44 protein-coding genes and 1 pseudogene are annotated in these 54,789 nt (G+C 61.0%); 24 read left to right on the forward strand and 21 right to left on the reverse strand.

Going from position 1 to position 54,789, the window contains the following annotated elements; all coding sequences use genetic code 11:
- Positions 1 to 264 precede the first annotated feature (264 nt).
- Entirely contained in the window at positions 265 to 1,113 is an 849-nt protein-coding gene (gene prs / locus E3374_RS15095; protein WP_136689784.1) for a ribose-phosphate diphosphokinase, read from the forward strand.
- Positions 1,114 to 1,143: 30 nt separating this feature from the next.
- Here the strand turns inward: prs and rpe are convergent, their stop codons facing one another.
- Both rpe and E3374_RS15105 read right to left on the reverse strand, forming a co-directional pair.
- Positions 1,144 to 1,791 (reverse strand): ribulose-phosphate 3-epimerase, encoded by a 648-nt coding sequence (rpe, locus tag E3374_RS15100; RefSeq protein ID WP_136689785.1) that lies wholly within the window; start codon positions 1,789 to 1,791, stop codon positions 1,144 to 1,146.
- 96 nt (positions 1,792 to 1,887) lie between these two features.
- The gene (locus tag E3374_RS15105) at positions 1,888 to 3,834 is read right to left on the reverse strand and encodes a methyl-accepting chemotaxis protein (protein WP_136689786.1); all 1,947 of its coding nucleotides are present in this window, start codon (positions 3,832 to 3,834) and stop codon (positions 1,888 to 1,890) included.
- 141 nt (positions 3,835 to 3,975) lie between these two features.
- On the opposite strand from E3374_RS15105, the gene rpiA reads away from it, so the two are divergent.
- The 4 genes from rpiA (at position 3,976) to E3374_RS15125 (ending at position 5,648) form a co-directional block, all read left to right on the forward strand.
- Complete coding sequence (gene rpiA, locus E3374_RS15110) at positions 3,976 to 4,662, forward strand: ribose-5-phosphate isomerase RpiA (RefSeq protein WP_136689787.1); 687 nt, start codon at positions 3,976 to 3,978, stop codon at positions 4,660 to 4,662.
- Between the two features lie 175 nt (positions 4,663 to 4,837).
- On the forward strand, positions 4,838 to 5,059 hold the full coding sequence (locus E3374_RS15115; RefSeq protein WP_136689788.1) for a DUF7573 domain-containing protein: 222 nt from the start codon (positions 4,838 to 4,840) through the stop codon (positions 5,057 to 5,059).
- The gene (locus E3374_RS15120; RefSeq protein ID WP_211194992.1) at positions 5,056 to 5,265 is read left to right on the forward strand and encodes a hypothetical protein; all 210 of its coding nucleotides are present in this window, start codon (positions 5,056 to 5,058) and stop codon (positions 5,263 to 5,265) included. The genes E3374_RS15115 and E3374_RS15120 overlap by 4 nt, the downstream gene beginning before the upstream one ends.
- A 92-nt stretch (positions 5,266 to 5,357) precedes the next feature.
- Positions 5,358 to 5,648 (forward strand): hypothetical protein, encoded by a 291-nt coding sequence (locus E3374_RS15125; protein WP_136689789.1) that lies wholly within the window; start codon positions 5,358 to 5,360, stop codon positions 5,646 to 5,648.
- Positions 5,649 to 5,657: 9 nt separating this feature from the next.
- Here the strand turns inward: E3374_RS15125 and E3374_RS15130 are convergent, their stop codons facing one another.
- Entirely contained in the window at positions 5,658 to 6,533 is an 876-nt protein-coding gene (locus E3374_RS15130; RefSeq protein WP_136689790.1) for an NAD(+)/NADH kinase, read from the reverse strand.
- Between the two features lie 120 nt (positions 6,534 to 6,653).
- On the opposite strand from E3374_RS15130, the gene E3374_RS15135 reads away from it, so the two are divergent.
- On the forward strand, positions 6,654 to 7,733 hold the full coding sequence (locus tag E3374_RS15135; protein WP_136689791.1) for a KaiC domain-containing protein: 1,080 nt from the start codon (positions 6,654 to 6,656) through the stop codon (positions 7,731 to 7,733).
- 163 nt (positions 7,734 to 7,896) lie between these two features.
- Here the strand turns inward: E3374_RS15135 and deoC are convergent, their stop codons facing one another.
- Positions 7,897 to 8,535 carry a deoxyribose-phosphate aldolase gene (gene deoC, locus E3374_RS15140; RefSeq protein WP_136689792.1) on the reverse strand — a complete coding sequence of 213 codons (639 nt, stop codon included), beginning with the start codon at positions 8,533 to 8,535 and terminating at the stop codon, positions 7,897 to 7,899.
- Positions 8,536 to 8,610: 75 nt separating this feature from the next.
- Positions 8,611 to 9,555 carry a ribose 1,5-bisphosphate isomerase gene (locus E3374_RS15145; RefSeq protein ID WP_136689793.1) on the reverse strand — a complete coding sequence of 315 codons (945 nt, stop codon included), beginning with the start codon at positions 9,553 to 9,555 and terminating at the stop codon, positions 8,611 to 8,613.
- Positions 9,556 to 9,679: 124 nt separating this feature from the next.
- Here E3374_RS15145 and mtnP point away from each other — a divergent pair, with 124 nt between their 5' ends.
- From mtnP to E3374_RS15160, 3 genes are all read left to right on the forward strand, one after another.
- Complete coding sequence (gene mtnP / locus E3374_RS15150; protein WP_136689794.1) at positions 9,680 to 10,543, forward strand: S-methyl-5'-thioadenosine phosphorylase; 864 nt, start codon at positions 9,680 to 9,682, stop codon at positions 10,541 to 10,543.
- A gap of 105 nt (positions 10,544 to 10,648) precedes the next feature.
- Entirely contained in the window at positions 10,649 to 11,374 is a 726-nt protein-coding gene (locus tag E3374_RS15155; RefSeq protein ID WP_136689795.1) for a nucleoside phosphorylase, read from the forward strand.
- A gap of 247 nt (positions 11,375 to 11,621) precedes the next feature.
- A complete protein-coding gene (locus tag E3374_RS15160) occupies positions 11,622 to 11,816 on the forward strand; it encodes a XapX domain-containing protein (RefSeq protein ID WP_136689796.1) in 195 nt (64 codons plus the stop codon).
- A 105-nt stretch (positions 11,817 to 11,921) separates the two neighbouring features.
- Here E3374_RS15160 and E3374_RS15165 read toward each other — a convergent pair whose 3' ends face one another.
- Positions 11,922 to 13,373: a methyl-accepting chemotaxis protein gene (locus tag E3374_RS15165; protein WP_136689797.1), complete on the reverse strand. Its 1,452-nt coding sequence runs from the start codon at positions 13,371 to 13,373 to the stop codon at positions 11,922 to 11,924.
- Positions 13,374 to 13,467: 94 nt separating this feature from the next.
- On the opposite strand from E3374_RS15165, the gene cdd reads away from it, so the two are divergent.
- Positions 13,468 to 13,866 (forward strand): cytidine deaminase, encoded by a 399-nt coding sequence (gene cdd, locus E3374_RS15170; protein WP_136689798.1) that lies wholly within the window; start codon positions 13,468 to 13,470, stop codon positions 13,864 to 13,866.
- A gap of 157 nt (positions 13,867 to 14,023) precedes the next feature.
- Here cdd and E3374_RS15175 read toward each other — a convergent pair whose 3' ends face one another.
- From E3374_RS15175 to E3374_RS15190, 4 genes are all read right to left on the reverse strand, one after another.
- The gene (locus E3374_RS15175) at positions 14,024 to 14,998 is read right to left on the reverse strand and encodes an ABC transporter permease (RefSeq protein WP_394347460.1); all 975 of its coding nucleotides are present in this window, start codon (positions 14,996 to 14,998) and stop codon (positions 14,024 to 14,026) included.
- Between the two features lie 127 nt (positions 14,999 to 15,125).
- On the reverse strand, positions 15,126 to 16,346 hold the full coding sequence (locus tag E3374_RS15180; RefSeq protein ID WP_211194991.1) for an ABC transporter permease: 1,221 nt from the start codon (positions 16,344 to 16,346) through the stop codon (positions 15,126 to 15,128).
- Positions 16,343 to 17,932: an ABC transporter ATP-binding protein gene (locus E3374_RS15185; protein ID WP_345890602.1), complete on the reverse strand. Its 1,590-nt coding sequence runs from the start codon at positions 17,930 to 17,932 to the stop codon at positions 16,343 to 16,345. The genes E3374_RS15180 and E3374_RS15185 overlap by 4 nt, the downstream gene beginning before the upstream one ends.
- Positions 17,933 to 17,973: 41 nt before the next feature.
- Positions 17,974 to 19,131, reverse strand: coding sequence for a BMP family lipoprotein (locus E3374_RS15190; protein WP_136689800.1), 1,158 nt, complete (start codon positions 19,129 to 19,131; stop codon positions 17,974 to 17,976).
- A gap of 346 nt (positions 19,132 to 19,477) precedes the next feature.
- On the opposite strand from E3374_RS15190, the gene E3374_RS15195 reads away from it, so the two are divergent.
- Positions 19,478 to 20,296, forward strand: a complete 819-nt coding sequence (locus tag E3374_RS15195) for a nucleoside phosphorylase (protein ID WP_136689801.1) — start codon at positions 19,478 to 19,480, stop codon at positions 20,294 to 20,296.
- 31 nt (positions 20,297 to 20,327) lie between these two features.
- Positions 20,328 to 21,683: a phosphohexomutase domain-containing protein gene (locus E3374_RS15200; RefSeq protein ID WP_136689802.1), complete on the forward strand. Its 1,356-nt coding sequence runs from the start codon at positions 20,328 to 20,330 to the stop codon at positions 21,681 to 21,683.
- A 21-nt stretch (positions 21,684 to 21,704) separates the two neighbouring features.
- Here the strand turns inward: E3374_RS15200 and E3374_RS15205 are convergent, their stop codons facing one another.
- The gene (locus tag E3374_RS15205) at positions 21,705 to 22,133 is read right to left on the reverse strand and encodes a universal stress protein (RefSeq protein WP_136689803.1); all 429 of its coding nucleotides are present in this window, start codon (positions 22,131 to 22,133) and stop codon (positions 21,705 to 21,707) included.
- A 77-nt stretch (positions 22,134 to 22,210) separates the two neighbouring features.
- A complete protein-coding gene (locus E3374_RS15210; RefSeq protein WP_136689804.1) occupies positions 22,211 to 24,040 on the reverse strand; it encodes an ATP-binding protein in 1,830 nt (609 codons plus the stop codon).
- A gap of 110 nt (positions 24,041 to 24,150) precedes the next feature.
- On the opposite strand from E3374_RS15210, the gene E3374_RS15215 reads away from it, so the two are divergent.
- Positions 24,151 to 24,981, forward strand: coding sequence for an endonuclease/exonuclease/phosphatase family protein (locus E3374_RS15215; RefSeq protein ID WP_248299504.1), 831 nt, complete (start codon positions 24,151 to 24,153; stop codon positions 24,979 to 24,981).
- Positions 24,982 to 25,030: 49 nt separating this feature from the next.
- Positions 25,031 to 25,396 (forward strand): DUF7113 family protein, encoded by a 366-nt coding sequence (locus E3374_RS15220; protein WP_136689805.1) that lies wholly within the window; start codon positions 25,031 to 25,033, stop codon positions 25,394 to 25,396.
- Positions 25,397 to 25,502: 106 nt separating this feature from the next.
- Here the strand turns inward: E3374_RS15220 and E3374_RS15225 are convergent, their stop codons facing one another.
- Positions 25,503 to 26,468, reverse strand: a complete 966-nt coding sequence (locus E3374_RS15225; protein WP_136689806.1) for a patatin-like phospholipase family protein — start codon at positions 26,466 to 26,468, stop codon at positions 25,503 to 25,505.
- A gap of 299 nt (positions 26,469 to 26,767) precedes the next feature.
- On the opposite strand from E3374_RS15225, the gene E3374_RS15230 reads away from it, so the two are divergent.
- Positions 26,768 to 28,777, forward strand: a complete 2,010-nt coding sequence (locus E3374_RS15230; protein ID WP_136689807.1) for a beta-galactosidase — start codon at positions 26,768 to 26,770, stop codon at positions 28,775 to 28,777.
- 94 nt (positions 28,778 to 28,871) lie between these two features.
- Here the strand turns inward: E3374_RS15230 and E3374_RS15235 are convergent, their stop codons facing one another.
- The 4 genes from E3374_RS15235 to E3374_RS17280 all read right to left on the reverse strand — a co-directional run bounded on the left by E3374_RS15235 (position 28,872) and on the right by E3374_RS17280 (position 36,820).
- The gene (locus tag E3374_RS15235; RefSeq protein ID WP_136689836.1) at positions 28,872 to 31,154 is read right to left on the reverse strand and encodes a glycoside hydrolase family 3 N-terminal domain-containing protein; all 2,283 of its coding nucleotides are present in this window, start codon (positions 31,152 to 31,154) and stop codon (positions 28,872 to 28,874) included.
- Positions 31,155 to 31,302: 148 nt separating this feature from the next.
- On the reverse strand, positions 31,303 to 34,422 hold the full coding sequence (locus E3374_RS15240) for a glycoside hydrolase family 2 TIM barrel-domain containing protein (RefSeq protein WP_136689808.1): 3,120 nt from the start codon (positions 34,420 to 34,422) through the stop codon (positions 31,303 to 31,305).
- Positions 34,423 to 34,807: 385 nt separating this feature from the next.
- On the reverse strand, positions 34,808 to 36,391 hold the full coding sequence (gene thsA / locus E3374_RS15245; protein ID WP_136689809.1) for a thermosome subunit alpha: 1,584 nt from the start codon (positions 36,389 to 36,391) through the stop codon (positions 34,808 to 34,810).
- A gap of 243 nt (positions 36,392 to 36,634) precedes the next feature.
- Positions 36,635 to 36,820, reverse strand: a complete 186-nt coding sequence (locus E3374_RS17280; RefSeq protein ID WP_169051875.1) for a hypothetical protein — start codon at positions 36,818 to 36,820, stop codon at positions 36,635 to 36,637.
- 30 nt (positions 36,821 to 36,850) lie between these two features.
- On the opposite strand from E3374_RS17280, the gene E3374_RS15255 reads away from it, so the two are divergent.
- The 4 genes from E3374_RS15255 to E3374_RS15270 all read left to right on the forward strand — a co-directional run bounded on the left by E3374_RS15255 (position 36,851) and on the right by E3374_RS15270 (position 42,220).
- Complete coding sequence (locus E3374_RS15255; RefSeq protein ID WP_136689810.1) at positions 36,851 to 38,218, forward strand: extracellular solute-binding protein; 1,368 nt, start codon at positions 36,851 to 36,853, stop codon at positions 38,216 to 38,218.
- Positions 38,219 to 38,521: 303 nt separating this feature from the next.
- The gene (locus tag E3374_RS15260) at positions 38,522 to 39,457 is read left to right on the forward strand and encodes a carbohydrate ABC transporter permease (protein WP_136689811.1); all 936 of its coding nucleotides are present in this window, start codon (positions 38,522 to 38,524) and stop codon (positions 39,455 to 39,457) included.
- A gap of 11 nt (positions 39,458 to 39,468) precedes the next feature.
- Positions 39,469 to 40,374 (forward strand): carbohydrate ABC transporter permease, encoded by a 906-nt coding sequence (locus tag E3374_RS15265; RefSeq protein WP_136689812.1) that lies wholly within the window; start codon positions 39,469 to 39,471, stop codon positions 40,372 to 40,374.
- 304 nt (positions 40,375 to 40,678) lie between these two features.
- Positions 40,679 to 42,220 (forward strand): glycoside hydrolase family 43 protein, encoded by a 1,542-nt coding sequence (locus E3374_RS15270; protein ID WP_136689813.1) that lies wholly within the window; start codon positions 40,679 to 40,681, stop codon positions 42,218 to 42,220.
- 290 nt (positions 42,221 to 42,510) lie between these two features.
- Here the strand turns inward: E3374_RS15270 and E3374_RS15275 are convergent, their stop codons facing one another.
- The 3 genes from E3374_RS15275 to E3374_RS15285 form a co-directional block, all read right to left on the reverse strand.
- A complete protein-coding gene (locus E3374_RS15275) occupies positions 42,511 to 43,221 on the reverse strand; it encodes a hypothetical protein (protein WP_136689814.1) in 711 nt (236 codons plus the stop codon).
- Positions 43,222 to 43,439: 218 nt separating this feature from the next.
- Entirely contained in the window at positions 43,440 to 44,588 is a 1,149-nt protein-coding gene (locus tag E3374_RS15280) for an ABC transporter ATP-binding protein (RefSeq protein ID WP_136689815.1), read from the reverse strand.
- Positions 44,589 to 44,697: 109 nt separating this feature from the next.
- Positions 44,698 to 46,392: a TCP-1/cpn60 chaperonin family protein gene (locus E3374_RS15285; RefSeq protein ID WP_169051877.1), complete on the reverse strand. Its 1,695-nt coding sequence runs from the start codon at positions 46,390 to 46,392 to the stop codon at positions 44,698 to 44,700.
- A 324-nt stretch (positions 46,393 to 46,716) separates the two neighbouring features.
- Here E3374_RS15285 and E3374_RS15290 point away from each other — a divergent pair, with 324 nt between their 5' ends.
- The 4 genes and pseudogenes from E3374_RS15290 to E3374_RS15305 form a co-directional block, all read left to right on the forward strand.
- The gene (locus E3374_RS15290; protein ID WP_136689817.1) at positions 46,717 to 48,207 is read left to right on the forward strand and encodes an NAD(P)/FAD-dependent oxidoreductase; all 1,491 of its coding nucleotides are present in this window, start codon (positions 46,717 to 46,719) and stop codon (positions 48,205 to 48,207) included.
- Positions 48,200 to 49,540, forward strand: coding sequence for an NAD(P)/FAD-dependent oxidoreductase (locus E3374_RS15295; protein ID WP_136689818.1), 1,341 nt, complete (start codon positions 48,200 to 48,202; stop codon positions 49,538 to 49,540). Before E3374_RS15290 ends, E3374_RS15295 begins: the two co-directional genes overlap by 8 nt.
- Complete coding sequence (locus E3374_RS15300; RefSeq protein ID WP_136689819.1) at positions 49,541 to 49,918, forward strand: DUF1667 domain-containing protein; 378 nt, start codon at positions 49,541 to 49,543, stop codon at positions 49,916 to 49,918.
- A 208-nt stretch (positions 49,919 to 50,126) separates the two neighbouring features.
- A pseudogene (locus E3374_RS15305) lies at positions 50,127 to 51,247 on the forward strand (FGGY family carbohydrate kinase); the annotation flags it as partial.
- 220 nt (positions 51,248 to 51,467) lie between these two features.
- Here E3374_RS15305 and xylB read toward each other — a convergent pair.
- A complete protein-coding gene (gene xylB, locus E3374_RS15310; protein ID WP_136689820.1) occupies positions 51,468 to 53,018 on the reverse strand; it encodes a xylulokinase in 1,551 nt (516 codons plus the stop codon).
- A 339-nt stretch (positions 53,019 to 53,357) separates the two neighbouring features.
- Between xylB and xylA the strand changes: the two genes are divergently transcribed.
- A complete protein-coding gene (gene xylA, locus E3374_RS15315) occupies positions 53,358 to 54,677 on the forward strand; it encodes a xylose isomerase (protein WP_136689821.1) in 1,320 nt (439 codons plus the stop codon).
- Positions 54,678 to 54,789 lie beyond the last annotated feature (112 nt).

Below are 54,789 nucleotides of genomic sequence, written 5' to 3' on the forward strand. Positions count from 1 at the left end.
AGCCACGAATGGCTGGAGTCACCACGCTCTCCTGCGACGGAAAGTCCCAAAGAACAGCGCACAGACCTGAGTACCGTCCACCGTGACGGGAATGTTGCCTCCGGGGAATCTTAGACCGGCTGAGACTCCCACGGAGGAAACCCCGTCGTGAACGACGGGGAGGATGTCATTCCGGCCGGGAACAAAACCGTTGGCCCCCGAGTATCCCGACGGGGAACGCGGAACCGAAATGTCTTATTGTCCGTCCAGTCAAGGACCACTCACATGATAACGGGCACGTCGACGGCCCAGGCGATCGCGGCGGCGGTTTCCCAGCGACTCGGCGAACCACTGGTCGACCTCGACGCGGACGGCACCGCCGAGGCCGCCGAGAACGTCACCGTCGGCGCGGACGAGCGGGTCGTCGTCATCGGCTCGACCACTTCGAGTCGGTCACACCTCGAACTGCTCGAACTACAGGAGCGGGCACTCGAGCGAGATCCTGCCGAGATCGTCACCGTGATCCCGTATCTGGGGTACGCACGTCAGGACAAACTCTTCGAGCCCGGGCAGGCCATCTCGGCCCGGGCGGTCGCCAGGGCGATCGCCGCGAGCACGGACCGGGTCTACTCGGTCAACCCGCACAACATCTCGGTACTCGATTACTTCGGGATCCCGGCCGAACCGGTCGACGCTGCCCCGCAACTCGCCAAGCCGCTGCCTGACGACCTAGTCGAGCCGGTGTTTCTCGGTCCCGACGAGGACGCCGAGTGGCTCGCACGGTCCGTCCGGAACACCTACGGCGTCGGGCTCGTCGAGAACTTCGAGAAGGTCAGACACTCCGCGACCGAGGTCGAACTCTCGGCTGACGAGAAGGACTTCTCCGGCCGCGACGTCGTCCTCGTCGACGATATGATCGCCACCGGCGGCACCATGAGTGAGGCGGTCAATCTCCTCGCCAGACAGGACACCCGGCGCGTGTTCGTCACCTGCATCCACCCGCTGCTGGTCGAGAACGCTCTGAGCAAACTCCACCGGGCCGGCGTCCAGTCGCTTTACGCCACCGATACTATCGACCGCTCGATCAGTCAGGTCAGCGCCGCACCGCCGATCGCCGACGTCCTTCAGCAGTAACACCTGCGGCCGATTCTGCCGTCCTTCGTCTCAGCCGTCGTCGATCCCGATACTCTCACGTAGTTCCGTGAGTGCGCCGGGGATGTCCTCGCGTCCGAACAGTGACGACCCGATCACGAACGTGTCGACGCCCGCCTCGGCACACCGGGGCCCGGTCTCTTCGTCGACGCCGCCGTCGACCTCGATTTCGGTGTCCGTCTGTTCCGCGATGCGTTCGACGCGGTCCAGCGTTTCGGGCTCGAACGACTGCCCGCCGAAGCCCGGCTGAACGCTCATCACGAGGACCATGTCGACGGTGTCGAGCAACGGTTCGATCGCTTCGATGTCGGTGTCCGGGTTCAGTGCGACCCCGGCGTCCATATCGTGATCGTGAATTTCTTCGACGATGGCACGCGTATCCTCGCGGGCTTCGACGTGGACCGTCAGCCGGTCGACACCGACCGATGCGAAGTCCTCGACGTAGCGACTCGGCCGTTCGATCATCAGATGGGTATCGAAGTACAGGTCGGTCCGCTCGCGCAACGAGGCGATCACCGGCTGTCCAAACGAGATGTTCGGCACGAACTGTCCGTCCATGACGTCCAGATGCAGAAGGTCGACGCTTCCCTCGACCTGGCTGACGTCACCGTACAGATCGCTGAAATCGGCCGCGAGGATCGACGGTGCGATGCGACGCATACCTGGCAGTTCAGAACGGAGTCGTATCAACTCGTCGTCTCACACCAACGGAGCACCAGTCGTTTCAACTCGTCGTCTCACACCACCGGGCGAGCGTCACTCCGCGCGTCCGCCGTCACCCACTGCCACGTCCGAACTGTCGGTCTTTGCGTCTCGCGCCTCGACCTCGAAGGTCGACAGCAGGCTCCGGAGCCGGTCGGCCCGATCGTTGAGGGACTCGACAGTGGTACTGACTTGCGACATCGACGCCGCCTGCTGTTGGGCCGCCGCGGACGCACTCTCGCTTTCTTCGGCGACCCTGTGACTCACGTCGGCGACGTTTTCGATCGAGGAGACGACTGACTCAGTGGACGTGGCCTGCTCGTCGGTCGCCCTGTTGATCTCCTGGATCCCTTCGTCGGTTTCCTCGGCGTTTGTCGCGACCTGTTCGAACGCCTCGGCGACCGCTTCGGCGGCTTGGACCTCCTCGAGCACGTACTGCTCGGCCGTCCGAGCTTGCTCGACGGTCCGTTCGGTCTGTGACGTGACGTCTGCGATGAGCGCCTCGATGTCGGCTGCTGACTTCTGTGTCTGTTCGGCCAGTCCTTTGACCTCCTCGGCGACGACGGCGAACCCGTCGCCGCCGTCCTCGCCGCCGGCTCGTGCCGCCTCGATGTTGGCGTTCAACGCCAGCATGTTCGTCTGCTCGGCGATGTCGCCGATGAGATCGACGATCTCGCCGATTTCGGCCATCCGCTCCTCGAGGGATTCGACGCTCTGGACTGTCGAGTCGATCGCCGTTCGTGCGTCCCGTGCGTCCTCGATTGCACGCTGGGCAGTCTCCTCGCTTTCCTCGGCAATGCGCGCCGTCTCGTGGGACCGCTCGGCGACCGTTTCGGCCGAGGCGGCCACCTCCTCGACGCTCGCAGAGAGGTTCGACATCTCTTCGGAGGCGGCCTCGAGCATCTCCCGCTGATCGGCTGCCGCGCTCGCTATCTCCTCGACCGCCTCGCTCACCTCTTCGCTCGCGTTCGCGGCCTCTTCGGTCCCCGAAGTCGCTTCGACGCTCGCGTCGGTGACGGTCTCGGCGAAGGACTGCAGTTCCGTCATCGCCGTAGCCGTGTCCTCGATCATCTCGTTGAACGACGCGGCGATCTGGGCCATTGCGTCGCTCTCGACGCCATCGTCGAGTCGGATCGTGAGATCGCCGTCGGCGGCCTGCCGGATCTTCGTGCTGTAGGCGTCGGCCGTCGCTTCGAGGTGCTCGTTGGCCCGCTCGATCTCGGTCTGTCGGGCCTCGGCTTCGGCTTTCATCTCCTGGGCTTGGGCCCGTGCCTCCTCGATTTCAGCCTGTTTGGCTTCGAGGTCTTCGATCTCCCGACTCCTCTCGCGGGCCTCCCGGAGTTGTTCGCGTGCCTCTTCGCGGGAGCGCTCGGTCGAGTACCAGTGGGACATCAGCGCGATAGCTAGCGCCAGGACGAAGATACCGTGAATGAAGCCCCACGCCCAGGGATTGTTGATCGCGGCGGTGTGGTTGTAGACGCGACTCGGGTTCACCATACCGAACCCGCCGTGAGTGAGAACGACGTATCCGATCCCCAAGGCGAAGGGGAGCCAGTCCTCGTAGACCGCGACGACGGCCATCCCGACGAAGAAGTGAAAGTGCGCCTCGATGAACCCGCCCGAAACGTGGACCAGCACCACCGACGCCGACAACAGGCCAGTCGTCGCCAGCGCGGTCCGCGCTCGGCGGGAGAACCGAGGGACAGCAGCGGCGAGCGCAAAGGCCACGACGATCGCGAGTTCGACGAGCAGATACGACAGGGGGATCGCCGGGATCGTCGCGCCGGTGACGACCGATTCGGTGCCCTCGAAGGTTCCAAGCACAAACAGGAACGGAACGTGGGCGAGAATCAATACGACAATGTTCCGATGGCGACTCCGCCAGGACTCCTCCGGGATCGACTGCCCGCTCGGGACGTACTTCAGCGTCTCCTGTATCCGGCGTCTCCACCCAGCTAATCGGTTAAATTCGCCGGTATTAGGCGTTTCTGTGCCTTCCATACCCGTAGGCATGGATACCCGGTGAAAAACCCGTCTCCCGTGGTATCAAATCCTGAAACGACGATCGCGAGTGGCACTCTCCGGGGAGTCTCCGTCAGCGTCTAACAGTAGGTATTTGACGCGGAGTCCTAACGTACGGACATGGACGAACGAACGCGAACGGAGGCGAAGCGACGAGCGAGCGAGAGCGCGGTCGAGGCTGTCTCCGATGGGGACGTCGTCGGTCTCGGAAGCGGGAGCACAGCCGAACACGCGATCCGGATCCTCGGGGATCGAGTCGATTCCGGGCTTGACATCGTCGGCGTCCCGACATCCTTCCAGGCGCGGGAGGTCGCAATCGAGGTCGGCATCGAGTTGACGACCCTCGACGAGACCGACGGGCACATCGACGTGACGATCGACGGTGCCGACCAGTTCGTCGGAGCGGATCTGATCAAGGGCGGTGGGGCCGCTCACGCCCGCGAGAAGATCGTTGCGAGCGCGACCGACGAACTGGTGATCGTCGTCGACGAGACCAAACGCGCCGACGTCCTCGACGAACCCGTGCCCCTGGAGGTGCTGCCCGACGCCCGAACAACGGCTGCCGCGGCAGTCGAAGAGTTGGGCGGCGATCCGATCCTCCGGCGGGCCGAACGCAAGAGCGGCCCCGTCGTCACGGACAACGGGAACCTGCTGTTCGACTGTGACTTCGGTGCGATCGACGATCCGACGGCGTTGGCTACCGATCTGGCGACGCTGCCCGCCGTCGTCGAACACGGACTGTTCCCTGCATTCGCCGATGTGATTCACGTCGGTACGACCGGCGGTGTCGATATCGTCGAACCGTAGCGACGAAGTGAGTTAAAACTGATAGTTCCGCCCGGTCCCATCCAGGTACCGAGAGAAACGTCGAGGCCCCGGAGCGTGATCGACGGGAACGTCGACCGACCGGTGTCCGTTCGGGCCGATGTCGATCGGTTCTCCTGCCGTCACGGCTAAGTCCGTCCCGCCACTGACTACCGATATGGGCGAGGACGCGACTCTCGGCGACTTCGTCGAGGGGGAAGACGGATCCCCGGGCAATCGTCGGGAGTCGGGGGAGACCGACGCCGCCGGGATCGAGCCGGCACGGACGACCTATGCGTTCGTCCCGGACGGAGGAACCTGTGAGGCGTGTGGGGAGCTGAGTGAAGGTCGCTGGCATCAGGACGGAGACCTCGTCTGTTCGACCTGTAAGGAGTGGTGAGCGTGAACGTGACGTTACAACGGTCCAGACTGGTGTTCATTGCGATCCTGCTCGGCGGCGTCGTCGGCTTCGGCCTGGCCGACTACGCCCTGGCGAACGCCGGCTATCCGATGGTCGGCGGGATCGTCTGGGCGGTCGGCTATCTCGGGACAGTGCTCGTCCTGTGGTACGGCTGGGTTCGTGATCTCGAGTTCCGCGGGCCGTGAGCCTTCGACAGTCGTCTCTCCACCTGCCGTGGCGGCGATTCCCAGGGGTAGCGGAAGTTTAATGATCGAGTCAGGGTGATTCTGAGACAAGAATGAACGGGCTAGGCCCCCTGCAACTGGTTGACAGCGTGCTCCTCAACTACAACGTGGGGGACGCGCTGTTGTTGTTGCTCGGTCTCTCGGTACTTGCGGCCATCGTGTTGCGCTCCAGGAAAATGTTCTCGACACAGGCGATCGCGTTCGGTCTGCTGCTGGTAGTAACCCCCACCGGTGCGCTGGAACCGGGCAACGGGAGTCTCCTCGGCTCGGTCCTGCAGTACAAGTTCTTCGGGCTCGTTCTGGTAGTGGCCGGTCCGGTGCTTTACATGACTACCAGACAGTGAATCGCTCGGTCACTCGAGTTTGCCGAGCGCAGTGAAGAACTCCAGAGCCGGGCCGGCGACCTGCACCGGCTGTTCGGCGCGTTCGATCGTCACCTGCGTCGGGGGCTCGATCTCTTCGGTCGTCCGGCCGTCACTGACGACCGAAGCGGTGTCGGCGTCCTCGACGCGGATCGTGATCGTGGTGTCCTCTTCGACGACGAGGGGTGGCATCGGTCGTTCGGCGGCCATCTCCGTGACGACCCAGACCGGGACGTCCGGATGGACCAAGGGACCGCCCTCGCTGAGGTTGTAGGCCGTGCTCCCCGTCGGCGTCGCCACCAGGACCCCGTCCGCGTGTCCGCTCGTGTAGAGTGCGTCGTCGACCCGGACTGTGACGCCGACGCCGCTGCCGTGGCCACGCTGTGGTCCCTGGACGACGACCTCGTTGAGTGCGGGCTGGAGGCTCCAGCCGTCGCCGCCGACCTGCAACCGCGGCAGTTCCCGTGTGGGGGTTGTCCCGTTCTCGCGGATGTCGGTAACGACGTCTCTGATCGTCTCGATGGCGTCGTTCGGGGAGACGGCGTTCAGGAACCCGACCTCGCCGAGGTTGACGCCCATGATCGGTGTCCCGGCCGATCCGCGGGCGGCGTGGAGGAAAGTGCCGTCCCCGCCGATCGAGACGACGAGACCACACTCACTCATCGTCTCGACCGAGACGCTCTCGGGGGGCTCGAGTTCCGGCGTGGCCACGCCCCCGTAGGTTTCGTGACGGTCGTCCGAAAGCGCCTCGGCTGTCACGTCGTCGACGACGACGTCGACGCCTTCGCCCCGGAGATCCATGCGAACGGCCTCTACCAGCGAGCGGGCTCGTGGATTGTCCTTCTGACCGACGAGTCCGAGCTTCATACCACGTGCTTGCTTGCCCCCACTGATAAAATCGTAGCATCTCCCTCGACGCGTGACGGACAGAGTTATTGAGTCCCCGCGCGAACCCACCGACATGACTGTCGGGCGGGGAGGACGTCCATGAGCGAGGACGACTCCGAGGACGACTGGTTCGAGGAGGCACTCGCCGAAGAGAGCGGCTCCGACGGGACTGGCGGGAACGTCGAGTCTTCCGACCCCACGGACGACGATTGGTTTCCCCAAGAAGACGGTACGGACGACGAGACGGCCTCGCCCGTTGGGGACGTCGAATCTGACGTCGAGACGGGGGACGTCGAACCCACGGAGCGGGCTGACACTCCAATCGGGAAGGGCTCCGAGGCCGGCGCCAACGAGGGAGCGACCGAGGTCGACGACGATTCGTTGTTCGAGGAGGACTTCGCCAGCGCGTTGGCATCCGCGGGCGGACCTGAGAGTGGCGAAGATGCCGGGGAGGGTGGTTTCGCCGAGGAGGACTTCGACTCGGAGATCCCACGGATCGATCTCGGTATCGAGGGGCTCGACGATATGATCCAGGGCGGGATCCCCCACCGCCACCTCATGGTCGTCATCGGCGCGCCGGGGACAGGCAAGACGACCTTCGGCCTGCAGTTTCTCAACCACGGTCTCCAGGCGGGCGAGAACGCCGTGTTCGTCACCTTAGAGCAGAGCAGAGAGAGCATTCTCGACACCGCCAACGAGCGTGGGTGGGACTTCGGCCGGTACGAACGCGAGGACCGGCTGGCGATCGTCGATCTCGATCCGGTCGAGATGGCCAACAGCCTAGAGAACATCCGTGGCGAGTTTCCCGAACTCGTCCGGGAGTTTGGTGCCGATCGGCTGGTGCTCGACTCCGTCTCGCTGCTAGAGATGATGTACGACGACCAGTCTCGCCGCCGGACCGAGGTCTTCGACTTCACCCGCTCGCTGAAGGCCGCGGGCGTGACGACGATGGTTACCAGCGAGGCCAGCGAGGACAACCCCTACGCGTCCAGACACGGCATCATCGAGTACCTGACTGATGCCGTCTTCGTCCTCCAGTACGTTCGCGGGGACGCCCAGGAGACCCGTCTGGCCGTCGAGATCCAGAAGATCCGAAACGCCAACCACTCCCGGGCGACCAAACCATACGCGATCACCCTCGACGGCATCGACGTCTACCAGCAAGCCAGTATCTTCTAGGAGCCACTTTTTCCTCGGGTTCGATCGCAACGGCGATCGAACCCGAGGAAAATTGGGGAAAACGCACCTGCGCACTCGCGAAGCTCGTCCGCAGCGAACGTCTCGCTCCGCTCGACGATGCTGCTGGACGTAGCCTGCTGAATGCGATGTCGAAGAGGCGGGACTACTTCTGCTGATCCAGATACTCTTGGGCGATGACGTCGCCGCTGGAAGCGCCGATGCGCTCGGCACCCGCCTCGAACATCGCCTTGGCGTCCGCCCAGGAACCGACGCCACCGCTGGCTTTCACGGGGGCGTACTCGCTCATGAGTTCGACGTCCGGGACGGTCGCTCCGCCGCCCCCGAAGCCCGTCGCCGTCTTGACGAAGTCCGCGCCCGCGTCGGCGACCAGCTGGCTGGCGCGGTGCTTCTCCTCGTCGGTCAAGAGTGGCGTCTCGATGATGACCTTCACCGGCTTCGTGGTCGCAGCGACGACGCTTTCGATGTCTTCGCGAACGGCATCGTCTTCGCCGGCCTTCAGCAGTCCGACGTTCATGACCATGTCGAGTTCGTCCGCCCCGGCCTTGACGGCGTCTTCAGCCTCCGCGACCTTGGCCGTCGTGGAGTGATTGCCGTGTGGGAACCCGATGACAGTCGCCACTTCGACGTCGGGAGCGTACTCGCCAGCCATCTCAAGGTAACACGGCGGGATACACGTGCGCAAGCCGTATTGGCTTGCCTCGTCTAACACTTCTTCAACGTCTGCCGGTGTCGTTTCGGGGCCGAGTACGGTGTGTTCGATCCGCGGGAGAACGTCTTCCATAGGCGTATATTAAATAATGCACCGCATAAAAAAGGACCGCCGCGCGACCGGTTGGACTGCTCTCCCCGCGGGCAGTCACCCTTCGAGCCAGGGATCCCTGGCGGACCCGCCGTAGAGTTCCCGCATCAGCGTCACGACGCTCTCGGGCGGGTACTGGCCGCGCTCGGTGACGATCGCGTCGACGTACCGTGCCGGCGTCACGTCGAAGGCAGGGTTCTCCACGGCGACGTCGCCGATCTGCTTGCGCGTGGCTTCGTCGAGCACCTCGCGTTCCTCGCGGGTTTCGATGTCGACGCTGTGGCCCGTCAACGAGTCCGGGTGCAGCCGCAACGTCTGGGCGGCGACGGTCACCGGGACGCCGCGCTCGCGGGCGATGACCGCCAAGTCGCTCGTCCCGATCCGGTTGACGACCGATCCGTCCGCGGCGATACTGTCGGCGCCCACGAGGACGTGGTCGGCGTCGTCGAGGAACCGCCGCGCCGCGCTGTCGACAATCACCGTGACCGCGATATCCCACTCCTGGAGCTGTTGCGCGGCGATGTGGCCCTGCTTGCGCGGGCGGGTCTCCTTGACGAACGCGTTGATCTCCTTGCCGTCCGCGAGCGCGTGTTCGAGCGTCGCAAGCGCGTCAGCCGAGTGCGAGTGGATCATTACCGTGTCGCCGTCCCGCAGTCGACGCGATCCGATCCGCCCGAGTGTCTCGCGCGCCCGGTCGATGTTTTCCTGGAACGTCCGGGCGGCGCCCGTCACCGATTCCCGGAGCGACTCCACTGTCTCGCCGTCCATGCGCTGAAAGAGATATCGCAGCGCGTTCGAGAGGCTATCGTCGTCAGGTCGGGCGTCGTGAAGCGTTCGTGCCGTCTCCCGCATCGTCTCGCGGAATTCCTCGGGCGTGTCGGCCGCGGCGTCTCTCGCCTGGGCCTCCATCGCCTGGGCCGTCTCGCGGGCGATGGTCGCGGTCCCGCGGATGTCCCGGTTCTTGATCTGTTCCGACACCGAGCGTACTCGCTGATGGGTCATTGGCCGGAACTATTCTCCCAGCCGTTAAGAAACCGCTGGCTCCACCGCGGGACGGCGTCGGTCCCCCGTCCAGCGAACGGCTGAACCACCACGTCTTTATGACTGGTGTCGACACATATCCAGTATGCCGATCGGCTTTATCGGGGGCAGCGGCATCTACGACGCGCTCCCGCTCGAAGACACTCGAACGATCGACATCGAGACGCCGTATGGCGATCCGAGCGCACCCGTCACCGTCGGCACGCTCGCCGGAACCGACCGGGATATCGCGTTCGTCCCGCGCCACGGCCGGGACCACGAGTACTCTCCCTCCGAGGTTCCCTACCGGGCGAACATCCACGCCCTGAAAGATCTCGGGGTAACCCACGTCATCGCGACGAACGCGGTCGGGAGTCTTTCGGGTGATATCCCGCCGCGGACCATCGTCGTCCCTGATCAGTTGTTCGACCGGACGCGCCACCGCGAGTTTTCCTTCTTCGGCGACGGGATCGTCGTCCATCAGGGCTTCGCCGAGCCGTTCTGTCCCGAACTCGCGAGCCACCTCGCCGACGCCGTCGAGGCGGCGACCGAAGAAACGGCCCGCCGCGGCGGTACCTACGTCTGCATCGAGGGACCGCAGTATTCGACACGTGCAGAGAGCGAGTTCTTCCGTCAGCAAGGCTGGGACATCGTCGGGATGACGGCTATACCGGAGGCGAAACTCGCTCGTGAAGCCGAACTGAGCTATGCGACGATAGCCGGTGTCACTGACTGGGACGTCTGGAAGGACGACGCCGAGGTGTCCCTAGAGGAAGTCCTGGAGAACGCGGCGGCGAACGAGACCGTCATCAAAGAGGCCGTCCAGCACGCCGTCGAGACGCTGCCAATGAATCACTCCTGTGCGTGTCACGCGGCGCTCGAGGGGACGATCAACACCGAGCCCGGTGCTATCCCCGAGGAGACATTCCGGCGCGTCGAACCGCTGGTCGGTGAATACGTCGATCGGTAGGCCACTCGAGGCCGTTCGGGATCGACTGACTGGCGTTGATCTCGGAAACTGAGCCGCCCCTGGGCGGGACATACCCTTTTGTTGTTCCATCCGGAAGGCTACTCCATGCTGAAACAGTCCCACCTGCAGATCGAGATGGATCAGTTGGCCGACATCGCACTCCTCCCGGGAGATCCCGATCGCGTCGATCGGATCGCGACGTACTGTAGAAACGTCGAGCAGGTCGCACGGAACCGCGAATACAAAGTCCTCAACGCGACGTACGAAGGACGTGACCTTACTATCGCTTCGACAGGGATCGGGGCACCCTCGGCTGCCATCGCGATCGAGGAACTCGCCAACGTCGGCGTCGAGACGATCCTCCGGGTCGGGACGACGGGTGGCCTCCAGAAGGGTATCGAGATCGGGGACATGGTGGTCGCGACCGCTGCCGCCAAGAACGAGGGGACGAGCGACCGCTACGAGTCCGCCGAGTATCCCGCCGTCGCCGACTACGACGTCCTCACGACGCTGGTCGAGACGGCTGAGGCGAACGACGAGGACGTCCACATCGGCCCGATCGCCACCGACGACGCCTTCTATAACGAGACCGAGGAGATCGTCGCCGATTGGGTGGAGGCCGGTATCCTCGCCGTCGAGATGGAGGCCTCGGCGCTGTTCACCCTCGCCCGTCGTCGCGGCATCCGCGCGGGCGCGATCTGCACTGTCGACGGCAACCTCGTCGAGGGGACTCAAAAGGGCGCGACCGACGAACGCGAACTTCCCGACAAGGCCAAGAACAACATCGGCCGGGCGACCGAGATCGCGCTCGACACCGCGACACAGCTTTGAATCCACTCTTCCTTCGTTTATATGGGAACCACACTTATAATGGATCGCAGTATTTATCAGTGGAATCCGACTAAGATCACGCGTCCATGATCGTACTACCACGCGACAGTCGCGGGGAACGGTTGCGCGCCGTGTCGTCGGATGGCGACGGCTTCGACAGGCGTCGTCGGATCGGTTCGCCGAACGTTCCCGTTCGGACTACAAGACGGCGCTCGAATCGCACGCGAATCGAACGTGGGGTGGCCCAATGAACGCGACCCTCGTCGCGCTCGCGACGCTGACTGGTCTTTTGACCGGGATCGTCTTCGGCTTCTTCGAAGTGCCGATCCCGGCACCGCCGAGTCTCGCCGGTGTGATGGGTATTGTCGGCATTTTCCTGGGGTACCGGCTGATGGGCTTCTTCGATTACGGGTTCGACTTGCTGGACGCTCTCGGCCTGTGATCGTTCCGGACTGCCGGAGCGAAAATACTGATTTCCCGGAGGAAATTGCGGTTTTCGGGGCGATTACACAGCGCGTGGACCGCCGGTGATGCCCGCGGGGTGGTGTCATTCGCCGTCGAGTTCGGCGACGAGAGCGGCAAGCCGTTCGATCGACTGTCGCTGGGCATCGGTACGTTCGCTGATGGACTTGCTGACCTCACTGGCCTCCCGAGCACGATCGCGAACGTTTTCGAGGGTCGTCGTCACTTCCTCGATCGCGGCCGCCTGATCGTCGTTCGCCTCGGCGATCTCGGCGATCCCGGTCGAAACCTCCTCGATCTCCGTCTCGATGTCTTCGAAGGCGTTTCGGGCCGTCTCGACCTCTTCGATCGTGGCCTCGATCTCCGCCGTGGCTCGATCGATGGTCTCGGCCGTCTGGTCGGTCTGGCTCTCGACGGTTTCGACCTGCCTGGAGATCCGCTCGGCGTGATCGCCCGTCTCCTCGGCCAGGGCTTTGACCTCCTCGGCGACGACTTCGAATCCCTCGCCGGCCTCGCCCGCGCGGGCGGCCTCGATGGAGGCGTTCAGCGCCAGCATGTTCGTCTGATCGGCGACATCCTGGATCACCTCGACGATCGTCTCGATCTCCGCCGTGCGATCCTCGAGTGCCTCGACCGTCTCGACGAGTTCGTCGCCGGTCTCGGCGAGCTCTGCCGCACTCTCCCGGGCGCGTCTCCCGGACTCGAGTCCGTCTTCGGCCGTCTGCTGGCTCCGTTCGGCGGCGGTCGCGATCTGGTCGGAGTTGGCCGCGACCTCCTCCATCCGGGCGCTGAAGTTCTCGAGTTCGGTCACTGCCTCGTCGAGGTCTCTGGCCTGGTCCTCGACGAGTTCGGTAATCTGACTTGCCTCGGCAGTGGTTTCGCTCGCAGATTCGGTCAACTCCGTGGCCTGGGTGTCGACTTGCTCGACGATCTGTTCGAGTCGCGCCGCCGTCTCGTTGACTTGTTCGAGAATGTCGAGTAAGTGAGTCGAGACGTGTGCTGTCTCCTCGAAGGACGCCCGCGCGTCCAGCGACCCCTCGCTCACGGCTGACAGCGTCTCGATGACCTCTTCGACGAGCGCCTCCGTGCGTTCCTGGCGGCGCCGTTGCTCGGTTTCGTCCCGGCATATCTGGACGACTGCCGAGAGCTCGCCGTCTGCGAAGATCGGCATCGCGTTGAACCGAACGTACCGTCGCTCCCCGGCGTCGTTCTCCAGCCAGAGTTTCGACTCGTAGACCGGTGTCTCCGTGTACGGCGAGGAGACGCGTTCGACCCGGTCGTTGCGATCGGCTTCGCGGGGATCGTCGACAACTTCGTTCGCCAGCGTCTTGATCCGGTTTCCGTCGTCGTCCCGACCGAAGAACTCGTCGGTCCCGAGCATCTCCTCGCGGCCCAATCCGAGCAGCGGTTCGAGGCCGTCACTCCAGTGAATCACCGTGTGTTCGCTGTCGAGTACGTATGCCGGGATCGGGAGCACGTCCAGCACCGTCCGGACGTCCACTCCGCTGGACATCTCGGCGGCAACGTCGTCATCCATGGCCGGAATGAAGACGCTGGGACGGATAAAGTATTATATAGCCATGGGTTTATAAAGCGGTACTTTATAATGGAGTCCGATCGTACGCCCGGATATGGAGCCCGAAGAACTCATCGAAGTGGCACACGAAGCCCGCAAAGAGGCGTACGTCCCCTACTCGGAGTATCCGGTCGGGGCGGCGCTCGAAACAGCGGACGGCGAGGTCTATCGCGGTTTCAACGTCGAGATCGTCAACTACTCTAATAGTTTCCACGCCGAGGAACTCGCCGTCACGGGAGCGATCCGCGACGGCCACACCGACTTCGAGCGGGTTGCGGTCGTCTCGGCGGAACACGACGGTGTCACGCCCTGTGGAATGTGTCGCCAGACCTTCGCGGAGTTCTGTGACGACTCCTTCGAGATCATTACGGAGGACGACGGCGAGATACAGCGGTACACGCTGGGTGAGTTACTCCCGGCCGCAATGAAGCCAGGGAACCTGCAAGACCGGTAACTCGCCCGTCGAACGCGTCGACGATCGATCGAGTGGACTACTGTTTTCGAGGTGACTGTCTGCTGACTGGAGTGACGATTGTGGAGATCTACCGTCCTGAATCAGCAGACAATCGTCGAAATCAGACCGCCAAGAATGTGGGACAGTGACGCTGAGACTACTCCTCGCCGGACTCGTAGTGTTCGCCGGCTTCGGCCGGCAGGCGTGTGTACCCGACGAACGCGAGCACGATGATGACTGAGACGTACGGCACCAGTCGGATCAACTCGGTCGGGGCCGGGATGAACGGGATCTGTTGGAGGCGGATCTGCAAGGCGTCCAGCCCCGCAAAGAGGATCCCAGCCGCGGCAGTCCCGAGCGGGTTGTAATTGCCGAACAGGTACGTCGTGATCGCGATGAACCCGTCCCCGGCGATCATCGTCTGGCCGCTCCCGATGAAGCGACCGGCCCGACCGACGACCAGGCCGGCACCGCCGAACCCGGAGAGGACTCCCGAGAGGACGACGCCGACGTACCTGACACGGTGGACGTCCACGCCGGCCGTGTCGAGCGCGGAGGGATTCTCCCCACTTGCCTCGATCCACCGGCCAAAGCTCGTGTGGTTGAGGACGAACCACGAGACGACGATCGTCACCAGCATCAGGATGACGATCGGGCTGGCGTCGAAAATGATTGGCCCGACAACCGGGATTTGAGAGAGTCCCGGGACCGTCACCGTGTTCAGCGTCGCGATGCTCGCGCTGTTGACCGATCCCCAGATTACGATGCTGAGGAACGGTCCGAGACCGAGTCCGACCAGCCAGACGGCGAGGCCGGCGATGATCTGGTCGGCCCGGAACTCGATGACGAGCACGGCAAACACAAGCGCGAGCAGCGTGCTCGCGAGGACACCGGCGAACAGACCGATCCAGACTGCCGACTGGGCGTCGCCGCCGAGCAGATGGGTGACTGCGACGGCGGTGAACGCCGAGATGATCAACAGTCCTTCGAGGCCGATGTTGATGACACCGCTCTTCTCGGCGAAGATACCGCCAAGCCCGGCGAAGACGATCGGCACGGCGATCCGCAGTGTCGACTCAACGAAGCTGGTGTTGAAGATCCCGACAACGGTCGACGCACGGGATCCCGGCATCACGACGTTGATCACCGCACCGAAGACCGCCGCGACGAAGAACGACCCGAAGACGATCCTCGGAATACGTCCGACGTTTGCGAACCAGTCGCGAACGCTCGCGAGCGTACTGCCGTCGGCCGGTGCGTTACTCATTGCCGCCACCTCCGGTCGCCGCGGAAGCCGGGTCCGGTTTGATGCCCAGCCGGTTTCCGAGCATCCGGAAGGCTTCCGGCATCGCGATGAACAGGATGATCATCCCGCGGAGGACGGCAACCAGCTCCGGCGGGACGCCGAGCTGGAAGTTAATGGCGTTCGAACCGCCTTTCAGGACGCCGAACAGCAGTGCCGCGGGGATGACACCGATCGGGTTGTTCCCGGCGAGCACCGAGACGGTAATGCCGTCGAACCCGACCGAGGGGACGCCCTGTCGCCAGGCGCCGATGACCATCATCGACCACATCGCGCCGGCGATGCCGCCGAGGGCGCCCGACAACGTCATCGTCGAGACGACCATCCGTTCGGCGTTGGCACCGCCGTACAGCGCCGCAGCCGCCTGTTTCCCCGAAACGCGCAGGTCGTACCCGAAACTCGTGTACCGCAGAACGTAGTAGACGGCGACGGTCGCGAGGAGTGCAAGGACGAGCGCGACCAGCGAGAACTGACCGCCCTGGGGGAAGACGATCCCGTTGAGCCGGGCGAAATCCGGGATCGGTCGGGTCTTGACGCTCTGGAGCGTCGGATCGGCGAAATACGCCGAAACGAGGAAAAAGGCCGTCCCGGTCGCGATGGTGTTGAGCATGATCGTCGTGATCACCTCGTTGGCGTCGGCATAGGCTTTCAGCGCCCCTGGTATTGCCCCGTAGAGCCCGCCGACGATCGCACCGACGAGCAACCCAAACGGGATCAACAGGAGCGTTCCCACGAGCCCGCCAGGGACGAACGGCGCGACCCAGACGAGCGCGAGCGCGGCCGCAAGCCCGCCGAGAACGAGTTGGCCTTGAACGCCGATGTTGAACAGATCGCCTCGGAAGGCAACAGCGACGGCGAGCCCGGCGAAGATCAACAGCGTCGTTTCCTTCAAGGTCGTTCCCATCGAGAAGTTGACCGGCGACCAACCTTCGGTGAACAACCGCGCCGAGTCGAGGGCGAAGGGTGAGCCAAAGGCCCCGTTGACAAGCACCGCGAAGATCTCGATGGGGTTGTAGGCCTCACCGGAGAGATACCCGGCCACAAGGACGATGATGCTGCTGACGATGATGGCCGTGACCAGTGCGGCGGCGCTTATCAAGATCCGTTCGACGACTGAATTCCCCACGAAAAACCGGAGGAACCGCTGCACTGGTGCGGGATACTGGCGATCGCTCATTCGTCGCCACCCCCGTACTCGTCGGGCATCTCACCGGCCATGAGCAGGCCGACATCCCGGTCGGTCACTTCCGCAGGGTCGACGATGTCCATAATCTCGCCTTCGTAGATGACCGCGAGCCGGTCCGAGAGCTGCTGGACCTCGTCGAGCTTCGAGGAGACAAGCAGGACGCCCTTGCCTTCGTCGCGAAGCTCGACCAACTGGTCGTGGATGAACTCGATGCTCCCGACGTCGACCCCTCGGGTCGGGTGGGACGCGACGATCACGTCGGGATCCCGGAGGATCTCCCGGCCCACGATGACCTTCTGTTGGTTCCCACCGGAGAGAGACTCCGAGGCGGTCTCGACACCCGGAGTCCGCACGTCGTACCGGTCGATTATCTTCTCGGCGTGGTCGCGCGTCGCTCCCCAATCAACTCGGGGGCCGTTCGTGAAGTCGGGGTCGTACTGGTTGCCCAGCAGCGCGTTCTCGACGAGATCGAAGTCCATCACGAGCCCGCGTGCCTGGCGGTCCTCGGGAACGAAAGACATCCCACTCATGATGTGTTCCCGCCGCGAGGCTCTCGTCATGTCCTCGCCGTCGAGCTCGACCGTGCCTTCGTCAGGAACATCGAGGCCGACGACCGAATCGACAAGCTGTGACTGGCCGTTGCCGTCGACGCCGGCGATTCCGAGGATTTCGCCCTCGTGGACCGTCAGATCGACCTCGTCGACCTGTCGAACCCCCTCGTCGTTCTCGACGACGAGTTCGGAGATCGACAGGGCGGGATCACCGGCTGGACGCTCGTCTTTCTCCACTTCGAGCATCACTTCCCGGCCGACCATCAACTCCGCGAGACTCTCTCGCGTCGCAGTCCCGGGGTCGACCGTCCCGACGTTCTCCCCGTCCCGGAGGACAGTGATGTCGTCCGAGATCTCCATCGCCTCACCGAGTTTGTGCGTGATGAAGATCAGCGTCTTGCCCTGTTCGGTCAACTCGTCGACGATCCGGAACAGTTCGTCGACCTCCTGGGGGGTGAGCACGGCCGTCGGCTCGTCGAAGATCAACACGTCGGCTCCGCGATAGAGCGTCTTGAGGATCTCGACGCGCTGTTTCTCCCCGACGCTGATGTCCTCGATCCTCTCAGTCGGATCGAGATCGAAATTGTACCTCTCGCTCAGTTCCCGGACCGCGTCACGGGCGCTCTTGGCATCGTACGCGAGCCCGTTCCACTTGCGTGGTTCGTTGCCGAGGGTGACGTTCTCGGCGACCGTCATCGTATCGACCAGCATGAAGTGCTGGTGGATCATCCCGATCCCGGCGTCGATCGCGTCCTGGGGCGTCTCGAAGTTTATCTCCTGGCCGTCCAGGTAGACCGTCCCCTCCTCCTGCTGGTAGAGTCCGTACAGGACGTTCATGAGCGTGGACTTACCCGCGCCGTTCTCGCCCAGCAGCGTGTGGACTGAACCTCGTTCCACTTCGAGGGTGACTTGGTCGTTCGCGACGACGCCCGGGAACCGCTTGGTGATGTTCTCCATCCTCACCGCTGGACCCGGGTCTGTACTCCCTCCGGTATCGTCTTCCGGTGGTTGTGTCGTTTGTGCCATCGTATCAAATAAGTATCAATGACCGGCGCGGTCGAGACTGATCAGAGGTCGTCAGGGTGGGACGGCACCGTCACGTCGCCATCGATGACAGTCTGACTCTGGGACTGGATCTCGTCTTTGATCTCCTGAGGGATCTGGTCGCCGATCTCAGTTCCGTACAACAGCGCGACGCCATCGTCGTCGAGGCCAAGCGTGATCGTCTCGCCGCCCTTGAACTCGCCGTTGATCGCGTTCCCAACCGAGGTGAGGACTGCCTCGTTGACCTGTTTGACCATACTGCCGAGGATCGCCCCGTTGTATTCCGGCAGCGTCTCGGACTGACGGGCGTCGACACCGATTCCGAACACGCCCCGCTCGTAGGCGGCCTGGAGGACGCCGACACCGGTCCCACCTGCGGCGTGGTAGAGGACGTCCGCGCCGTCGTCGATCATCGAGTTGGCGATCGACTGGCCCGAACTCGGTTCGCTCCATGAGCCGGAGTACGCCACGTTGATGTCGACGTTTTCGTTGACTCGCTGTGCGCCAAAGCGGTAACCGGCCTCGAACTTCTTGATCAGGCCCGTCTCTTTCCCGCCGACGAATCCGATCGTGTTCGAGTCGGTGTTCGTCTGACTCGGACCGGCGGAGAACTCTCGGCTCGTCAACATCCCGGCGAGAATGCCTGCCTGGAAGGACCCTTCGTGTTCGTTGAAGACGTAACTCGCGACGTTGTCGAGGTCCGCCGTCGAGTCGATGAACGTGAACTTCGTGTCCGGGAAGTCCGGCGCGACTTCCTGGAGGGCGCTCTTCTGGGAGAACCCGATCGCGAAGATCTGGTCGTACTCCGGATTCGACGAGGTTGCGAACTGTCGCTGGAACGTACTGAACTCGCTCGGGGACTCCGGTTCGGCGTTCTGGAATTCAACGTTGTACTGCTCTGCGGCCGCCTTGATGCCCCTGTTGGCCATGTCGTTGAACGAGTTGTCGCCGAGGCCACCCGTCGAGTACACCATCCCGACCTGATGGGGGTCGCCGCTCCCGCCTCCACTGGTCGATTCGGTCGTGTCGCCGCCGTCCTCGTTCGAAGGCTCGCTCGACTCGCCGTCTTCGTTCGCGGGCTCGGTCGTGTCGCCGCCACCCGAACAGCCAGCCAGCGAGACGCCGAGTCCACTGACAGCGATACCCTTGATGACTGATCGCCGATCGTAATTTCGAGGCATTACATCCGTTGTGTGGGTCGAATAGTGATAATAGTTATGTTGCTTTCCGCCTTTTAATATAGCACATTGGTTTAAAGGGGCACCGGACAACCCCTCGTCACCACGATCCTGCGCTCTATGGACACTCCCGGTAGATGGGCAGAACAGGGCCACACAACGGTTCCGGCCGAGAGCCGAGACGCCGAAGACATCCACGACCTGACGAACGCGCCCTCGTCACGCGCGCTTTCCGGGTATAGCGCACTCTTCTAGCCACGATCGGCTATCCATCTCGCGTCGGCCCGGGGTGGGTAGCCGTCACGATGGCGAATATTATATAAAAGTCCAGCTTAAAAAGGCGGATAGGATGCCCGGAGACAGTGAGGACCCAAACGAAGACGAACAGTATCATCTCGCCGTCACGCCCGAGGATGTCGCCGAGACCGTGTTGCTCCCTGGCAACCCGGAACGGATCGAAAAGATCGTCCGGTTCTGGGACGGCTACGAGGAGAAAGCTCACCACCGTGAGTATCGGACGGTGACCGGGGACTACGACGGGACTCCCATCTCGGTAACGTCGACGGGGATCGGCTCGCCCGGCGCGGCCATCGCGGTCGAGGAACTCGCTCGCGTGGGTGTGGACACGTTCATCCGGGTCGGCTCGTGTGGCTCGATCCGCGAGGAAGTCTCAGTCGGCGATCTGGTCATCACGACCGGCGCGGTCCGACAGGAGGGGACGAGCGACGAGTACGTCCGGGAAGACTACCCCGCGACCGCAGACCACGAGGTCGTCTCCGCGCTCGCGGCCGCGGCCGAACGCCTCGACTACGACTACCATCTCGGGACGACGCTGAGTGCGGACAGCTTCTACTCAGGCCAGGGTCGTCCGGGTTTCGAGGGCTTCGAAGCGCCCTGGAGCGAAGGGTTGGTCGAGGATCTCCAGGAGGTCAACGTCACCAACATCGAGATGGAGGCCAGCGCAATCCTGACGATTGCGAACGTCTACGGCCTGCGCGCGGGTGCGGTCTGTGCTGTCTACGCAAACCGCGTCACCGGCGAGTTCCGGACCGAGAGCGACCAGCGCGCTTCCGAGGTCGCCTCTCTCGCCACGAAGCTCCTCGCGCGCATGGACCAGGTGAAGGCCGAGGCCGGCGTCGATCACTGGCACCCCGGCCTGGAGCTTTAGACTATTCAGCCACAAAGGGCAACGCATGAATATGGATCTATTCGGAACGACAGGGATCAGAGGTCCGGTCGCGACGAAGGTGACCCCCGAACTCGCGCTGTCGGTCGGCCGGGCGGCCGGCGAGTACGGCGAGGAGTTCGTGATCGCCAGGGACGGACGACGAACAGGGCTGGCGATCGCCGCTGCCCTCGAAGCCGGGCTCGAAAGCGCCGGTGCCGACGTGGTGCGGATCGGCATGGCGCCGACGCCGGCCCTGTCGTTCGCCTCCTATGGACGCCACGGCGTGATGATCACGGCCAGTCACAACCCTTCGCCGGACAACGGGATCAAGTTCTTCGTCGACGGCGTCGAGTACACCACGGCGGACGAGAACCGCATCGAGGAGCGGATCGACGCCGATCCCGGGCCCGCCCCCTGGGACGAGTGGGGCCGACGGACCCGTGAGGAACCACTGGCAGCCTATCGGGACGCGGTCGTCGAGTACGCACGGGCCCACGGCACGTCCCTCGATGGGATGACGATCGCCGTCGACGCCGGCAACGGCGTTGCCGCGCTCGGGACCCCCTCAGTTCTCCGTCGACTCGGCGCGACGGTCCACACGCTGCACGCCAATGTCGACGGGCACTTCCCTGGACGACCGAGCAAGCCATCGCCGGAGAACATTACGGACCTGACCCAGTACGTCCGCGAGCGCGAGGTAGTCGATCTGGGGATCGCCCACGACGGCGATGGTGATCGGATCGTCGTCGTCGACAGCGACGGGTCGATCGTCCACGAGGACACGATTCTCGCCGTCCTCTCGTCGTACTTCGTCGAACAGTCCGACGCCGACGATTCGGTCGTGATGACGACGCCGAACGTCTCGGGCCGCGTCGACGAAGCAGTCCGGGCTGCGGGCGGACGCGTCGAACGCACCGCGCTGGGATTGCTCCACGAGGGGATCGCCGAGGTCGAGGCCAAGAGTGAAGAGACGGCTGTCGCCTTCGCGGGCGAGCCCTGGAAGTGCATCCATCCCGAACTGGGGATCTGGACCGACGGCATCGCGACCGCGGCCGTCCTGTCCCGGCTGATCGCCGCCGAGGGACTGGACGCCTTGCTCGACCCGATCACCGAACGGCCGCTGGAGAAAAAGCCGGTCGACTGTCCCGAGGAGGCCAAAGCCGACGCGATGGAACGCCTGTCGACCACTCTTCCCGAGCAGTTCCCGGACGGGAACGTCTCACTCGAATACGGCGTCCGGATCGAACTCCCGGACGCGTCGTGGTTCCTCGTCAGGCCTAGCGGGACTGAGCCCTACATCCGCGTCTACGCCGAGAGTGACGACGCGAAGGCACTGCTCGAAGAAGTCCGAGAGACCGTCAAAGAAGCCGTCGAGGCCGCGACCTGACTGTTCACGTGTTTCTCCGCGTCACCTGATGACCGTGACCGGAACGGGCGAACGCCGGACGACCGTCTCGGCGACGCTACCCAGCAGGATCCGGGAGACGCCCGAACGACCGTGACTCCCCATGACGATCTGGTCGATGTCGTTCTCCTCGGCGTGTTCGACGATTACGTGGGTGGGTTTGCCCACTTCGATGACGCCCTCGACGTCGATTCCACGCTCGCGAGCGTCGGCCTCTATCTCGTCGAAGCGCTCCTGGGCCTGTTCTTTCTGGCGTTCGTACCACTCCTCGGAAAACGTCGGGATCGACGCCTGGACGCTGTAACCAGCGTCTGCGGGGTTGATGACGTGCAACAGCGTCAGGTTGGCCTCGGGAAACTCGTCCATCGCGAACTCGCAGGCTTCCATCGCCTGTTCGCTACCGTCGATCGGGACCAGAATATGCTTGCCCATACGTGGGGGTTCGTCGCCCGGTCCCATCAACGTTCGGTGCCGGCGAGGATCACACCCCGAACTGCGTCGTCGTCCGTTCAGTCCCGTCCGTGTCGGGTCACGCACTCCGACAATCCGATCAACTCGACCGGTTCAGAGTTGTCCGGCGAGTAGACGACCATCTGGCCCTGCTCCATGTAGGGGACTTTCGCCTCCAGGTGCGTCGGGATGTTGACCGCCGAGATGGCGTCCTCGTCGCCGAGGTTGAGGACGACGGTGGTGTTGATCTGCTTGAAGACGGGATCGGCGATGTCCTGGGGGTCCTGGGTGATGAGAAAGAGACCCAGGCGTTCCTTGCGGCCCTGTTTGGCGGCGTCGGTGAACTTCCCGATGACCTTCCGGGCCTGGACGCTGTCGGCATCGGTCAGGAAGTTGTGGGCCTCGTCCATCCCGACGATCAGCGGCGTCTCCTCGATACGCTCGTAGGTCGGGTCGTTCGAGAGTTTCTCGTCGACAAGCAGCGATGCCAGCGCGAGTACGACTGTCTCGGTCGCCCGTGCGTCGTTGATGTGGTAGGTCGGAACGACTGTCAGCCCGCCGGGACGCACGAACTCGGCGACGAGATCGGTGATCGGGCGGGCATCCTGGTCGAATATATTCCCGAACCCACGCGCCCGTCGGCGGACTGCGTCGTATGTCGCCTCGTGGACTCGACCGGTCTCGTCGAGTTCCTCCTTCAGCGCGGGATCGTCTAAGAACGACGTGAACTGGTCGTAGGTACCCTCCCGGCCGTACTGCTCGCGGAACATGGGCAACAGAACGTTCACCAGGGCGCCGTACTGGTTGTCGTTGAGGCCACTGCCGGCGATCAGCCAGGGATTGTCGTAGACCAGCGAGAACGGGATGGTGAAGGCGACCTGTTCGGCGCGGTGGTGTTCGGCGGAGTAGGTCGCCCCACCGACCTCCGGGACGAACGCCACGGTGTCCTCGTGACCGCCGCAGGCGACTCCCTGACGCTCACAGCGACGCCGGAATTCGTCGGACAATTCGCCGTCGTCGTGCATCTGGGCGTACTCGTCCTGGGGATCGAACTGGACCACTGCGGGCCGGATCGTCCGGTCACTTCCCGTCTCGACGGGGTAGGACCTGTCTTCGCTGAGGAACTGCCGGAGGACGTTCTTCGCGAAGTGGGTCTTTCCGGAGCCCGTGCCACCGGCGACGAGTGTATGGCGGAAGACCAGCGGGTCGCCGGCGTCGTAGGCGTCCTTCAGCCGGTAGTCGATCGTCGGCGGCTGGGCGGCCGTCTCGACCTTCTGGCCGCCGACCGAGAGATGGCCCAGGAATACCCCGTCTTCCGGGATCTTGAGGCCGGTCTTGATCGCGGATCGTTCCTCGGCGTGGCTGACGACCGTCTCGGGTTTGGGGACGCGGTCTGTCATCCGCCGCTGGAGGTCGCCGTCCTGTTCGTATAGAATCGCCACCGGCTCCAGGGTCGCGATGAACTTGAAATCCTGTTCGTCGATGCCGCTTGAACGCATCGCCCGGCGGGCGTGGATCTCGGTCGCGTCGTCGGCCCGGAACTCACGGGCGTACTCCAGGGCAGTGATCCGACAGAACAGCCGCTCGTCGGTCGCGCTGTCGGGATAGGGCGCGAGCAGATAGGTCCCGATGCGAACGTCAGCGCGATTACCGACGGTGACGTACGCGCGCAAGCGAGTTTCCTCGCCGTCCTCGCTGATCGTGAGTCCCTGGGCCGCAGAGAGGACGCCGATGCCCCGCTCCTCGCCCGCCGTCGTGACCGAGACGGACTCGAAGTCGTCATCGTCGTCGGTCTCAGCCGGCGCCGACGACCCGTCGCCGCCATCCGTCTCGCCCGTCGCCGGATCGCGATCGCCGTCGAATTCGGTGAAATCCCCGAGGTCGGACATACTACTGCAGTGTGGGCCGACGGACAAACCCGTTTCCCCGCACGTTCCGACCCCCTCCTTTACTTCCGGAGGCACAAACGTCCTTACCCGGCCGCTCGAAGGCCAGTCACATGCCACCGTGGCTTCGCGCCATGACCTACAACGTCCGATACGACACTCCCGACGACGGTGCACACGCCTGGGAGCATCGCCGCGAGGCTGTCGCGAGTACGATCCGGTTCCACCGACCGGACGTGATCGGACTGCAGGAACCGCTCGATCACCAGTTGGCCGACCTCGCCGAGCGCCTATCCGACTTCGAGTGGGTCGGCTCGGGCCGCGTCGACGGCGACAGCAAGGGGGAGTACGCGCCGATCGGGTACCGGCGTGACCGCCTCGACAGCGTGGCGTCGGGGACGTTCTGGCTCTCTGAGACCCCCGAAGAGCCGGGAAGTATCGGCTGGGACGCCAGTCATCCGCGGATCGTCACCTGGGCACGACTCCGCGACCGCTCGACCGGCGCGCGGTACCTCCAGGCCAACACGCACTTCTCCCACGACGGGCCACGTGCCCGCCGGGAGAGCGCCAGGCTGGTACTGGATCGGCTCGAAACGCTCGCCGACGGGGATCCGATCGTCCTCACCGGAGACTTCAACGCCGTCGCGGGCGATCCAGTCTTCGACGACCTGGTCGGGGCCGGGGAGCGGGGATCGCCGCTATACAGTGCGCCGGAGCGGTCGCCCGACTCGTCCCACGGACCGTCGACATCCCGGACTGACTTCGAGGATCTCATCCCCGACCGCAAGATCGATCACGTCTTCGTGACCGGGGACGTGACCGTCGGTCAGCACGGGGTCTGCTGTGATTGCTACGACGACGGCCGCTATCCTTCCGATCACCTGCCGGTACTGGCCGAACTCGATCTCTCCGGGGAAACCGAACTCGGCCGTTCCGGGGACTGAAACCGCGCGGGACGGCCCGCTTTTGTCCGTGGAGGTCTTCCTTCTCACCATGTTGCTCATCCGCGGTCGAGCAGGCGGCACGGAACTGACCGGGACGCTGTACGAACCCGGCGAAGCGGCGCCGAACTACGAGGGGGCGCCGGACGTCGAGGCGCCGTACGTCTGGGTCTGTGACGCTTTCTATGCGGTCGAGAGCGGCGGCACCGTCCAGCGTATCGACGGCCGGGATGTCAACGTCGCTTTCGAAACGCCCGCTCCCCGTGGTTTCACGGATCGGGACAGTGCGATCGAGGCGGCCGAGGAACACCTCCAGACGCAGTTCGGTCGGGTCGGCGTGTCCGCGTCGGCGGTCGAGATCGAACGTGAGGCGATCGAGGGCGACTCTCGGAACGACGACGAGGGGGGTGAAGCCTGACAGGATGACTGTCCGACAATGTGGGATCGATCCGCTGACTCACGGCCCCGTTACGTACGGCTTAACGTGACCGTCTGACAGTGTGGGATCGATCCGGAACGCTCCATCATCGCTCCGCGAGAAAGTCCGCACACTGCTCGCGGCCGAGATCCAACAACTCCGCGATGAACTCGGGGTCGCGATCGAGTTTCGTCGAGCAGTGGTAGTTCGTCCCCATTTCGATCCGATGGATCTCCGTCTGTGCGAACTCCTCGACCGGGAGTTTTCCGTCTTCGACCCACTCGTTGATCTGCTCGACGAACCCTAGCTCCTGGTTCAGCGAGATGTTGCCCGACAGTTCGTTGCGCCGGTCGGCGATCGCCTCTAAGCTCGTCGGTTCGCCCTCGAACTCCTGTGGATTGATCTGGATGATCCAGAGTTCGTCGGGTTTGCGTTCCGGTGGCTGGTGCATCAAATCGTGGACAGGCGGGTTCTGGGAGAACAGGCCATCCCAGTGATAATGGCCGTTAATCTCGACGGCTTCGAAGACGTTGGGGACTGCGGCGGACGCGAGAATGGCCTCGACGGTAACCGCCTCGTCGACGAACGTTTCGAAAACGCCGGCGTTGACGTTGACCGTCCCGACAACGAGCTCCGGGTTGTTCAGCCGGCAGTAATCCGGGATCGCCTCGAAGTCGATGTGGGTTTCTAGGACGTCTCGGATGCGCTCTTTGCCGATCTCCGTGCCCGGTACCTGATAAGGGCTGATCTGTGGGAGCGGCCAGCCCTTCGATCCGAGTTTGTTGATGCTCGTCAGCCAGGAGTTGAGCATGCGATCGTCGTAGTCGTTGGCGGCAAGGTCGTCCCAGATGGCGGTGACGAGGTCACCCGCCCGTTCCGGCCCATCGGTCACGAGTCCGTACCAGGCAGCGAGAGCGTTGAACGCCCCGCCGGAGGCCCCGCTGATCCCGACGAGTTCGAACTCTCTCTCCCAGTCGCACTCGCGGAGCATCTCCTCTAAGACGCCCGCCGTAAACGCCGTGTGGCTGCCGCCGCCTTGACAGGCGATAGCCACGTTGGTTTGCTTACTCATTTTCCCTTATCCCTTCGAGTGGGCCACTCATCGCTCGGACGTTCACGCGGCTCACTCATAGATGGTAGTGGAGCCCGGTCGAACAGGATGGGTGGTAGTGTAGTCCTGTCGAAGGGGAGGCCCCTTCCTTGAGGTGGCTGGCGTGGCGGGAGAAGCAAAAGACGACGCCGGACGTGGTCAACTCGCTGAAAAAAGCACCCCGGAGACGCCGTACTTCTCTTCGTTGGTGGTTGATATTTCTAATACGTTCCGCACCTTCACCAAAAATTATATTGAACTCGCGGGAAATAGCAGATTCGATGCAAACTGGAGTCTGTTATTTCCCGGAACATTGGCCGCGAGAACGCTGGGAAACCGACGTACAGCGGATGGCAGAATCGGGGATCGAATACGTGAGAATGGCGGAATTCGCTTGGAACGTCCTCGAACCCGAGCCCGGCGAGTACGACTTCGAGTGGCTCGAAGAGGCAGTCGAACTCGTTGGTGAACACGGCATGCAGGCTGTCCTCTGTACACCGACGGCAACCCCCCCGAAGTGGCTGGTCGACGAGTATCCGGATATTCGTCAGGAACAGGCAGACGGGACACCACTGGAGTTTGGCAGCCGTCGCCACTACTGTTTCAATTCCCCAGACTATCGCCGTGAAAGTCGGCGTATCATCGAGAAGATGGCCGAGAACTTCGCGGATAACGAGTACGTGGCTGGGTGGCAGACTGACAACGAGTACGGCTGTCACGAAACCGTGCGGTGTCACTGTGACGACTGTACGACAGCCTTCCGAGAGTGGCTTCGCGAGAAGTACGGCGACATCGAGACGCTCAACGAGGCGTGGGGCAACGCCTTCTGGAGTCAAGAATACCGTCGTTTCTCGGAGGTCGATCTACCTGGACCGACCCCAGCCGAGCACCACCCCGCCCGGCTGCTTGACTACCAGCGCTTCGCCTCCGACAGCGTCGTCGAGTACAACCAGTTGCACGTCGACATCCTGCAGTCGGCGAACGCCGACTGGTTCGTGACCCACAACTTCATGGCCGACTTCGAGCCCCTGGACGGCTTCGATGTCGGCGAAGACCTGGACTTCGCTGCCTGGGATTCCTACCCCACGTTGCACGCCCAGCAAGCACCGGACAACCCTGCACCCGAGGGGGATCCACAGGCCCAGCGCGTCGGCGACCCCGACGTCACGGGGATGAATCACGACCTCTATCGGGGCGTCAGCGATGGGGCGTTCTGGGTGATGGAGAACCAGGCCGGAGACATCCGTGCGTTTCCCTACTCGGCCGAACCGGGCGAGGGGATGATGCGCCTGTGGGCCCACCAGGCCGCAGCCCACGGGGCCGACGTCGTCTCGTACTTCCGGTGGCGACGCTGTCAGTTCGGCCAGGAACAGTACTGGGGCGCGCTCAACAACTACGACGGCGAACCCGATCGGGGGCTGGGAGAGGCGGCCACCGCGGCCGAGGAGTTCGAAGCATTGCCCGAGATGGCACCGCCGGCCGGTGACGTGGCGATTCTCGTCGATTACGACAGCCAGTGGGCGCTGCACAACGAGAGACACACTCCGGACTTCGAGTACTGGGGCCACCTCCGGGCGTACTACCGCGCGCTCCGCAGTCGCGGCGTGACGGTCGACCTCGTCGACGCTGACACCGATCTCGCGGGATACGCCGTCGTACTCGCCCCGTCACTGCATCTCGTCTCCGAAGACCGCGCCGATCGCCTGGCTGCGTACGTCGAGGACGGCGGCGAACTGGTATTGACGATCCGCTCTGCAACGAAGACAGACACCGACAAACTCCGTGACGATCTCGCGCCGGGGCCGCTCGAACCGGTCCTCGGGGCCCGGATCGAGCAGTTCGAGAGTCTCGCGCCGAATCTGGAGCCCCAGGTGACCTACGACGGAGACACCTACGACTATCGGACGTGGGGTGAGTGGCTCCAGCCGGAGGACGCGACTGTCTTGGGCCGTCACGAATCCGGGCCCGCGACGGGAGAAGCCGCGATCGTCGAAAACGAGGCCGGTGAGGGACGAATCACTTACGTCGGGGTCTGGCCGGAGCCCGACCTCGCGGACGCGATCGTCCAGACGACTCTCGAAAGCGCAAACCACCCCGTGGGCCAGCGCCTTCCCGAGCGCGTTCGGCTGACCGAACGGGACGGCCACACCTGGATCACGAACTTTCGTACCGACTCGGTTACCGTCGACGCCGGGGCAGGTGACTTCGTCCTCGGCGAGGAGACGGTCCCTGCCCGGGACCTGGCGATCGTCGACGTGCCGGCTCACGAGATAACTATCTCGAATAAGTGAATCAACTCTCTCGAACGGAAGCCGACGTCGGACGTTGCGTCCCGTCCGATCCCCTTGATCGGTGGCGTGGTTCTCGAAAAAGTCGGTTCGTGACTCAGTTCTCGCTGTCGACGCGCGTCTCGGCGAAGTAGACGCGACCCTTCTGTGGGACTTCACGGCGCCCGGTTACCTCGAAGGTGGCGTCCGCCTCGATGTCAGCCGCCGACGAACCGATCCGGAGTTCGTACTCGCCGGGTTCGACGACCACGTCCATATCGGCGTCGTGATAGGCGAGTTGCGAGGCGGCGACGTCGAACTCGACGGTTGCGGACTCACCTGGTTCGAGATGAACGCGGTGGAAGCCGACGAGTTCCTGGACAGGTCTCGCCTGGGTCGGCCAGCGCTGGTGGGCGTAACACTGGATGACTTCGTGGCCGGCCATCTCGCCGGTATTCTCGACAGTGATCGACGCCGTGACGGTTCCCGCGGGGGCGATCTCCGTCGCCGAGAGTTCGACGTCACCGTAGGCGAAGTCCGTGTAACTGAGCCCGTACCCGAATGGATACAGCGGGTCGCTGTCGGCGTAGACGTGGCGTTCGTTACGACTGTTGGGTTTCCGGCCGTAGTAGACGGGAAGCTGCCCCACGTTCTTCGGGATCGAGAGCGGCAACCGGCCACTCGGATTGTGCTCGCCGAGGACGACGTCAGCGATGCCATAGCCCCCCTCCTCACCGGGGAGCCAGCCGTGGACGACCGCCGGGACGTGCTCGTCGATCCAGGGTGTCGCGTGGGGCTTGCCGCTGACGAAGACGACGACGAGAGGGGTCTCCGTCTCCTGAAGCTCTTCGACCAGTTCTTTCTGGACGCCCGGGAGGCCGAGATCGGCCACGTCCGCGCCCTCGCCGCTGGTCGGGACGTCAGGCCGTTCGTCTCGCTCTGCGGCGTCGGCCTCGCTGAGGGCGACGGCCGACCGCGCCCCGACGAACGCCAGCGCGACGTCTGCATCCTCGGCCGCCGCGACGGCGTCCTCGAAGCCGTCTGTTCCAGGTCCGGTCGTGGTACAGCCCTCCGCATAGGTGACGCTGTCGGCCCCGAGGCGCTCCTCGAAGGCTTCCAGCGGTGTAACGACGTGACGGTTGGATTCTTTCCAGGGGTAGTGGGCGGCGTAGGCGTAGTCACCTAGCTGGCCCGCCGATGTATCCGCTTTTGGGCCGACGACGGCGACTCTCTCGTCGTCCGCGATCGGTAGCAAGTCATCTTCGTTTTTCAGCAGTGTCACGGACTCGCGCGCGAGCTGACGGGCATACTCGCGATTGGCCTCCGGCCCGAACGCTGCTTCGACGTCCCCCTGGTCCGTGCCGTAGTCCTCGAACAGCCCCTTCTCGACTTTCTGTCTGAGAACGCGACGGGCCGCCGTTTCGATCGTTTCCCGTTCGATCTCGCCGGCCTCGACCGCGTCGACGAGAGTGTCGTAGCACTCGATCTGCGGGAGTTCGACGTCCAATCCCGCCTGAACGGCCTGGACCGCCGCCGTCTGATAGTCCGAGGCGACACCGTGTTCTTCCTTGAGGAAGCGGACGCTGAAGTAATCGGAGACGACCGTGCCCTCGAACTCCCACTCCCCGCGGAGAATCCCGGTCAACAGCGACTCGTCGGCTGCACAGGGGATGCCGTCGACATCGTGATAGGCGTTCATCACCGACTCGGCGCCGGCTTCCCTGATCGCTACCTCGTAGGGGAACAGATGGACCTCGCGGAACTCGCGCTCGCCAACTTGTACAGACGAGCGGTTCTTGCCGCCCTCACCGACACCGTGTCCGGCGAAGTGTTTGAGCGTCGCCGAGATGCCCGTCCTGGGATCCTCGCCCTGTAACCCCTCGACGTACGCTGAGGCCATCCTCGCGACCAGGTAGGGGTCCTCGCCGAAGGTCTCCTCGGTTCGACCCCAGCGGGGATCACGCCCGATGTCGAGTACCGGCGAAAGGGCGTGTACCGATCCGATCGCCCTCAATTGCTCGCGGATCCGGTCGGTCATCTCCCGAACACGGTCGGGTTCGAACGTGCTCGCAACGCCGATCATCTGGGGATAGGTCGTCCCGTCCGGACCCATATAACCCGAGAGACATTCCTCGTGTGGGACAGCCGGGACGCCCAAGCGCGTCTCCTCGACGAGATATTCCTGTAGCTCTTCGGTCACTTCGGCCGCCCGCTCGGGCGAGATGCCGCCGCCGCCGGCCAGACGGGTGAAGTGACCGACGCCGTGTTCGAGCAGCGACTCGGCCTCCTCCCAGACGATTTCGCCGTCCTCGTCGAGTAGCGCCGGCTCCGTTGTTCCGGTCTCGGAGATCCGCTCGGACGGCACGGACAGCAGTTGCGCGACCAGCTCTTCGAGCGTCATTCGGTCGAGTAAGTCCTCGACACGCCGTTCGACGGGTGCCGATGCGTCTAGGTACACCGGTGTGTTGTCAGTTGTCACGTCCAACACTGACTCGGAGTGACGACAAAAAACTTCGGTAAACGACCCTTATCGTCGTCTCTGCTAGCGATTACAGTGATCCGACGGAGCGGCCGTCCGCCGAGAACGGGCGGAGTTCGACCGTGAACGCGTACTCCTCGACGGGGACCCGGTACTCGGGTCGCGTCCAGGGGCCACAGCTCCCCGATCCGACCCCGCAGTGCTCGTGATCCAGGGTGAGCGTGTTCGTTTCCCTGCTTGGGAGGTCGTAGGTGTGGGCCGCGGCCTCGAGGTCTTCGATCGAGTAGTCGTGGGCGCTGAAGTCGTTGAGACCGGGACCGGACGCTCGGAGTCCGACGCCACGGCCGTCAGTCAGGGCGACCCACCGGACGTCGGTGCGGTTGCCGTTGTGCTGTGGCCGGACGTACGCCGTGTGTAGGTCCTCGAGGTCACGTTCGTAGCGACCCACGGCCGTCGCGTCCTTGCTGTCGACGTAGCTCTCACCCGGTCCCCGGCCGTACCACGTGACTTGATCGAGGTCACCCGGATGCTCGACGACGAGACCGACCCGCGGGAGCGTCGGGAGCTGCGAGAAGTCGCCTTCTGGCGAGAGCACCGTCTCGACGGTGATCGAGCCGGCGCCATCAACGGTATAGGACTGTTCGAGTGCGAACCCGTGATCGTACATCGGGGGCGCGAGCCGGCCCGTGACGTCGATCGATCCAATGCCGTCGGTGACGCCCGCTTCGACGTCGTCGACGCGCAACCTGAGATCGTCCAGCGCGTACTCACGCCAGAAGTCCTCGAAACTCACCTCCCAGTACTCCCCGGGGAGAACGTCGTCGGCTGCATCGGATCCGGTGAGGTGACGACGGTCCATGGGCAACCCACGATCGTTGTCTATCGGCGCGCGCCAGAGGTTCACCCTCGGCCCGGAGGTGATGACCTCGCGACCCCGGTAGGTCATCGAATCGATGACGCCGGCTGTCTCTTCGAAGTCGAGTTCGAAGTCGGGGCCGGTCAGACGTAGCTTCCCGTTCGATTCGTCGAGGGCGACCGGAGCGTCCGAAACGGGCTGGCCAGTCTTCGCCCGATCGGTACCGGCTAGTTCGATATCCGCCTCGGCAATGACGTGACCACCATCCGCCCAGCTCGTCGATCCGGCGAGCGAGACAGAAACGTGCAGGCGGTACTCGCGGTCGTCGGCCGGCATCTCGAGCGGGACCTCGACGGTCCGTTGAGCGCCAGCCGGGACCTCCGGGAGTTCGAGTCGACCCGAATCGACCACGTTGCCGTCCGCAAGCAGCGACCACGAGGCCCGGAGATGCTCCAGGGAGCGGAAGTCATAGCGATTTTCGACGACCACTTCCCCCGTGTTGTCGCCCGCCTCGAACGCGACGGGTGCGATGACGGCCTTGTACTCTTCGAGGCCGGGCGAGGGTTCACGATCCGGGAAGACCAACCCATCACAGACGAAGTTCCCGTCGTTGGGATCGTCGCCGAAGTCACCCCCATACCCGAAGTACTCCGTGCCCTCCGCAGTCGTCGTTCGAAGGCCGTGGTCGATCCACTCCCAGACGAACCCACCCTGCGTTCGCTCGTTGTCGCGGAACGTCTCCCAGTAATCGGCCAATCCACCCGGTCCGTTGCCCATCGCGTGAGCGTACTCACAGAGGATGACGGGTGTCTCAGGGTACTCTTCGAGGAGTTGTTCGACCTGCTCTATCGATGGATACATCGGCCCCACGATATCCGAGACTTCCTGCTCGAAGTCCGGTTCGTAGTGGATCGGCCGAGTCGGATCGATATCCCGGGCCGCCTCGGCCATCGCGACGTGGTTCGATCCGAAGTCGGATTCGTTACCGAGCGACCAGATCACTACCGATGGATGGTTTTTGTCTCGTTCTACCATCCGGACCATGCGATCGACGTAGGCGTCTTCCCAGTCGGGATCGTCGCTCAGGTGCGGCGTCGTCTCGGCGTACTCCAGCCCGTGACACTCCAGGTCAGCCTCGTCGATGACGTACAGCCCGTACTCGTCACAGAGGTCGTAGAATCGGGGATCGTTCGGGTAGTGGGCTGTCCGAACGGCATTGACGTTGTGGCGTTTCATCAACTCGACGTCACGGCGCATCGTTTCGAGCGGGACCGCCCGACCCCGGTCAGGATGGAAGTCGTGACGGTTCACTCCTCGGATCGTGATCGGCTCGCCGTTTACCAGCAACTGGCCGTCCTGAATCTCGACCTCGCGGAACCCGATCGTCTGGGGGACGACCTCGATGACCTCCTTGCTGTCCCGGACGGTAACGAGAAGCGTGTATCGGTTCGGCGTCTCGGCGGTCCACTTCGCCGGGTTCTCGACGTCGCTCTCGAGTCTCAGTGTCCGCTCTCGACCGGATTCGATCGTCGCCCCTTTTTCGACTGTGAGGACAGTCTCTCCGTCGTCGATCAGTTCTACCTCGACTTCTACCGACGTTTGGGTACGCCCTTCGTTGGCTACATCGACGTCAGCCGTGAGCGACCCGTCCCGATACTCGTCGTCGAGAGCCGTCCTGACGTCGACATCCGAGACGTGGGCCCCAGGCGTACAGTAGAGGGACACGTCACGGAAGATACCGCTCAGCCACCACATGTCCTGGTCTTCGATGTAACTGCCGTCCGACCACTTGAGAACCCGAACGGCGACGGTGTTTTCGCCCGTCGAGAGTTCGTCCGTGACGTCGAACTCGGCCGGAATCCGTGATCCTTGACTGTAGCCGACGCGTTCGCCGTTGACCCAGACGGTAAATGCCGAATCGACACCATCGAACCGAAGTACCGTCCGCCGGCCGTCCCACGATTCAGGGACATCCACGGTTCGGACGTACGCGCCTGTGGGATTATCGGTCGGTATTTCCGGCGGATCGATAGGGAACGGATAAACGACGTTCGTGTACTGCGGTGTCCCGTACCCGTCCATCTCCCAGTTCAGCGGGACCTCGATTTGATCCCACTCCTCTCGATCGAAGGCAGGATCGTGGAAGCTTTCAGGGACAGCACCCGGCCTTTCGAACAGTTCGAACTTCCATTCGCCGTTGAGTAATTTAAACCATGGTGAGGCTTCCCGATCACGCGTCCGTGCGGACGTGCGGTCGGGATAATGAACGGCGTTCGTCCTCGCGGACTCACGGTTTTGTCCGACAACTGTCGGAGTCGACCAAGGATCACCCATACTGCACCCGATCACAGGCCACTACTATTAATTTTGCCTCCATGTTGGTTAGATATCAAGGGGAGATGATCGCCTCGCCGTAAACGGAAAGGGATCGAAGATCCCTCAGGCAGTCGGGCGTAGTCGTTCGAAAGGCGCGAGCGCCTTTCGTGATGAGCGTGGGACTCGTGAGCCCTACGAACCTGCGAGCGGGCGGCTTCGTCGCCCGCGAGCAGATGACGAGGCCACACCGCCGTTACTCCTATCCCGGCAGAGGACTCGGAATTATCGAGCGTAGGTCGGATATGAAACTGAACGTCAGTTTCAACGATCGGCTCCGGGTGCCCGCTCGCGTGCCGTATCGAACTACGACCGCCCCATCCGTATCTGAATACGATCAGTACGATCAGGAAAGAATATCGGTATTGGGTTCGTTGAAGTTACTCGCTGCGATCATATCGTCGATACGTACGATAGTGACAGTCGCGTCAACAGCCGAATCGATCGCGGCGTTTTTGACCCGGAGCGGTTCGACGACACCCCGTGCCGTCATTTCAGCGACGTCACCGGTAGTGGCGTCGAGACCTGTGGCGATAGCACCCTCTGCGTGATGGGTCCGTAGTTCGGTGAGGATATCAATCGGATCTCGGCCGGCAGTTCTGGCCAGCGTTCGCGGGATTGTCTCGAGGGCGTTTGCGAACGCTTCAACAGCGAGTTGCTCGCGGCCGTCGATCGCGTCTGCATCGGAACGTAATTGCCTGGCTAGTTCGATTTCAGACGCGCCGCCACCAGGAAGCACAGCCCCCTCTTCAAGAGCGATTTCGACAGCATCAACCGCGTCTGTAACGGCAATTTCCATCTCTTTACCGACGTGTTCTGTCCCACTCCGTAGGAGGAGGGTGACTTCCCCAGGATCTGTATCGCTTGCGAACGCGACGTATTCGTCGTCGCCAAATATACGCCGTTCGACCGACCTAGCGTGGCCGAGATCACTATCTGAGAGTTCGTCGAGGTCAGAAACGACCCATGCATCGGTTGCACGCACTATAGCGCGCTGATCTTCTTTGTCGACCTGATCGAAAGCGAGGACCCCTTCCTCGGCAAGGAAATGCATGACCATATCGTCGACATTGCCGTCGACAAGGACAACGTCGGCTTCAGAAACTTCGTCGGCCATATCGCGAAATTGGCGTTCTTCTTCTTCAATGATCGTCTCGAACTGCCCCGGATCCGTGATATCGATCGCTGGATCGGACTGAGCGTCGTCGAATGTCAGATCCGAACCGTATACTAATACCGTTGGGTCATCGATATTGTAGGGCATGTGGTCGTGGATTCGCTCTTCCTCGATGAGTACACCTTCGAGAAGCTCCGACTCTTTGGGAGTACCGCTGCCGACAGATTCGACCACGATATCGTCGCCATCTCGCTGGTCAACGGTACGAACTGCCTCCACGACGAGTGACGACAGATGATCTCTCGCCACGTCTACATTCTTGCCCGTCATTGCAGTGGCCGCGACCTCCTGGAGGATGCCGCTGTCAGCCGTAATATCGATGGCGATCTCCGGTAGCAGTTCGCGTACCCGGTCAATAGCCTGGTGATACCCACGTTCGATCGTCGTTGAGTGGATACCGTCGTCCAAGAGCCGTTCGGATTCCTTGAGCAGTGATCCCGTGAGGATGACTGCCGTCGTCGTCCCGTCCGAGACTTCTGCCTTTTGAGTACTCGCGACATCGGCCACGATCTTCCCGGCGGGATGTTCGATATCCATCATCGAGAGGACCGTCTCACCGTCGTTTGTGACAGCGAGTCCGCCACCCTGATCGGCTAGCATCTTGTCTCTGCCTCGCGGTCCGAGGGTGGTCTTGACCACATCAGCGACAGCTCTCCCAACGGCGATGTTCATCGAGCGTGCGTCTCGGTCGGACGCTCGATCGATATCTTCGGAAAGAATGTTTGAAGGATGCAGTCCCGTCCGTTCGCTCATCTGTACTAAATATTCTTTTTAATGAATGGTAAGCCTTCCGCTATATTACGAACCACATGTTGGCACAATGCGAGCGAACTGGACTGGATCTGAAACTAACGCGAAAGATTATTCCTCATCTAGTTGCCACAAGGGACAAGTTATATGGGATGAGACGTACGACAATCGTCCGTAGTGTGATAAACAATGGTGGACAAATCAAATAGAAGACCGAAAGATCCTGAACCGGATGACGAGGATTACTCACGTCGTGGTTTTATGGAGGCAGCCGCGACAGTGGGTGCAGTCGGTGCCGCTGGCCTCGCTGGCTGTGGCAGCGACGGTGGTGACGGTGGTGGCGGTGGTGACGGTGGTGGTGACGGCGGTGACGGTGGTGGCGACGGTGGCGACGGTGGCGACGGTGGTGACGGCGGTGATGGCTCTCAGCAAACGTCCGAACAGAACTTCGTGTTCTGGACGATGCGTGGTTATATCCCAGAAGTTTCTAATTCGATTCAAGATACAGCGAAGGCGTTCGAGGACGAAGCGAGTTCACCGGTAAACCTTACGACGAACGTGATCGTCTGGGCGCAGGTGTTCCCAAAATGGCAGTCGTCCATCCAAGGCCGTAACGCGCCAAACGTCAGCGAGATGGCCGGGGAGCACGCTGTCGACTTCGGCGACCAAGGAGTCAACGATCCGGTTACTGACATCTATAGCGACTTTGACGACTGGTTCGAGACGATGGACTACTGGACCTCGTACGATGGCGAAAACTATGGTTTGCCGTGGTTCCTTGAAGTCCGTTCGTACCTCTACCGTATGGATCTCCTCAGTGACGCGGGCATCAACGAGGCGCCCCGGACGTGGGAGGACCTGATCAGTGCCGGCAAGACTATTCGTGATCAATTCGGTGAAGAGATCACGCCCATTGGTCAGCCCGGGGGATCCGATTTCGCTACCGGCCAACAGATGTTTGACGCCACCCACAAATTCGGTGGCGACTTCTTCCAGTACGAGAACGGACAGTGGAATGTGACGCTCGACGAATCCGACGCAGTGTTCGGTCATCTTCTGCAAGCGAGTCTCGGCCAAGATCACTGGGACGTTGCCCCGCGTGGCTGGACCGGGATGGCAGGTTCAGACGTCCGCGCCCTTTTCCAGGAGGGGTCCGCTGCGATGTACCAGGCGAACGGCGAACCACTCCGTGCAGCCGTCAACAACCCCGACGAAAAGGACAACCAGAACATTATCGAGCATACTGAGGTCATGACCGCGCCAACTGGTGCAGTAGAAGAGCGCGGCAACGCGGCCTTCATGGGGGGGTCCGTCGTGAGTCCGTTCTCAGAGAACGTCACGAAGAACAACGCACCCGACCTCAAGACCGAGTTCCTCGAGTACTGGATGAATCCCAGTACCCAGCAAAAAGTCTTCACCGCCGCGGCACCGATCTTCACACCGGTGCGTCAGTCTCAGACCGAAGCTCCGCCGTACGGCGGCGAGAACCCGACCGACCTCAAGCAAAGCTGGTTGGACGCAATGTCTGAACAAGCCGAAAAGGCTGTCCGCTACGGTGTTAGCGGCGCAAAACGTTGTTCACCGTTCCTCGGATCGACTGAAGGCAACACGACTGGCTACTCGCAGGCATTCACCAGCATGATCGGCGCCGGTAATCCCCCATCCCAGATTCAGAACATGGCCAATCAGATGCGTAACACTGCCTCTGATCGGCTCGATTATACGCTCCAGGAACAGTCAGACGGTGTCTCGCTGGACAATCTCAACGACCAAGCTATGGCCTGGGCCGACGGAAGTGGCCCCCACCAGATCTGGAACCCGCTTGAGTAGGCTCCCTCGTTTTCTCATACTTTTGCATCATCCGTTCAATTGTCAGTGATTTTTTAGGTAACATCCCCCACAAGTTGGGGCCCGATTTCGGATATGTAAACAGATAAATAACAAAAGTATCGAACATATTTATGGGGGAAAATACCCAACGTCATATGATTCTAACATTTTCGGTTACGTCGAACCGACGGCAGCGGAGTCTCGGTACGAAGCCTTCGACGTCGGGCGAAACCGATGTCACAATCAACACGAACCCAGACCGATCCGACATATTTTTATATTTGGATTCTGAATTTCTCTTCAATGGTGGCGGAAAAGTACAGGAGAATCATCGATGAAAGTGACATAATAAAAGAATATCAGTACTGGCTTTCATCGGAGTCAGTATGGGGGTGGGTGTTCCTCCTCCCAACGATTGCAGCTATCGGATTGGTGAATGTTTATCCTGTAATCAGGGCAATATATCTGAGTTTCACTGATTACGACGGTATTACCGAACCCACCTGGATTGGACTGGAACATTACATCAGGATCTTCACCGGCTGGCCGGAATTTTGGCAGGTACTGCAGAACACTCTCGTATGGGTGTTCGGGACAGTCGTTGTGATGCTCGTGTTGGGCATGGGATTTGCCGTTCTACTTAATCATGATTTCCCCGGGAGCGGAATAGCTACGTCGCTGCTGTTGCTCCCGTGGGTGATGCCGTATATTGCTGTCGCCCTCAACTGGCAATGGATGTACCGTTATCAGACCGGGGTGTTCAACGGTCTTCTCCAACTCGCCGGTTTGGAGCGGGTCCTTTGGCTCGGTAGCGGCAAGTTCGCTCTCGCCGCGGCAATGGTCGGTTGGATCTGGCGCAACTTCCCATTCTTTATGATCAGTTTCCTCTCAGCCATGAAAGCAATCCCGACCGAACTCTATGAAGCGGCACTCGTCGATGGCTCTTCGCGATGGGAGCTGTTCCGTCATATCACTTTCCCGTATCTTCAGCCGATTCTCATCGTCACAACGCTTTTGATGAGTCTTTGGACGTTCAACAACTTCACTATGATATTTGTCCTCACCGGCGGCGGGCCGGGACTCTCTTCGATGGTTCTCCCGGTGTATGTCTACCGGAAGGCATTCATCACTGGCGATATGGGGATGGCCGCCGCTATCGGCATCGTAATGATGCTGATAATGCTAAGCTACGGGTTGGTCTATCTCCGGTTCTACCGGGCAGATATCGGACAGAAATGATGTGATCATCCATGGCAACTGAAACTGATCCAACCACAGGCACTGCACCGGGCGAACCAGACACCCTGTTTCAGCGGCTCAAGCAAAACGACACCGTCAGACTTCTCAGTTTCGAGGGGCTCGTCTGGGGGCTGGTATTGATCGTTTTGTTCCCGATCATCTGGATGATGCTCTCGTCGTTCAGTGCTGCCTCACTCAGTGACATCGTCGAAAATGGTCTCGGTTGGTATCTCTCCTCGATGTCCCTTGAGAACTATGTGGATATGGTGGAGTCAACCCGTTTCGTGACGTGGTTCAAAAACAGCGTGATCGTTTCCCTCGTCAGCACAGCTCTCAGCATTGTCATTGCGACGTTTGGGGGCTATAGTATCGGCCGACTGCGGTACAAGGGTCGATCAGCTTTCGCGGTTTTCTTGTTGATTACCCAGATGTTCCCGTACGCAGTTATCATCATTCCCCTGTTCATAATCTTCCGTAATTTAGGACTCTTCAACAGCCTTACTGGACTTATCGTCGCCTATGTCGCGTTCACACTTCCGTTCACAACGTGGATGTTGCGGGGATTCTTCGAAAACCTCCCCGAACAGCTGGAAGAGGCGGCTATGGTGGATGGTAGTACCCGTGTCGGGGCGGTCGTCCGTGTCATCTTGCCACTGTCAGCTCCGGCTGTTGCGACGACTTTCATCTTTGGCTGGTTGCTTGCGTGGAACGAGTTCCTGTTCGCATTGGTACTTATCAACGATCAGGCACTGAAGACCTTGCCCCCGGGGATCCAGCAGTGGGTCGGCCAGAACACGATTAATTGGGGACTTATCATGGCTGGTGCGACTACAGTAACGGTACCACTGTTACTTTTGTTCGCGTTCCTCCAACAGTACTTCGTACAGGGATTGGCAGAAGGTGCGGTCAAGAGTTGATGGAGACTCGATAACTTGGTTTTCTTCGCTGAGTATTAATAGTCCATGATTGATTGAATATTTAGAATATCTATTCACATATCTGTTCGGAAACTAGTAAGTTATTTGTCAGAATCACTTGGGGAAACGAGCGGACGCCGACACCCGATAAGTTGTTCGCGGTTCAACCACGTTAAACGATCGTCTCCGTGCGGTCAAGGAGTGTTGGACTGGGTATAGGTACCGAGTGCTGTTTTTCGGATAGAAGTGTATTTTCATCTATTGGAAAACAAATTATTAACTATTCATCCCCTGACGTAGGATTGTGCCATACCGCAATCCAATCATTCCTGGATTCAATCCCGATCCGACAGTTTGTCGTGTGGGGTCGGAATATTATCTCGCCACAAGCAGTTTCGAGTATTTTCCGGGGCTTCCGCTTTACCGGAGTCGTGACCTAGTCGAGTGGGAGCCGATCGGCCACGCACTCGACAGAACAGACCAGATCAATTTGAGTGGCCGCCCATCATCACGTGGCATCTTTGCCCCGACGCTCCGGTACCAAGACGGAACGTTCTACCTCACAACCACGGATGTCGAGGGAGAGGGTCACTTCATACTAACGACCGACGATCCGGCGGGATCTTGGTCAGACCCAACCTTTGTGGACGCACCGGGGTTCGATCCAGACCTGTTCTTTGGAGATGAAGTGGTGTACTTTACATACAAAGCTGAGCAAGGGATCAATCAAGCGCCGATTGAACTCGCGACGGGCGATCTCGGAACGACACGCACTGTCTGGGAGGGGGTTGAGGATCCGCTCCCAGAAGCGCCGCATATCTACAAGATCGACGGACAGTATTACCTTCTCGCGGCGGAAGGTGGCACCCACTTCGGCCACATGATTGTTGCCGGGCGCTCGGACAGCCCGACAGGGCCGTTCGAACCCCATCCTGAGAACCCGATTTTAAGTCATCGGGCGAAAGTCCCGGAAAACATCCATGCGACCGGTCACGGCGACTTGGTGCAGGCACACGACGGCTCATGGTGGATCGTCTTTCTGGCAGTACGGATGACGGGCCGGTGGCCACGCCACCACCATCTAGGTCGGGAGACTTACCTTGCTCCTGTCTCCTGGAAAAACAGATGGCCTGTGATCAACGATGGCAAACCGATCGGTATCGAAATGGATGCCGTTCCACCCGATCCGGATCCGGACGCCCCGCCGATTGATGGCGACTCGGTGACAGCCGGCCATGAGACATTCGATGGAGCGCTCGGGCCAGCGTGGAATTATCGCCGGACGCCTGCACCTGATCACATTGAATCTGTAGATGGACTTCAGATTGATCTCGTACCCGAGACGCTCAGTAAAGGGTGCCCGACGTTTGTCGGTCGGCGACAGCAACACTTCGTGTATACAATCCGAACACGGCTGGACTTCGATCCGGATCGGGCTGTCGAAGAAGCGGGAATTGCCGTACTGATGAACGAACGCCACCATTATGATCTCGGCGTGCGCGGCGGCGAGAATCAACAGGCATTTCTCAGGCGACAGCTTGGAGACTACTCCTCAGTCGTCGAAACTGAACCGATTGAGACTGATAGTGTAATTCTCACGATCAACGCCGACGAGGTCGCGTATCACTTCGAGATCGAACCTGTCGCCGAGACCGGCAACCGTGTCAATTTGGGATCAGCCGAGACGCGTTATCTCTCGACTGAGACCGCTGGTGGCTTCACAGGCGTGTATATCGGACCATACGCTACCTGCAACGGAGACGAGAGCGATCGAACGGCCCGGTTCGCATGGTTCGAGTACAAGCCAACGGACGAGGAAGGATTCGAAGGTGAGTGGGACATATAACTCGAATATATGCTCAGCTACTGTCGGTTTTGACGTTTTGTGGCGTCCACATGAGAAACAACTGATGACATTCCAGTAAATATCTGCATTAATGAATCCCCTTGCTTTGTCATTGTAGTGCCGAGAGACAGTCATCAAGTCTTTCGGCATTTTAGCGTCACCTGAGCGGTAGTGCAAAATTCTTCACACACCCTGAGCTGCCCGATCTCGGTTTTTGAGTGAGACAAGATTTCGCTCTGATATGAGCTATCCAAGCACGGGGACCCATATCGGATCTTCCAAAATATCGATCAGACTTGCCAGGTAATGCCCGAGAGGAACAACGCGGCCATTGTTGGAGGAAGCACCGAGAGGACACTTCTCTTTCTGTCGAGTTCGTACAACCGACCGACGATTGGCAAGATCAAAAACCCAATAACGGCCCAGCCAACCATCCTGAGAACTCGGATGGCATACATTTGTGGAGTCGTTAAAATCTCACGGCGATACTGCGCTAACTCCGTCGCAATTGTTGTCGCGTTGGCCGTGGGTTCGGACGGAAGGGGATACGGTTCCCCAGAGACAGTGAGTGCCAAAACGATTCCAATCAGGAATAATGGGATGAATAGAACCGAAACGTATCCTCCAAGTTTAAATACCGCTGGACTGTACTGTCGTTCATCACTCAGAAATCCTGCAATGGCACCAACGCCACCGAAGTACAGGAAAACCGCTAACAGGACGAATGAAGAAGTATACACGAAAACAACAATCATTGTAACTGCGGCTCCGTCAAAGAGGTATCCACTTATTATGACAATCGGTTCCATCACATAGATCAATATTGTCCGCACGAGGATGTGCAAAAGGAGACCAAGCATCGGACCCGCCCAACCGTAATCAAGAATAACAGATGTAACGTCGTCAATGGTTTGTGCGCGCCGGAGCGCTCGCCAAGGTGCGAGCGGTTCGAAATCGATCTCGAGAAGTCCGATATCGAGAAATGGCGAATTGTCGGTCATCCCGATTTAATTCTATAGATGCCGTCAAAAGAGATTTTCTACTCACCACTACAAACATTTCGCCACTGTTGAGTCGATTAACCAATGTGACCGATTTGGAAATTTATATATAAATGAAATATAAATCTGATTGTACAATAAATGCTGATGAAACCGAGGTCACTCAAGACAACGAGGCACCGACGCGAAGTTGGATATAAATAATCAGAGAAGAGAGATTAATCGTCGGCTGCAATCCGTTCTACACGACCAGGGGACTCTTCGTTGAGCACGTTTAACCCGGTCTCCTCATCGAAGAGGTGGATTTGTTGGTCATCAAAAGTCAGGTAAATATGTTCGCCGACATCGGGATGATAGTTGGGATCGACAAATGTGACGTACTCACGTCCCTCTGTATCGGCTTCCGGTAGGTCGAAGTACATGAGATTATCCCGGCCCAGTGGCTCGATGAGTTCAACCACAACCTCAAAGGTATTCGCATCAGATCCGACCTCCGCCAATTGGAGGTCTTCAGGCCGAACGCCCAGCGTATAGTGTGTGCCCCCGTGGTCGTCAACTCTTGTGGCTACTTCCTGAGAGAATTGGTATTCGAAGTCCCCCGTCAGAGTATTGTCCCCTGGATCGTAGACCACATCGAAGATATTCATGCTGGGGCTACCGATGAACTGTCCCACGAAAAGATTATTCGGTTCTTGATAGACTTCTGTCGGTGTTCCGACCTGCTGGAGAACACCCTGATGGAGAATAGCGATCCGATCAGACATCGTCATCGCTTCCTCTTGATCGTGTGTTACATAAATCGTGGTCGTTTCGAGATCCTGTTGAATCCGGTTGAGTTCGGTTCGCATGTGTTTGCGAAGTTTCGCATCGAGATTAGAAAGCGGCTCGTCGAACAGGAAGACCTCCGGCTCACGGACAATCGCACGGCCGGTCGCGACACGCTGTTTCTGACCGCCGGACAGCTGCTTCGGTCTGTCATCGAGAAGTTCCTTGATATCCATCATCTCCGCCGCCTGATTGACGCGCTTCTTGATTTCCTCCTTCGAAAGATCCGTCGAACGTTTCAGTCCGAAAGCCATATTCTCGTAGACACTTAAATGAGGATACAACGCATAGTTTTGGAACACCATTGCGACATCACGCTTGCGGGGCGGTAGATAGTTAACGACTTCACCGGCCAGACGGATCTCGCCGTCGGTGACGCTCTCAAGCCCCGCCAACATCCGAAGCGTCGTCGATTTACCGGATCCACTGGGCCCAACCAGGGTGAGAAACTCGCCGTCTTTGACTTCGAGATCTAGATCTTTGACAGCGTCTATATCACCTTCATACGACTTTGATACTGTGTCGAACGTGATGGTTCCCATACCTAATCATGATATATGGCCCCAATTAGAAAAAAATGTCGCAAAGTTTTTGGTCATATTCTAACTGATGTCCATTTACAATAAATTAAACTAGTTATAGATAGATAAATTAGTCGTCCTGGACGGTCATCGCAGTATCGAATTCCTCTTGATCCATCTGGTCGGATTTCCGCTCAGGCTCGAACGGCTTCCGGTTGTACACGATATCGTCGATTCGAATATAGCTGTTAGCGAGCTCGACTGCGCGGACGAGTGCGTTCGTCCGAACGAGCATCGGGTCCAGCGCGTTGTTCTCTGCGACGACGTCGTCATCGACAGTTCCGTCAACACCGATTCCGGCACGATCATTGCTGTTGGCATGTGCTGAGCGGATTGCAAGGAGCTGATCGGTCGGATCGGCTCCCGCATTCCGAGCCATCGTCGCGGGAATGGTCTCAAGCACGTTCGCGAATGCTTCGACAACAAGCTGTCGCCGGTCGTCAATCCGTGGCGCAAGCTCGCGAACTGATGCTGCCGCAGCCATTTCCGGAGCGCCACCACCAGGTAATGCCTGTGGACGCTTGATCGCCGCCCGCACCCCGTTAAGGCCATGCTTGATGCGGCGTTGGGCTTCCTCAGCCATTCGCTTGCTTCCACCTCGAACAGTTATCGTCATGGCATCGGGCTTCTCAGGAGCTATCCCCTCAACGCGGAGCCATTCGTCGGACTCACCAATATCTTGGTTCGGCACTGTGATCGATGTCTTGCCAAGCCAGTTGTGTTTGATCGGTTCCGTCGGGACGATAGCCCCTTGGACGGTTCCACCACTCGCGTGGGCGAGGAACCGCAAGTGATGGTCGGGGACATCTTGAACCGTTATGATGCCGGCATCAGCGAGCGTACTTGCGTCACTTACTGAGACTGCCTGTCCGGAAAAGACTGCAACGACGCCAGCATCGGCAAGTTCGGTAACGAGGTCGTTAAACCACTTCGTCTTCCGGGTAGCTGTATCTCGGTGGACATTCGCGACGTCATCTCCCGTCAACCGCATCTGCTGGTTCGGCGAGGGGGACTCAAATTTGCCTGAGACGAACAAAGCCGTCCCCTCCAGTGGCGCAGCAGGGTATGGGACGATTGGTTCCTTCGGAATGTATTTCCCTTCGAATATAGTCGAATCCGTGACGTCGCCACCTGGTATAGCCTGGGTATCAATCAATGAAAGATCGACAGTACCCGCCTCCCAGTCTGCAACGCGAATGGCGGCGTCCACGACGTGTTCGCTAAGCCCCTCAAGCGGCCAAGAAACCACGTCTCCCCCTGTCATAGCAGCAGTCGCTATCATCTCCATCCGGTCACGATCGATCTCTCCATCGGACGCAAGTGGTATCGATATCTCGTCCCAGGTCTCGAGGGTGCGCTGAGCGGCGATCGAGAAACCGTCGATAATGGTCGTCGCTGTGATCCCTTCCTCGATCAATTCAAATCCAGTTTCGATCAACTCCCCACTCAATACGGTTGTCGTCGTCGTCCCGTCGCCGTATTCGTCTTCCTGTGCCCGGAGTGTCGATATAAAGTGTTCTACAACAGGATCGCTAGAGATACTTTCAAATTCATTGATGATCGCACCGCCGTCATTACTGACAAAGCCGCGTATTTCTTCACTTTCCTGTTCTCGGACGACGAGAGTATCTAGCCCTCGCGGCCCGAGCGTTCCTTTGACTGCATTGACGATCTCGTTGACTGTGTCGAGGACAATCTCGTTCTTTTGTGCTTCGTCATACCGACGACAGCCAAAAACCGGCCACTCCTGTTCGTTCGTGTTCATATGTATCATTGATTGGACTCTAACTGGCTTAGCTTTTGGGACCTAGAAACATCTCGGGTATTATCGTCATCCCACATATGGATATGAGACCAGGCCCTAATGCTAAAACTTTCCTGAGGGTTCGAGGTCGCGTTACGGTAGAGAATGAGGCGTTCGACGTTGGTTTATCTCGAACTCCACGCTGTTTCGTGCTCCATCGGAGCCCTTCGTTTTGGTTCTCATGGCATGAGAAACGAGGGACGTTTTATTTCTGTCGTTGCGCTCGTTTGTTTGTGGTCACTGAAATAATGAGCGATAGGTGACAAAAAGGCGCTCTAAGACAACATGCAAGGGAACACAACGATCGCTGTGATCGGTGGCGGCGTCGTCGGGACGGCAATCACGAGAGAACTTTCAAAATACACACTCGACATCGTTCTTCTCGAAGCCGCCCCGGACGTCTGCACCGGGACGAGCAAGGCTAACACGGCGCTGTTGCACGCCGGGTTCAACGCGGACCCGGAGAAGCTGAAGGGTCGATTGAACGTCAGGGGCAACGAACTCTATCACGAGCGGATTCAACACGAACTCGACGTCCCGATCGAGTGGTGCGGTGCACTCGTCGTCGCCACGGACGAATCCGAACGACCGAAACTCGACGCGCTATTGGACAAGGGACGGGAGAACGGCATCGCCGACCTCGAAATCGTCGAGGGGAACCGACTCCATGACCTGGAATCGACCCTCAACGACGATGCGATCGCCGCACTGTGGGCGCCCACGGCGGGTATCGTCAACCCCTTCGAACTCACTGCCGCCTTCGCCAACAACGCCGTCGAGAACGAAGCCTCGGTCGAACTGAACGCCGAAGTCACCGACGTGACCGCGGTCGGCGATACCTTCCGCGTCGAGACAGTGAGAGGCGACATTGAGGCCGACATCGTGATCAATGCCGCAGGACTCTACGCCGACGAGGTTTCGGCCATGGTCGGCGTCGAGGACTTCGAAATCACGCCGCGGCGGGGCGAGTACTACCTCTACGACAAGAAGATGGAGGTCGATGTCGAACACACGATCTTCCCCGTTCCCTCCGAGGTCAGCAAGGGAATCGTCGTCACGCCGACCGACGAGGGCAACGTGATGATCGGCCCCAACGCCGAGGAGGTCGACGCTCCGACGAACAAGGCCACGACCAGAGGGGGCTTAGACGAGGTACTCGCGGGCGCACAGAAGACCGTTCCCGAACTATCGAAAGACGACGTCATCCGGGAGTTCGCGGGGCTGCGTCCGGCGATCAAAGAGACCGGGGACTTCCGGATTCAGATCGAACGCGACGATCCCGGATTCATCAACGTCGCCGGCATCCAGTCGCCGGGGCTTGCCTCCGCACCGGCGATCGCCGAATACGTCGTCGATCTCGTCGCGGACCTCCGTGGCGAACTCGCTGAAGATCCGACCTTCGATCCACAGTATTCGGGACCGCCGAAAGTCAGGCACATGAGTCACGCCGAACACGCTGCCCTGATCGAGGAGAATCCCGAGTATGGCCAGATTATCTGCCGCTGTGAGTCAGTTACGGAAGGTGAAATCCGGGACGCGATCAACGAACCGGTCGGGGCCCGAACGATCAACGCGATCAAGCGTCGGGTCCGGCCCGGGGCCGGACGCTGTCAGGGCGGGTTCTGTCAACCCCGCGTCGTCGAGATCCTCGCCGAGGAACTCGGTGTCGACGAAACCGACATCAAACTCGAAGATGACGGCTCGGAAGTCCTGATCGGCGAGACCAAAGAGCTGCTACTTGCCGAGAGTGGCACGGAGGTGCGTGTCGATGACTGAAACCGAGATGGAGCGTGCTGAATCTGCCCAGTCAGCCGCCGAAGCCGAGCAAGCGATCCGACGGGAAACGCACGATCTCGTGGTAGTTGGGGGCGGCCCCGCGGGGCTGGCCGCGGCGCAGGAAGCATACGATCAGGGCGTCGAGGACATCGTGATCCTCGAACGGGACTTCGAACTCGGCGGCATCCTCCAGCAGTGCATCCACAACGGCTTTGGCTTACACTACTTCGACGAGGAGTTGACCGGCCCGGAGTATGCACAGGAATTCATCGAGAACGTCGCCGAGCGGGGCGTCGACATCCGGCTGAACACGATGGTCGAGGAGGTGACCGACGAGAAGATCGTCTACGCCGTCAGCGAGGACGACGGCCTGACCGAGATCGATGCCGAAGCCGTCGTGTTGGCGATGGGGTGTCGCGAACGAACCCGGGAGGCCCTGGACATCCCCGGGGACCGGCCGGCTGGCGTCTTCACTGCCGGGACCGCCCAGCGCTACATCAACATGGAGGGGAAGATGCCCGGCGAGAAGGCGGTTATCCTCGGATCAGGCGACATCGGACTTATCATGGCCCGGCGGATGTATCTTGAGGGGGCCGACGTCGAGGCCGTCCTGGAGATCCTGCCGTACACCGGGGGGCTCACCCGCAACGTCGTCCAGTGTCTGGAGGACTTCGACATTCCGCTGCGGACCCAACAGACCATCACGGAGATTTACGGCGACGAACGCGTCGAAGGCGTCACAGTCCAGGAAGTCGACAAGGACTTCGAGCCGATCCCTGGAACCGAGTACGACATCGAGTGTGACACCGTCCTCCTGTCGGTCGGCCTGATCCCGGAGAACGAACTTTCGGAGGGTGCTGGCGTCGACATGCATGCCGTCACTGGCGGCCCTGTGGTCGACGACGGTCGAGAGACGAGCGTCGATGGTATCTACGCCTGCGGGAACGTCCTGCACGTTCACGACCTGGTCGACTGGGTGACTGAGGAGAGCATGATCGCCGGTCGATCGGTCGCCAAACAACTCCAGGGAGACATCGAGGTCCGCGAGGACCCGATCGAGATCGAATCCACCGGCGCAGTGAGCTACGTCGTCCCCGAGCGGATCACCAAAGCCGACGACGACCGCGAGAAACTCCCACTGTATCTTCGGGTATACGCTCCGATGGACGAGGTCTTCGTCACGGTCGAATGTGGTGACGAGCAGTTAGCTCGCGAGTTCGAGCGTCGTGCCGAACCAGGGGAGATGATCACGGTCGATATCGATACCGAAGCGCTCGCGGACCTCCCGGAGAATCGTCTCACGGTCGACGTCGTCCCGAAGGAGGAGATCTAGATGAGCAGCGACACCGTCGAGATAACCTGCATCGCCTGCCCGGTCGGCTGTGACGTCTCCCTGGAGGTCGATGACGGCGAGATCCAGTCGATCGAGGGCAATACCTGCCCGAGAGGTGCGGATTATGCGAAAGAGGAATACCGAAACCCGACCCGTATCCTTCCGACGACCGCTCGGGTCGCGGGTGGCGTCCTGCCGCGCGTGCCCGTGAAGTCAGCAGAACCGATGCCCAAACCCGAGTTAGAGGACGCGATGGCCGAGATCGCTGCAGTCGAAGTCGACGCACCGATCGAACTCGGCGACGTGATCGTCGAGAACGTCTGTGACACCGGCGTCGACATCGTTGCAACCCGGGACCTCCCGGCCACAGAAGAGTGAGCCACACTGATGTGAGTAGTTTCTCTTTGCATATCAATCGGATACAGGAAAGCCCAACTCGAATGCCATACTGCACGCCTCTCTAACGAGAAACCGGTGCGTTTATAGGCTGAACAGGCGCAATACCACGGCCTTCAGGCCGTGGATACGCGCCGTCACTTTGGGAAAAGTCCACCATTCAAATACCGGTCCCGAGTTTCCAATAGTGGCGTTTAAGGCAGAATGGCTCCTCGATACCGCCCAACCGTTGAAGATGCAGGCGTCTCGCTCACGAGATCTCCGTGATCGGGCCGAAGATGGCGAGCTGATGCTGGGGACACCTGATACGTGGCTCATCTACAATCTCACCGGGAACCACATTACGGACGTGACGAACGCTTCCCGGACGATCCTTTACAATATTCACGATCTCGAATGAGACGGTGAGCTGCTCGCAGAGTTCGACGTGCCCGAACCGATGTTGCCCGAGGTTCGACCGTCCTCCGACGAGAACGTTTACGGGTACACTGATCCCGATGGCTTTCTCGGCGAAGCGGTTCCCATTGCAGGGGCGTTAGGTGACCAGCAAGCGGCGCTGTTCGGTCAGACCTGTTTCGATGAAGGGGACGCGAAGAATACCTACGGAACTGGATCGTTCTATCTGATGAACACCGGTCCCGAGGCTGTCGACTCCGATTATGGGCTCCTCACTACCATCGGTTTCCAGCGATCGGGCGAACCCGTCCAGTATGCGCTCGAGGGATCGATCTTCGTCACCGGTGCAGCGATCGAGTGGCTCGAAAATGTCGAACTCATCAACAACGCCGCCCAGACGGCCGACCTTGCGCGGTCGGTCGACTCGACGGAGGGTGTGTACGTCGTTCCCGCATTTACCGGACTCGGGGCTCCCCACTGGGGTGGCCGTGCACGGGGAACGATGGTCGGGCTAACTCGCGGGACGCGAAAGGAACACATCGTCCGTGCGACCCTCGAAGCTATCGGATACCTGACTCGCGATGTAGCGGAAGCGATGGAAGCCGATTCGGACATCGAAACGACGACGCTCAAAGTCGACGGTGACGCCGTCAAAAACGATTTCTCACACAACTCCAGAGTGACATCCTCCAGATGGAGATTCAACGCCCAGAAGTCGACGAAACGACGGCACTCGGGGCTGCCTATGCAGCAGGCCTCGCCGTTGGCTATTGGGGCTCCCTGGACGAACTCCGTAACAACTGGCGGATCGACCGAACCTTCGGGCCGGATGTCGAACCCGAGGCGGCTGACGCGATGTACGACCGCTGGAACGATGCTGTCGAGCGCTCGCTCGACTGGACACGCGAAGAATGACGGCCGCCCGAGACGAGTGCATTTGAGATGGATTTCCCGTGAATCTGTCCGAGACAGTACACGCGCTCTCCTCGATGCACGCGGCCGAATCGAGCGAAGTAAGGTTGAATAGATACTGCACGGCACTGTCGGACGTACCACGATGAGGTCCCAAAGCGGTGTAGTGAGATTTCGGCCAAAGCCAAGAACTCGAAGAGTGATTGCGAGAGGTCCGGCCGGGTCAGTCGTTCGTTTCGAGGATGTCCTGTGCCGACTCGATCGCCTGGATGTTCGCAGCGAACGGGTCTTCCAGTGCGGGATAGAGTGACTCGTAGATCTCGTAGTATTCGTCGTAGACCTGCGTGTGTGTCCCGTTCGGCTCGACGCTGTCGACGATGTCGACCGCCCGTTCGGTGGCGCCCTCGACGCTGTCGTAAACGCCGGCACCGACCCCAGCCAGCAGTGCCGACCCGTAGGCGGGACCCTCGTCGACGTTCGGTGTCAGAATCTCCGCGTCGAAGATGTCCGCCTGGATCTGCTTCCACAGCGGGCTCTTGGCGCCACCACCGGCCGCCTTCAGTTGCCCGGTGTCGACGCCCAAGTCGTCACGGACGATGCGTAACGAGTCACGGAGGCCGTAGGTGACGCCTTCGAGGACGGATCGGACGATGTGGGCCTTCTCGTGTCGCGTCGACAGACCGAAGAAGACGCCGCGGGCGTCGGCGTCTCGGTGGGGCGTCCGTTCGCCGTTCAGGTACGGGAGGAAGATGAGCCCTTCAGAGCCCGGCTGGACAGTCGTGGCTTCGTCTGTCAACACGTCGAAAGTATCCGTCCCCAGCTGGTCGGCGACCACCTCCTCTGGGCCGCCGAGTGTGTCGGCGAACCAGCTGAACGCGCCGCCGGCGGCCAACATTACTCCCATGGCGTGCCACTTGCCGGGAACGGCGTGACAGAACGTGTGAACCCGTCCATCGGGATCCGTTCGTTCCTCGTCGGTCGCGACGAAGATGACTCCGGAGGTTCCGATCGACCCCCAGACGTCACCGTCCTCGACGACCCCCGATCCGACGGCACCCGCAGCGTTGTCACCGGCACCGGCGACGACCGGCGTCCCGGCCGGGAGTCCCGTTCGCTCGCTCACGGCGTCTGTGATCTCCCCGGTGACCTTGGGTGACTCGTACACTTCCGGGAGCAGTTCCCGCGGGATGTCTAGCGTCTCCAGAATCTCGGTCGACCAGTCGCGCTCGCCGACGTTCAACAGGAGCGTTCCCGAGGCGTCGCTGACGTCGGTCGCGAACTCGCCGGTCAGTTTCAACCGGATGAAGTCCTTCGGCAGGAGGATCTTTTCGGTCCGCTCGAAGACCTCGGGTTCGTGCTCTTGCACCCAGAGGATCTTCGGCGCGGTGAACCCCTCGAAGGGCGGGTTCGAGGCGAGTTCGATGATCCGATCCTCACCGACGCGCTCCTCGATCTCCGCACACTGCTCGGAGGTCCGCGTGTCGTTCCAGAGGATCGCCGGCCGGAGCACCTCGTGATCCCCGTCTAAAAAGACCGAACCGTGCATCTGGCCCGTGAGTCCGAGTCCCTCGATCTCACCCGGATCGACGGCGGGATCGTCGAGAACTGCCTCGATTCCGGCGACTGTGGCGTCCCACCACTCGGCCGGGTTCTGCTCTGACCAGCCCACTTCAGGCTGGTACAGCGGATACTCCTCGGTAGTGGTCGCGACGACCTCGCCGTCCGCGTCCGTGACGAGGATCTTCACGCCTGAGGTCCCCAAATCGAGACCCATCAAAAGACTCATGGTACGTTCTCACAATCGAAAGTTCTAATGTTAAGTTTTGTCTTCTTCCGGGGAAGTCTGTCGGGCAAACCCCGTAGGTCGTCGAATACGGAGGGAACGCCGGCCCGGTGGTCAGGAATTGTCGTCAGGATTCGTCTCTCGAACCAGACGAGCGTTCCGACGCTCTGTCGAAACTGGGCTGTCAAAAAGGAGGGAACGCTTCGGTGAGCGAGATCACTCCGAACGGGTAAGATACCGGTCATACCCGGCTATCCGGGACGAATACCGCAATGTTCAAGTGGTCTCTGAGAGCATTTCATTCGTGTTTGTCCTACAAACAGTGATATCATGAGTGAGTACTTCCCGGAGATCGACGCGATCACGTACGGTGGACCGGCGTCCGAGGACCCCCTCTCGTTCAACTACTACGACCCGGACCGGGAGATCGGCTCCAAGACCATGGAGGAACACCTCCGGTTCTCGGTGGCCTACTGGCACACCTTCACCGAGGACGGATCTGACCCCTTCGGTGTCGGAACGATGGAGCGGCCGTGGGACGATATCGACGACCCCATGGAGAAGGCCCACGCCCGCGTCGATGCCGGCTTCGAGTTCTTCGAGAAACTCGGCGTCCCGTATTTCTGTTTCCACGATCGTGACATTGCACCCAGGGGAGAGAATCTCGCGGAATCCAACGAGAACCTCGACGAGATCGTCGATCACGTCGAGGAGAAGATGGACGAAACGGGCGTCGAATTGCTCTGGGGGACCTCCCAGCTGTTCATGGAGCCGAAGTACATGCACGGGGCCGCGACCTCACCGAACGCAGACGTCTTCGCTCACGCCGCCGGCCAGGTCAAGAAAGCCATGGAGGTCACCGAACGCCTCGGCGGCGAGAACTTCGTCTTCTGGGGCGGCCGCGAGGGCTACAAGACACTGCTGAACTCGGACATGGGCCGGGAACTGGATAACATGGGTCGGTTCCTCCAGATGGCTGCCGACTACGCTGACGACATCGGCTTCGAGGGGCAGTTGCTCATCGAGCCCAAACCCAGAGAACCCACGAAACACCAGTACGACTTCGACGCGGCGAACGTCCTGGCGTTCCTCCGTGAGTACGGCCTGGCGGACCGCTTCGCCCTCAATCTCGAGGCCAACCACGCGACGCTGGCGGGCCACAACTTCCGACACGAACTCCAGTACGGCCGGATCAACGACGCGCTGGGCAGCGTCGACGCCAACCAGGGCGACAAGCTCATCGGCTGGGACACCGACGAGTTCCCGACCGACGTCTACATGACGACTCTGGCGATGTACGAGATCTTAGAGAATGGCGGCCTCGCCCCGGGCGGACTCAACTTCGACGCGAAGGTTCGCCGGGAGTCCTTCGAGCCGGTCGACCTCTTCTACGGCCACGTTTCCGGTATGGACGCGTTCGCCCGCGGGCTGGAGGTCGCCCACGAACTCCGCGAGGACGGGATCTTTGAGGAAGTCATCGACGAGCGTTATAGCAGCTACGAGGAAGGTATCGGCGCCGAGATCGTTTCGGGGGAAGCCGACTTCGACTCTCTCGCGGAATACGCGTTGAACAACGACGGTTTCGATCTGTCCTCCGGTCGTCAGGAGAAACTCGAATCGATCCTCAACCGCTACATCCTGGAGTCCTGAAATCGATTCCGCCAGTCGGGTTCACGTCGGTCCCCTCACGTGGTCGGATACTCTCCCGGTTTGGTCACAGCTGGTGACTGCTACAGTCGGGACTCCCGAGTAAGGAAAGTAA

This window comes from Halorhabdus amylolytica, assembly GCF_004944975.1.
In the GTDB taxonomy this organism is placed as follows: domain Archaea; phylum Halobacteriota; class Halobacteria; order Halobacteriales; family Haloarculaceae; genus Halorhabdus; species Halorhabdus amylolytica.

What these genes read in the sequence shown, in the direction of transcription:
- E3374_RS15290 (WP_136689817.1), top strand. Translation starts at nt 46,717, where the DNA reads ATGCAAGGGAACACAACGATCGCTGTGATCGGTGGCGGCGTCGTCGGG.
- E3374_RS15145 (WP_136689793.1), bottom strand. Translation starts at nt 9,555, where the DNA reads ATGACCCATCAGCGAGTACGCTCGGTGTCGGAACAGATCAAGAACCGG.
- E3374_RS15260 (WP_136689811.1), top strand. Translation starts at nt 38,522, where the DNA reads ATGGTGGCGGAAAAGTACAGGAGAATCATCGATGAAAGTGACATAATA.
- deoC (WP_136689792.1), bottom strand. Translation starts at nt 8,535, where the DNA reads ATGGAAGACGTTCTCCCGCGGATCGAACACACCGTACTCGGCCCCGAA.
- E3374_RS15135 (WP_136689791.1), top strand. Translation starts at nt 6,654, where the DNA reads ATGAGCGAGGACGACTCCGAGGACGACTGGTTCGAGGAGGCACTCGCC.
- E3374_RS15275 (WP_136689814.1), bottom strand. Translation starts at nt 43,221, where the DNA reads ATGACCGACAATTCGCCATTTCTCGATATCGGACTTCTCGAGATCGAT.
- E3374_RS15280 (WP_136689815.1), bottom strand. Translation starts at nt 44,588, where the DNA reads ATGGGAACCATCACGTTCGACACAGTATCAAAGTCGTATGAAGGTGAT.
- E3374_RS15180 (WP_211194991.1), bottom strand. Translation starts at nt 16,346, where the DNA reads ATGAGCGATCGCCAGTATCCCGCACCAGTGCAGCGGTTCCTCCGGTTT.
- E3374_RS15130 (WP_136689790.1), bottom strand. Translation starts at nt 6,533, where the DNA reads ATGAAGCTCGGACTCGTCGGTCAGAAGGACAATCCACGAGCCCGCTCG.
- E3374_RS15205 (WP_136689803.1), bottom strand. Translation starts at nt 22,133, where the DNA reads ATGGGCAAGCATATTCTGGTCCCGATCGACGGTAGCGAACAGGCGATG.
- E3374_RS15185 (WP_345890602.1), bottom strand. Translation starts at nt 17,932, where the DNA reads ATGGCACAAACGACACAACCACCGGAAGACGATACCGGAGGGAGTACA.
- E3374_RS15190 (WP_136689800.1), bottom strand. Translation starts at nt 19,131, where the DNA reads ATGCCTCGAAATTACGATCGGCGATCAGTCATCAAGGGTATCGCTGTC.
- E3374_RS15105 (WP_136689786.1), bottom strand. Translation starts at nt 3,834, where the DNA reads ATGGAAGGCACAGAAACGCCTAATACCGGCGAATTTAACCGATTAGCT.
- E3374_RS15255 (WP_136689810.1), top strand. Translation starts at nt 36,851, where the DNA reads ATGCGTGGTTATATCCCAGAAGTTTCTAATTCGATTCAAGATACAGCG.
- E3374_RS15285 (WP_169051877.1), bottom strand. Translation starts at nt 46,392, where the DNA reads ATGAACACGAACGAACAGGAGTGGCCGGTTTTTGGCTGTCGTCGGTAT.
- E3374_RS15235 (WP_136689836.1), bottom strand. Translation starts at nt 31,154, where the DNA reads ATGACGCTCGAAGAGCTGGTCGCGCAACTGCTGTCCGTGCCGTCCGAG.
- rpiA (WP_136689787.1), top strand. Translation starts at nt 3,976, where the DNA reads ATGGACGAACGAACGCGAACGGAGGCGAAGCGACGAGCGAGCGAGAGC.
- E3374_RS15215 (WP_248299504.1), top strand. Translation starts at nt 24,151, where the DNA reads ATGCCACCGTGGCTTCGCGCCATGACCTACAACGTCCGATACGACACT.
- thsA (WP_136689809.1), bottom strand. Translation starts at nt 36,391, where the DNA reads ATGAGCGAACGGACGGGACTGCATCCTTCAAACATTCTTTCCGAAGAT.
- E3374_RS15265 (WP_136689812.1), top strand. Translation starts at nt 39,469, where the DNA reads ATGGCAACTGAAACTGATCCAACCACAGGCACTGCACCGGGCGAACCA.
- E3374_RS15125 (WP_136689789.1), top strand. Translation starts at nt 5,358, where the DNA reads ATGAACGGGCTAGGCCCCCTGCAACTGGTTGACAGCGTGCTCCTCAAC.
- E3374_RS15175 (WP_394347460.1), bottom strand. Translation starts at nt 14,998, where the DNA reads ATGCCGGGATCCCGTGCGTCGACCGTTGTCGGGATCTTCAACACCAGC.
- E3374_RS15115 (WP_136689788.1), top strand. Translation starts at nt 4,838, where the DNA reads ATGGGCGAGGACGCGACTCTCGGCGACTTCGTCGAGGGGGAAGACGGA.
- E3374_RS15295 (WP_136689818.1), top strand. Translation starts at nt 48,200, where the DNA reads ATGACTGAAACCGAGATGGAGCGTGCTGAATCTGCCCAGTCAGCCGCC.
- E3374_RS15160 (WP_136689796.1), top strand. Translation starts at nt 11,622, where the DNA reads ATGAACGCGACCCTCGTCGCGCTCGCGACGCTGACTGGTCTTTTGACC.
- E3374_RS15195 (WP_136689801.1), top strand. Translation starts at nt 19,478, where the DNA reads ATGCCCGGAGACAGTGAGGACCCAAACGAAGACGAACAGTATCATCTC.
- E3374_RS15230 (WP_136689807.1), top strand. Translation starts at nt 26,768, where the DNA reads ATGCAAACTGGAGTCTGTTATTTCCCGGAACATTGGCCGCGAGAACGC.
- prs (WP_136689784.1), top strand. Translation starts at nt 265, where the DNA reads ATGATAACGGGCACGTCGACGGCCCAGGCGATCGCGGCGGCGGTTTCC.
- rpe (WP_136689785.1), bottom strand. Translation starts at nt 1,791, where the DNA reads ATGCGTCGCATCGCACCGTCGATCCTCGCGGCCGATTTCAGCGATCTG.
- mtnP (WP_136689794.1), top strand. Translation starts at nt 9,680, where the DNA reads ATGCCGATCGGCTTTATCGGGGGCAGCGGCATCTACGACGCGCTCCCG.
- E3374_RS15225 (WP_136689806.1), bottom strand. Translation starts at nt 26,468, where the DNA reads ATGAGTAAGCAAACCAACGTGGCTATCGCCTGTCAAGGCGGCGGCAGC.
- E3374_RS15210 (WP_136689804.1), bottom strand. Translation starts at nt 24,040, where the DNA reads ATGTCCGACCTCGGGGATTTCACCGAATTCGACGGCGATCGCGATCCG.
- E3374_RS15200 (WP_136689802.1), top strand. Translation starts at nt 20,328, where the DNA reads ATGGATCTATTCGGAACGACAGGGATCAGAGGTCCGGTCGCGACGAAG.
- E3374_RS15300 (WP_136689819.1), top strand. Translation starts at nt 49,541, where the DNA reads ATGAGCAGCGACACCGTCGAGATAACCTGCATCGCCTGCCCGGTCGGC.
- cdd (WP_136689798.1), top strand. Translation starts at nt 13,468, where the DNA reads ATGGAGCCCGAAGAACTCATCGAAGTGGCACACGAAGCCCGCAAAGAG.
- E3374_RS15240 (WP_136689808.1), bottom strand. Translation starts at nt 34,422, where the DNA reads ATGGGTGATCCTTGGTCGACTCCGACAGTTGTCGGACAAAACCGTGAG.
- E3374_RS15155 (WP_136689795.1), top strand. Translation starts at nt 10,649, where the DNA reads ATGCTGAAACAGTCCCACCTGCAGATCGAGATGGATCAGTTGGCCGAC.
- xylB (WP_136689820.1), bottom strand. Translation starts at nt 53,018, where the DNA reads ATGGGTCTCGATTTGGGGACCTCAGGCGTGAAGATCCTCGTCACGGAC.
- E3374_RS15220 (WP_136689805.1), top strand. Translation starts at nt 25,031, where the DNA reads ATGTTGCTCATCCGCGGTCGAGCAGGCGGCACGGAACTGACCGGGACG.
- E3374_RS15165 (WP_136689797.1), bottom strand. Translation starts at nt 13,373, where the DNA reads ATGGATGACGACGTTGCCGCCGAGATGTCCAGCGGAGTGGACGTCCGG.
- xylA (WP_136689821.1), top strand. Translation starts at nt 53,358, where the DNA reads ATGAGTGAGTACTTCCCGGAGATCGACGCGATCACGTACGGTGGACCG.